This window comes from Streptomyces sp. NPDC086766 (genome assembly GCF_044746005.1).
Classification (GTDB): domain Bacteria; phylum Actinomycetota; class Actinomycetes; order Streptomycetales; family Streptomycetaceae; genus Streptomyces.
Genome location: NZ_JBIVBI010000010.1, coordinates 113,695 through 171,365, shown reverse-complemented (window position 1 = coordinate 171,365; position 57,671 = coordinate 113,695). Strand labels below are relative to the sequence as shown.

Annotated in this window: 39 protein-coding genes, 1 tRNA gene and 6 pseudogenes (1 of these 46 running past the window's edge); 22 read left to right on the top strand and 24 right to left on the bottom strand. The window is 72.0% G+C overall.

Annotated elements, in window-relative coordinates:
• Together ACIPM1_RS20090 and ACIPM1_RS20085 are read left to right on the top strand one after the other, a co-directional pair.
• Positions 1-884: the 3' portion of an aminotransferase class I/II-fold pyridoxal phosphate-dependent enzyme gene (locus tag ACIPM1_RS20090; protein WP_402436451.1), read on the top strand. Its footprint begins 364 nt before the window's first position; the window shows 884 of its 1,248 coding nt (coding positions 365-1,248); its start codon lies beyond the left edge, outside the window; its stop codon occupies positions 882-884.
• Positions 881-2,056, top strand: a complete 1,176-nt coding sequence (locus ACIPM1_RS20085; RefSeq protein ID WP_402436448.1) for an MBL fold metallo-hydrolase — start codon at positions 881-883, stop codon at positions 2,054-2,056. The genes ACIPM1_RS20090 and ACIPM1_RS20085 overlap by 4 nt, the downstream gene beginning before the upstream one ends.
• On the opposite strand, the gene ACIPM1_RS20080 is transcribed toward ACIPM1_RS20085, so the two are convergent.
• Complete coding sequence (locus ACIPM1_RS20080) at positions 2,033-2,671, bottom strand: DedA family protein (protein WP_402436446.1); 639 nt, start codon at positions 2,669-2,671, stop codon at positions 2,033-2,035. The genes ACIPM1_RS20085 and ACIPM1_RS20080 overlap by 24 nt on opposite strands.
• A complete protein-coding gene (locus tag ACIPM1_RS20075) occupies positions 2,668-3,441 on the bottom strand; it encodes an MBL fold metallo-hydrolase (RefSeq protein WP_402436443.1) in 774 nt (257 codons plus the stop codon). Before ACIPM1_RS20075 ends, ACIPM1_RS20080 begins: the two co-directional genes overlap by 4 nt.
• 86 nt (positions 3,442-3,527) lie before the next feature.
• Between ACIPM1_RS20075 and ACIPM1_RS20070 the strand changes: the two genes are divergently transcribed.
• Both ACIPM1_RS20070 and ACIPM1_RS20065 read left to right on the top strand, forming a co-directional pair.
• The gene (locus ACIPM1_RS20070) at positions 3,528-3,965 is read left to right on the top strand and encodes a hypothetical protein (RefSeq protein ID WP_402436440.1); all 438 of its coding nucleotides are present in this window, start codon (positions 3,528-3,530) and stop codon (positions 3,963-3,965) included.
• Positions 3,966-4,071: 106 nt separating this feature from the next.
• Complete coding sequence (locus ACIPM1_RS20065) at positions 4,072-6,159, top strand: phage holin family protein (RefSeq protein ID WP_402436437.1); 2,088 nt, start codon at positions 4,072-4,074, stop codon at positions 6,157-6,159.
• Positions 6,160-6,247: 88 nt separating this feature from the next.
• On the opposite strand, the gene ACIPM1_RS20060 is transcribed toward ACIPM1_RS20065, so the two are convergent.
• Both ACIPM1_RS20060 and ACIPM1_RS20055 read right to left on the bottom strand, forming a co-directional pair.
• Positions 6,248-9,004, bottom strand: coding sequence for a VWA domain-containing protein (locus ACIPM1_RS20060; protein WP_402436434.1), 2,757 nt, complete (start codon positions 9,002-9,004; stop codon positions 6,248-6,250).
• Positions 8,994-9,773: a tetratricopeptide repeat protein gene (locus ACIPM1_RS20055; RefSeq protein WP_402436431.1), complete on the bottom strand. Its 780-nt coding sequence runs from the start codon at positions 9,771-9,773 to the stop codon at positions 8,994-8,996. Before ACIPM1_RS20055 ends, ACIPM1_RS20060 begins: the two co-directional genes overlap by 11 nt.
• A 174-nt stretch (positions 9,774-9,947) precedes the next feature.
• Between ACIPM1_RS20055 and ACIPM1_RS20050 the strand changes: the two genes are divergently transcribed.
• A complete protein-coding gene (locus tag ACIPM1_RS20050; RefSeq protein WP_356183663.1) occupies positions 9,948-10,373 on the top strand; it encodes an OsmC family protein in 426 nt (141 codons plus the stop codon).
• A gap of 160 nt (positions 10,374-10,533) precedes the next feature.
• Positions 10,534-12,399, top strand: coding sequence for a molecular chaperone DnaK (gene dnaK, locus ACIPM1_RS20045; RefSeq protein WP_356183660.1), 1,866 nt, complete (start codon positions 10,534-10,536; stop codon positions 12,397-12,399).
• A 242-nt stretch (positions 12,400-12,641) separates the two neighbouring features.
• Here the strand turns inward: dnaK and ACIPM1_RS20040 are convergent, their stop codons facing one another.
• From ACIPM1_RS20040 to ACIPM1_RS20030, 3 genes and pseudogenes are all read right to left on the bottom strand, one after another.
• Complete coding sequence (locus tag ACIPM1_RS20040; protein ID WP_402436427.1) at positions 12,642-13,148, bottom strand: nitrate reductase molybdenum cofactor assembly chaperone; 507 nt, start codon at positions 13,146-13,148, stop codon at positions 12,642-12,644.
• Positions 13,149-13,404: 256 nt separating this feature from the next.
• Positions 13,405-13,643: pseudogene (locus ACIPM1_RS20035) on the bottom strand (SAM-dependent methyltransferase); the annotation flags it as partial.
• Between the two features lie 82 nt (positions 13,644-13,725).
• Entirely contained in the window at positions 13,726-14,559 is an 834-nt protein-coding gene (locus ACIPM1_RS20030; protein WP_402436424.1) for a helix-turn-helix domain-containing protein, read from the bottom strand.
• Positions 14,560-14,611: 52 nt separating this feature from the next.
• Between ACIPM1_RS20030 and ACIPM1_RS20025 the strand changes: the two genes are divergently transcribed.
• The 5 genes from ACIPM1_RS20025 (at position 14,612) to ACIPM1_RS20005 (ending at position 18,962) form a co-directional block, all read left to right on the top strand.
• Positions 14,612-15,715 (top strand): ADP-ribosylglycohydrolase family protein, encoded by a 1,104-nt coding sequence (locus ACIPM1_RS20025; RefSeq protein ID WP_402436421.1) that lies wholly within the window; start codon positions 14,612-14,614, stop codon positions 15,713-15,715.
• 171 nt (positions 15,716-15,886) lie between these two features.
• Positions 15,887-16,192, top strand: coding sequence for a 4a-hydroxytetrahydrobiopterin dehydratase (locus ACIPM1_RS20020; protein WP_402436418.1), 306 nt, complete (start codon positions 15,887-15,889; stop codon positions 16,190-16,192).
• 170 nt (positions 16,193-16,362) lie between these two features.
• Positions 16,363-17,121, top strand: coding sequence for a class I SAM-dependent methyltransferase (locus ACIPM1_RS20015; protein WP_402436682.1), 759 nt, complete (start codon positions 16,363-16,365; stop codon positions 17,119-17,121).
• A 109-nt stretch (positions 17,122-17,230) separates the two neighbouring features.
• Positions 17,231-18,148: a class I SAM-dependent methyltransferase gene (locus ACIPM1_RS20010; RefSeq protein ID WP_402436415.1), complete on the top strand. Its 918-nt coding sequence runs from the start codon at positions 17,231-17,233 to the stop codon at positions 18,146-18,148.
• Positions 18,149-18,260: 112 nt separating this feature from the next.
• Positions 18,261-18,962 carry an SDR family oxidoreductase gene (locus tag ACIPM1_RS20005; protein WP_402436678.1) on the top strand — a complete coding sequence of 234 codons (702 nt, stop codon included), beginning with the start codon at positions 18,261-18,263 and terminating at the stop codon, positions 18,960-18,962.
• Positions 18,963-19,103: 141 nt separating this feature from the next.
• On the opposite strand, the gene ACIPM1_RS20000 is transcribed toward ACIPM1_RS20005, so the two are convergent.
• The 3 genes from ACIPM1_RS20000 to ACIPM1_RS19990 all read right to left on the bottom strand — a co-directional run bounded on the left by ACIPM1_RS20000 (position 19,104) and on the right by ACIPM1_RS19990 (position 23,156).
• Positions 19,104-19,940 (bottom strand): aldo/keto reductase, encoded by an 837-nt coding sequence (locus ACIPM1_RS20000; protein ID WP_402436412.1) that lies wholly within the window; start codon positions 19,938-19,940, stop codon positions 19,104-19,106.
• A gap of 182 nt (positions 19,941-20,122) precedes the next feature.
• On the bottom strand, positions 20,123-21,949 hold the full coding sequence (locus ACIPM1_RS19995) for an AMP-dependent synthetase/ligase (RefSeq protein WP_402436409.1): 1,827 nt from the start codon (positions 21,947-21,949) through the stop codon (positions 20,123-20,125).
• 343 nt (positions 21,950-22,292) lie between these two features.
• Positions 22,293-23,156 (bottom strand): LysR substrate-binding domain-containing protein, encoded by an 864-nt coding sequence (locus ACIPM1_RS19990; RefSeq protein ID WP_402436406.1) that lies wholly within the window; start codon positions 23,154-23,156, stop codon positions 22,293-22,295.
• Between the two features lie 166 nt (positions 23,157-23,322).
• Here ACIPM1_RS19990 and ACIPM1_RS19985 point away from each other — a divergent pair, with 166 nt between their 5' ends.
• On the top strand, positions 23,323-24,339 hold the full coding sequence (locus ACIPM1_RS19985; protein WP_402436675.1) for a bile acid:sodium symporter family protein: 1,017 nt from the start codon (positions 23,323-23,325) through the stop codon (positions 24,337-24,339).
• A 67-nt stretch (positions 24,340-24,406) separates the two neighbouring features.
• Here the strand turns inward: ACIPM1_RS19985 and fdhD are convergent, their stop codons facing one another.
• Together fdhD and ACIPM1_RS19975 are read right to left on the bottom strand one after the other, a co-directional pair.
• Complete coding sequence (fdhD, locus tag ACIPM1_RS19980) at positions 24,407-25,255, bottom strand: formate dehydrogenase accessory sulfurtransferase FdhD (protein WP_402436403.1); 849 nt, start codon at positions 25,253-25,255, stop codon at positions 24,407-24,409.
• A gap of 7 nt (positions 25,256-25,262) precedes the next feature.
• Positions 25,263-25,466: pseudogene (locus ACIPM1_RS19975) on the bottom strand (Fe-S-binding domain-containing protein); the annotation flags it as partial.
• A 192-nt stretch (positions 25,467-25,658) separates the two neighbouring features.
• On the opposite strand from ACIPM1_RS19975, the gene ACIPM1_RS19970 reads away from it, so the two are divergent.
• From ACIPM1_RS19970 to ACIPM1_RS19955, 4 genes are all read left to right on the top strand, one after another.
• Positions 25,659-26,990, top strand: coding sequence for an OFA family MFS transporter (locus ACIPM1_RS19970; protein ID WP_402436400.1), 1,332 nt, complete (start codon positions 25,659-25,661; stop codon positions 26,988-26,990).
• On the top strand, positions 26,959-27,132 hold the full coding sequence (locus ACIPM1_RS19965; protein ID WP_402436397.1) for a hypothetical protein: 174 nt from the start codon (positions 26,959-26,961) through the stop codon (positions 27,130-27,132). The genes ACIPM1_RS19970 and ACIPM1_RS19965 overlap by 32 nt, the downstream gene beginning before the upstream one ends.
• A gap of 174 nt (positions 27,133-27,306) precedes the next feature.
• Complete coding sequence (locus tag ACIPM1_RS19960) at positions 27,307-28,254, top strand: beta-ketoacyl-ACP synthase III (RefSeq protein WP_402436394.1); 948 nt, start codon at positions 27,307-27,309, stop codon at positions 28,252-28,254.
• Positions 28,255-28,546: 292 nt separating this feature from the next.
• Positions 28,547-29,224, top strand: coding sequence for a GntR family transcriptional regulator (locus ACIPM1_RS19955; protein WP_402436391.1), 678 nt, complete (start codon positions 28,547-28,549; stop codon positions 29,222-29,224).
• Positions 29,225-29,327: 103 nt separating this feature from the next.
• On the opposite strand, the gene ACIPM1_RS19950 is transcribed toward ACIPM1_RS19955, so the two are convergent.
• The gene (locus tag ACIPM1_RS19950; RefSeq protein WP_402436388.1) at positions 29,328-30,734 is read right to left on the bottom strand and encodes an OFA family MFS transporter; all 1,407 of its coding nucleotides are present in this window, start codon (positions 30,732-30,734) and stop codon (positions 29,328-29,330) included.
• 582 nt (positions 30,735-31,316) lie between these two features.
• On the opposite strand from ACIPM1_RS19950, the gene ACIPM1_RS19945 reads away from it, so the two are divergent.
• Both ACIPM1_RS19945 and ACIPM1_RS19940 read left to right on the top strand, forming a co-directional pair.
• Positions 31,317-31,404: transfer RNA gene (locus ACIPM1_RS19945), tRNA-Leu, on the top strand.
• Between the two features lie 64 nt (positions 31,405-31,468).
• The gene (locus ACIPM1_RS19940; protein ID WP_402436385.1) at positions 31,469-32,074 is read left to right on the top strand and encodes a class I SAM-dependent methyltransferase; all 606 of its coding nucleotides are present in this window, start codon (positions 31,469-31,471) and stop codon (positions 32,072-32,074) included.
• Positions 32,075-32,355: 281 nt separating this feature from the next.
• Here the strand turns inward: ACIPM1_RS19940 and ACIPM1_RS19935 are convergent, their stop codons facing one another.
• Together ACIPM1_RS19935 and ACIPM1_RS19930 are read right to left on the bottom strand one after the other, a co-directional pair.
• The gene (locus ACIPM1_RS19935; protein WP_402436382.1) at positions 32,356-33,387 is read right to left on the bottom strand and encodes a sensor histidine kinase; all 1,032 of its coding nucleotides are present in this window, start codon (positions 33,385-33,387) and stop codon (positions 32,356-32,358) included.
• On the bottom strand, positions 33,377-34,042 hold the full coding sequence (locus ACIPM1_RS19930) for a response regulator transcription factor (RefSeq protein ID WP_402436378.1): 666 nt from the start codon (positions 34,040-34,042) through the stop codon (positions 33,377-33,379). The genes ACIPM1_RS19935 and ACIPM1_RS19930 overlap by 11 nt, the downstream gene beginning before the upstream one ends.
• 443 nt (positions 34,043-34,485) lie before the next feature.
• Here ACIPM1_RS19930 and ACIPM1_RS19925 point away from each other — a divergent pair, with 443 nt between their 5' ends.
• Entirely contained in the window at positions 34,486-39,222 is a 4,737-nt protein-coding gene (locus tag ACIPM1_RS19925; RefSeq protein WP_402436375.1) for a multicopper oxidase domain-containing protein, read from the top strand.
• Between the two features lie 64 nt (positions 39,223-39,286).
• Here ACIPM1_RS19925 and ACIPM1_RS19920 read toward each other — a convergent pair whose 3' ends face one another.
• The 4 genes from ACIPM1_RS19920 to ACIPM1_RS19905 all read right to left on the bottom strand — a co-directional run bounded on the left by ACIPM1_RS19920 (position 39,287) and on the right by ACIPM1_RS19905 (position 47,032).
• Entirely contained in the window at positions 39,287-40,792 is a 1,506-nt protein-coding gene (locus ACIPM1_RS19920) for a hypothetical protein (RefSeq protein ID WP_402436372.1), read from the bottom strand.
• 223 nt (positions 40,793-41,015) lie between these two features.
• A complete protein-coding gene (locus tag ACIPM1_RS19915) occupies positions 41,016-42,800 on the bottom strand; it encodes an L-lactate permease (RefSeq protein ID WP_402436369.1) in 1,785 nt (594 codons plus the stop codon).
• 232 nt (positions 42,801-43,032) lie between these two features.
• Entirely contained in the window at positions 43,033-44,193 is a 1,161-nt protein-coding gene (locus tag ACIPM1_RS19910; RefSeq protein ID WP_402436366.1) for an alpha/beta hydrolase family protein, read from the bottom strand.
• A gap of 364 nt (positions 44,194-44,557) precedes the next feature.
• Positions 44,558-47,032: a PQQ-dependent sugar dehydrogenase gene (locus ACIPM1_RS19905; RefSeq protein ID WP_402436363.1), complete on the bottom strand. Its 2,475-nt coding sequence runs from the start codon at positions 47,030-47,032 to the stop codon at positions 44,558-44,560.
• 666 nt (positions 47,033-47,698) lie between these two features.
• On the opposite strand from ACIPM1_RS19905, the gene ACIPM1_RS19900 reads away from it, so the two are divergent.
• Both ACIPM1_RS19900 and ACIPM1_RS19895 read left to right on the top strand, forming a co-directional pair.
• Positions 47,699-48,691 carry a sugar phosphate isomerase/epimerase family protein gene (locus ACIPM1_RS19900; protein WP_402436360.1) on the top strand — a complete coding sequence of 331 codons (993 nt, stop codon included), beginning with the start codon at positions 47,699-47,701 and terminating at the stop codon, positions 48,689-48,691.
• Between the two features lie 139 nt (positions 48,692-48,830).
• Positions 48,831-50,042 (top strand): ROK family protein, encoded by a 1,212-nt coding sequence (locus ACIPM1_RS19895; RefSeq protein WP_402436357.1) that lies wholly within the window; start codon positions 48,831-48,833, stop codon positions 50,040-50,042.
• A gap of 104 nt (positions 50,043-50,146) precedes the next feature.
• Here the strand turns inward: ACIPM1_RS19895 and ACIPM1_RS19890 are convergent, their stop codons facing one another.
• The 5 genes and pseudogenes from ACIPM1_RS19890 to ACIPM1_RS19870 all read right to left on the bottom strand — a co-directional run bounded on the left by ACIPM1_RS19890 (position 50,147) and on the right by ACIPM1_RS19870 (position 56,052).
• Complete coding sequence (locus tag ACIPM1_RS19890; protein WP_402436355.1) at positions 50,147-50,386, bottom strand: LuxR C-terminal-related transcriptional regulator; 240 nt, start codon at positions 50,384-50,386, stop codon at positions 50,147-50,149.
• Positions 50,387-50,733: 347 nt separating this feature from the next.
• Positions 50,734-51,825, bottom strand: a pseudogene (locus tag ACIPM1_RS19885) (family 16 glycoside hydrolase); the annotation flags it as partial.
• 51 nt (positions 51,826-51,876) lie between these two features.
• Positions 51,877-53,838, bottom strand: a pseudogene (locus tag ACIPM1_RS19880) (ThuA domain-containing protein); the annotation flags it as partial.
• Positions 53,839-53,856: 18 nt separating this feature from the next.
• Positions 53,857-54,786: pseudogene (locus ACIPM1_RS19875) on the bottom strand (ThuA domain-containing protein); the annotation flags it as partial.
• Between the two features lie 300 nt (positions 54,787-55,086).
• Positions 55,087-56,052, bottom strand: a complete 966-nt coding sequence (locus ACIPM1_RS19870) for a multicopper oxidase domain-containing protein (protein ID WP_402436352.1) — start codon at positions 56,050-56,052, stop codon at positions 55,087-55,089.
• Positions 56,053-56,817: 765 nt separating this feature from the next.
• On the opposite strand from ACIPM1_RS19870, the pseudogene ACIPM1_RS19865 reads away from it, so the two are divergent.
• Positions 56,818-57,671 (top strand): annotated as a pseudogene (locus ACIPM1_RS19865) (OmpL47-type beta-barrel domain-containing protein); the annotation flags it as partial.

Genomic DNA, 57,671 nt, shown 5'->3' with positions numbered 1-57,671 from the left:
GCGGCGGTGTCCCCGACCCCTACGCCCTGCTGGAGACCGTCCGCCGGGTCCGCGCCGAGGGCGGCGACCCGCGGCTGCTCGTGCTGTCGGTGGCCGACGACCCCACCGCCACCGTCGCGCCCCCGGAGGTGCTGCACGAGACCGTGGAGGCCGCGGCGGGCGAGGGCCTGCACCTGGTCAGCGACGAGACCTGGCGCGACACCGTGCACGCGCCGCACCGGACGGTGCTGCTCAGCCCCGCCGAGATGCTGCCCGGCCGGGTCACCGTGGTCACCGACCTCGCCGGCGCGCTCCTGCCGACCGGCTGGCCCGCCGCCGTCGCCCGCTTCCCCGCCGGCGACACGGGCGACGACCTGCACGCGCGGGTGCTCGACGTGCTGACCGCGCTCGACGCCCGCGTCGCCGACCCGGTCGCCGCCGCGGCGGCCTACGCGCTCGACGAACCCGGACCGGTCACCGCGCGGATGACCGCCTCCGTCGGCCTGCACGCGCGCTTGGCGCAGGCCGTGTACGCCGCCGTGGTCGCCGGGGGCGCGCTGGCCCGGCCGCCCCAGGCGGGCCGACACGTGTACGCCGACCTCGGCCCGCTGCGCTCCGCGCTCGCCGCCCGCGAGGTCGGGGACGCGCAGGAACTGGAGGACTTCCTCGGCGCCCGCCTCCAGATGCCCGCGCCGGGCGGCCACCGCTTCGGCGACGACCTCGGCGCGCTGCGGGTGCGGCTGTCCACCGGCGAGCTGCTGGGCCGCACCGCCGAGGAGCGCGCGGAATGCCTCACGTCCCCCGTGCCGTTGGAACTGCCGCATGTGCAACGCGCGTTGAACTCCTTGAGGTCGGCCTTCGACGATCTCCGCGACGACGCTCAGCGATGGGAGCCTCCTCGATGACGCAGCAGTCCGAGCCGCCCACGTCCACGACCTCGCCCGGGTCCTCGTCCGCGCCCTCGACCGCCGCCACCGGAGCCGTGGCGGCGGCCACGCCCGTCCGGAGCGCCGGCGACCCGGCGCCCGCGTCCCAGCCCGCCCCCTCCGTCCCGCCGCTCGCCGCGCCGCGCCCGCTGGGCGAGCGGCGGGTGTGGCCGCGGTCCTTCCACGACCGGCTCACCGCCCCGCTGCCGGGGCTCAGGGCCCTCGCCCGGTTCGCCCGCGAGGGCGCCGTCCGCCCGGGCAAGGAGGGCCTCGCCGACATCCCGCTGCTGCCCTACGAACCCGGTCCGCTGCCCCGTGTCGACCCCGCGACCGTCGCCGTCACCTGGGCGGGACACGCCAGTTGGGTCGTCCGGATCGGCGGGCTCACCGTGCTGACCGATCCGGTGTGGTCCCGCCGCATCATCGGCACCCCGGCCCGCATCACCCCCGTCGGCGTCGCCTGGGAGGCCCTGCCGCGCGTCGACGCGGTCGTCATCAGCCACAACCACTACGACCACCTGGACGCGCCGACGCTGCGCCGGCTGCCGCGCGACACACCGGTGTTCGTGCCGGCCGGGCTCGGCCGCTGGTTCGAGCGCCGCCGGTTCACCCGCGTCACCGAGCTCGACTGGTGGGAGGCGGCGGCACTGGGCGGGGTCCGGTTCGACTTCGTGCCCGCCCACCACTGGTCCAAGCGCACCCTCACCGACACCTGCCGCAGCCTGTGGGGCGGCTGGGTGCTCACCGCCCCCGACGGGCGGCGCGTCCACTTCGCCGGGGACACGGGCTACGGCCACTGGTTCACCCGCATCGGCCGCCGCTACCCGGGCATCGACCTCGCCCTGCTCCCCATCGGCGCCTACGACCCCCGGTGGTGGCTCAGCGACGTGCACTGCGACCCGGAGGAGGCCGTGCGGGCCACCCTCGACCTCGGCGCCCGCCGCCTGGCCCCGATGCACTGGGGCGCGTTCGTCCTCTCCGCCGAGCCGGTGCTCGAACCGCTCACCCGGGTGCGCGCGGCCTGGGAGAAGGCCGGCCTGCCCCGCGAGGATCTGTGGGACCTGCCGGTCGGGGCCTCCCGGGTGCTGGAGCCGCCCTCCGACGAGGCCCGTGCGGGCGCGGGCGGGTCAGCCCGAGCGCTCGGCCGGTGACGTCCGCCGGATCCGGCGCCACACGCTGGGAGCCGCGCCGATCAGCACCGTCAGCACGACCGCCGCGAGCACGCCCTCCCACGCCTCGGGGAACAGCGACCCGCCGAGGACGCCGATCAGCCCGTACGTCAGCGCCCAGGCCAGGCAGGCCGGGAGGTTGCCGCGGGCGAAGCGGCGCAGCGGCCACTTCGCCAGCAGACAGGCCAGCATCACCGGGATCCGCCCGGCCGGGACCAGCCGGGACAGCACCAGCACCGCCACCCCGTGCCCGGCGAGCTTGTCCTGCGCCTGCCGGAGCCGGTCCTCCGGCGCCCGGCTCCGTATCGCCGCCAGCCATCGCGAGCCGTTCTTCGAACGCATCCCGCGCCGGCCCAGCCAGTACAGCGCCCCGTCCCCGCAGAAGGCGGCCGTCGACGCGGTGACGAACACCATCGCCATCGAGAACGGCGCCGTCTGGTGGAAGGCCACTACCGCCGCCGAACTGACCAGCGCACCCGTCGGCACGACCGGGACCAGCGCCCCGATCAGCACCAGCAGGAACAGCGACGGATAGCCGATGGCCCGCTGGGTCGACTCCGGTGGCACGAGCGTCACCAGCGCGGCGAGCCGTGTCACCGGGCTGCCTCCAGGCGCACGCTCTCCCCGTGCCCGAGCCGGTGCACCGCCACCCGGGGCGCGCGCCGCGCCGCCAGGCGCACGAATTCGTCGCCCGGCGCGTGGAACTCATGGGGGCGCACGGCGTCCAGCCCGATCGGCCAGTACGTGCCGTAGTGCACCGGCACCGCCGTGCGCGGCGCCAGCCTTGCCACCGCCTGGGCCGCCCGGCCCGCGTCCAGGTGCCCCGCACCGAGGTACGGCCCCCAGCCGCCCACCGGCAGCAGTGCCGCGTCGACCCGCCCGACCTCCTCGGCCATCCCGTCGAACAGCCCGGTGTCCCCGGCGAAGTACGTCCGTGCCCGGCCCTCGACGACGTAGCCGAGGGCGGGGGAGCGGTGCCTCCCGAACGGCAGCCGGCGCCCGTCGTGGTGCGCGGGTACCACGCGGACGACGACCTCGCCGACCTCGACACGGTCCCCGTGCGCCACCTCGGTGATCCGCAGATGGCGCAGCCGGCGCAGCCCCGGCACCGCGCGGGGCGCGCCCCGGGGCACGAGCAGGCGCGTGCCCGGGGCCAGCCGGGTCAGCGACGGGATATGGAGGTGGTCGGCGTGCAGATGCGAGACCAGCGCCACGTCCGCGTGCCAGGCGCCCGGCGGCGGCAGCGCGCCGCGCCGGCGCCGCAGGTGCGCGAGCCGGCGCGCGAACAGCGGGTCGGTGAGCACACGCACGTTCGAGTCCTCGATGGTGCACGTCGCGTGACCCCACCAGGTGATCTCCACCGGCACCTTCTTTGCCTCCTTCGCGCGACTCCCCCTGAGCCTACGTGCAGGAGTAGGGTCGGCGGCGAAAACCCGGAGGTGAGGGGGACTCCATGGGAGACGTGCGGGACGCCTCCGGCGCCGCCGCCGCGGTGCCGGTCCGGGTCACGGCCATCGCGAGCCTGACCCCCCTGGAAGAGCTCCACGACGAACCCTTCCTGGTGGACTCCCGCAGCCAGCACGCCATGTGCGCGCGCTGGGCGGCGGAGCACGGGTACGTGGTGGCGCGCGAGCTCCTCGTGCGCGGGCTGCGTACCGACCACTCGGCCCTGTGGGACGGCGTGCGGCCCGGCGTGGACCTGTTCGTCGCCCCCAGCCGGCGCGTCCTGGAGCGGGCGCTGTCCTCCGTCGAGGAGTTCACCGCCGAGTGCGCGCGCCGGGGCGTGCGGGTGGAGACGGTGGGCCAGGCCGAGCCGTCGTACGACGCGCAGATGAAGGCGCACGTGCACCGCCGGCTGTCCATGCCGACCGCCGGCTACGACGGACGGTAGCGGGCCGGCCGTACCGGCTGGTGAGGCGGGGCCCGGGGCGGCCTGTGTGACAAGCTGAGTGTTCGGGCCCGTGTGCCGGACCGGGCCGGGACGTGAGGTGCGCGGCGTGCGTGGCGGGCGGTGGCGGCGGGTCGCCAGTCAGGTCGGACGGAGCATCACGGTGTGGGCCGTCAGCACCGTCACCCTGCTGGCGCTCGCGGGGATCCTGCCGGACTTCCAGTTGCAGTCGCCCGGCCGTGGCAGCGCCACCAGCATCGCCGTGACCGCCGCGCTCGGCGCGGGCGCCTTCGGTCTGCTCTCCGCCGTCGTCTGGCCCCTGCTCGTGCGGGCGCTGCTGCTCGTGCCGGCGCTCGTACTGGGGCTGCTGGTGTTCTTCCTCAACGGCTCGCTGCTCCTCCTCGCACTACGCATCAACCCCTCCGGGGAGCCGGAGGCCGCGCCCGAGACCGCCGTCGTCGTGGCCGCCGTGATGTCCGCGGTCGCCTCGGCCACCGGCGCCGCCCTCGCCGTCCGCGACGACGACGCCTACCGGCGCCGGCTGTACCGGCTCGCCGACCGCCGCCGCAGACGGCTCCCGCCCGGCCCGAGCACGCCCGGCACCGTGGTCGTACAGCTCGACGGCGTCGGCCACGACGTCCTGCTGGACGCGGTCGGCCGGGGCCTGATGCCGACCGTCGCCCGCTGGCTCGGGACCGGCCCTCAAAACCCGGGGCCGCGGCCCACCCACCGGCTCACCCCCTGGCACGCCGACTGGTCCAGTCAGACCGGTGCCAGCCAGCTCGGCATCCTGCACGGCTCCAACCACGACGTCCCCGCCTTCCGCTGGTACGAGAAGGACACCGGGGAGATCGTGGTCTGCAACCGCCCGACCAGCGCCGCCGAGCTCCAGCGCCGCGCCGTCGAGCGCACCGGCGACGGCGGGCTGCTCACCCTCGACGGCGCCAGCCGCGGCAACCTGTTCAGCGGCGGAGCCGAGGAACTCGCCCTCGTCCTGTCCGTGTCGGCCCGCCGCGGCCCCGGCAACCGCTCCCGCGCGGGCTACTTCGCCTACTTCTCCGACCCCGCCAACGCCGTCCGCACCGCCCTGTCCTTCGTCGCGGACGCGGGCCGCGAGATCGGCCAGGCGGTCCGCGCCCGGATCCGGAAACAGCGCCCGCGGGTCGGCCGCGGCGGCCTCTACCCCTTCGTCCGCGCCTTCGCGACCGTCGTCGAACGCGACGTCGTCGTCGCCGCGGTGATGGGAGACCTGCTCGCCGGACGCACCGTCGTCTACGCCGACCTGGTCGCCTACGACGAGGTGGCCCACCACTCCGGGCCGCTCAGCGGGGACGCACAAAAGATCCTGCACCGGCTGGACCGCGCGCTCGCGCTGATCGAGAAGGCCGCCGAGCACGCCCCGCGCCCGTACCGGATCGTCGTCCTGTCCGACCACGGGCAGAGCCCCGGCGAGACCTTCCGCTCCCGCTACGGACTCACCCTGGCCGACCTGGTGCGGGCCGGCTGCGGACTGCCCGTGCCGCGCCGGGCGGAGCGAACCCGCAGCGGCGCCGAGGCTCGGGCGGCGGTCCGGGCGGCGCTGCGCCGGCCGGTGGAGGAGCTTCCGGAGCGCGACCGGCCCGCCGGGCGCGCCACGGAGCCGGTCGTGCTGGCCTCCGGCAATCTGGGCCTGGTGTCCTTCCCCGACGTGCCGCACCGGATGAGCCGGGAGGAGATCGACGCCCGCCACCCGGGGCTGCTGACCACGCTCGCCAACCATCCCGGCGTCGGCTTCGTGCTCGTCCGCAGCGAGGAGCACGGCGGCCTCGTGCTCGGCGCGCGCGGCGCGCAGATCCCGCTCGGCGACCTGGACGAGAACCCCGGCCCGCTCGCCGCCTTCGGCCCCGGCGCCGCCGACGCGGTCCGCCGCACGCACTCCTTCCCGCACGCCGCCGACATCATGGTCAACTCCTGCCTCGACGGGGCCGACGGCGAGGTCCTCTCCTTCGAGGAGCAGATCGGCTCCCACGGCGGGCTCGGCGGGGCCCAGGGCCGTCCGTTCCTGCTGTCGCCGCTGGCCCTCTCCCCGCCCGCCGGGGAGGAGGACGGGGAGGTCGTCGGCGCGGAGCACGTGCACCGGGTGCTGAGCCGCTGGCTGCGCGAGGCACACGGCCCGCAGGTGCCGCTCGACGAGCAGGAGGACGAGCGGGCCGCGTGACGCTCGCCCGCGTACCCCCTCGCCCCGTGCCCGAGCGACCGGGGCCCGTACGACCGGCGGCCGCGCGGCCGCCGGGCCGCGGCCGGCGTCAGACCTGGGGCCAGAACCCCGACCGGACCCGGCCGAAGTCGTTCATCGCCATGACCGCGGACGCCGCGCCCGACCCGTGGGCCGTGTCGCTGAACGACACCACCGTGTCCAGCACGCTGGTCAGCGTGATCAGCTTCTGCAGGGTCACCTGGTCGTCGCGGAACTCCCGGGCCGGCAGCTTGTCGTGGGCGGCCCGCAGCACCTGGATGTGGTGCGTCAGCCGCTTCGTCGCCGCGTCCCGGTCGCGGTCGTACAGGTCGTCCAGCGCGTAGAAGGTGACCTCGCTGGTCCACAGGCCGACCGCGTGCACCGTGACGGTCTCCTCGGCGAGCGTGAAGCCGGTCGACAGGTCGATGTCGTGCCGATGTCCCGCGCGGGCGACGGTGTCGACGTACTGCACGGTGGCGGTGCCCGGCTCCGGCGCCTCGCGGCCCGGCGGCACGGCGAGTTCGAGGACGATCCAGTACGTCTCCCCGAAGGCGAGGTCCGGGGCGAAGATCCTGATGCCCTTCTCCTCGGTGACGAGGTCCGGAAGGGGCTGCGCGCCGTAGTCCGCGCGGGCCCGCTCCGCCGCCCGGCCCGCCTCCCGCAGCACCGCGGCCCTGGCCCGGGGATCGGTGACCAGGTCGTGCCCGTACAGGTGCCGGATCTCCACGTCGGGAGCGATGTCCAGCCGGAGCTGGATGTCGATGGCGGCCAGGTGGTCGCGCCGGTTCAGGTCGGCGAGCAGGTCCGTGCCCACCTGCTCGGGCCGGGTGACGAAGGTCGAGTGGCCGCCCGCGAGCCCGGCCAGCGCGGCCAGTTCCGGCATCCGGGCGTCGGAGCCGAAGCCGAAGCAGGACAGGGTGAGGTCACCGCGGAGTTTGGCCGCGATGTTGGTGCGGATCCTGATCCAGTCCCGTTCACCGGACGTCGGGGAGCCGTCGGAGAAGACGTACAGGCAGTTGACCATGTGCCTGCCGAGGGCGTTGCGGCCGATCTCGTCGATGCCGTACTGCACGCCGAGGTTGATGTCCGTGCCGCCGCCCGCGCTCAGCCCGGACACCACCTGGGCGAAGCGCTCGGCCGGCAGGTCCTGCCGGGCGGTGGCGGCGAGCACGGTGCGGACGTGGTGGTCGAAGGTGATGATGCCCAGGCAGTCCGTGGGCCGCAGCCTGTCGTACAGCGCCTGCAGGGCGGCCTTGACGCAGTCGAGTTTCTCGCCGTGCATCGAGCCGCTGGTGTCCACGACGAAGACGAAGTTGACGGGGAGCGGTTCGGCGGGGGCGTCCCCGGGATGCGCCTCGCCCGCCTTGAGCGTGATCTCCAGGAAGTGGGTGGTCGCCTCGTCCGCGCGGAAGTCCCCCTGCACGGCGGTCAGGCCGTGGCTGACGCCGACGGCCCGGCCGGGCGGGGGGCCGGGCACCTGCTCGGTGCGCGCCGCCACGAAGTCGTCGAAGCGGATCTGTTCCTGACCGATGATCACGCCCTGCTCGATGAGGTCCCGGACGCCGAGCGGGGAGCGGGTGCCGAAGGCGTTGTTGCGGCGGATGAAGAGGCCGTCGTGGGGGAGCGGCTCGCCGGAGCGCCGGAACGGGGCCGGGAGCCGGCCGGGCGGGGCGCCGTGGCCGACGCGGGCCGAGGCCGCGACACGGTCCTTGGCGGCCGATCGGCGGCGGTAGCTGTGCTCGGACCGGACGTCGAGGGCCATCGCGTCGGCGGCGTCACTGCCCAGGTCCACCTCCTCGCCGACCTCGTAGCGGTACCTCGCGGCGCCTCGTCCGAGGGGTGGGTCCGGGAACTCGGGAAGGGAGGCGTCCTCGGACTCGTCCAGGGACCTGGCGAGGTGCTCCTGGCGTAGCTGCCGCTCCAGCTCATGTCGCTCCAGCTCCAAGCGCGCTGCCGACTCGGGCTCCCGCCGCCCCGTCTCGAGCCGCGCCGACAGCTCGGCCTCGTGCCGCTCCTGCCACGCGATCCGCCGGAACCGCTCCTGCCGGGTGACGGGCCCGGCCCCGGGCCTGATCTCCCGCCCGGCTCGCAGCCACCGCCACAGCACCCCGTCCGGGGTGTCGGGTGAGGGCGGGGTGATCTCCGGGTGGACGACGGCCGTCAGCGGGCGGGACCGGATCAGGGCCCGTCCCAGTTCCACCGCCCAGACGCGGCCGCGGTCCGCGAGCACCGGCCCGGGCGAGAGGCCGAGCCGCGTGGCGAAGGCCCGGCATTCGGCCTCGCGCCGCGCCCGCCGGCCCGCGTCGCCGTCCGGCGTGTCCACCGGGCCGCCCTCCCGCCCACCGTCCGGCGCTCGGTCCGGCCCACCGTCCGGCCCGTCCCCCGAGCCGCTCTCCCGAGGCAGATCGACCACCAGGAGAGCCACCCCGCCCCCGGACACCGGGGTCGGGTCGACCGCGGGAGGGCCGGGTGGGCCGGACGCGTCGGACGGGCCCGGCTCCGCCCCGGCGGGCTCGCACAGCCGTAACGCCACCCCGCACGTCAGCAGGTCCCACAGCCGGTTCCTCCGGCCGTTTCCGCCCGCGTCCGGGGCGGCACCGGGACGGACCACGAGCACCGCGTCCGGATGCTCCGCGAGCAGGGCCTCGGCCTCCGCCACCGTCCACGCCACCCGGGGCAGCGGGACCAGCCCGGCCCGCTCCGCCTCCCGCAGCGCCACCCGCGCCGCGGGCCCGTCCACCGCGTCGTCCCCGCCGCCGCCGGCGGGGGAGCCGACGTACACGACGGCCGTGCGCGCCCCACCGCCGCTGTTGCGCTCACTCGGCATGTGCATCCTCCGTGGTACGGGTGGGCAGCGGGCACCGTGCCTCGAACTGCGTGCGGGTGCGCACCCCACCGCCGAACATTCCCTCGGCCCTCAACTGCCTGAGCCATGCGTCGAGTTCACCGCTCAGCCCCGTGCTCTCCACGGACAGCCGCGCGGCCCGGTCACGCCGGTCCGGGTCGTTGGCCAGCAACAGCAGCTCGATCTTGAGCGCGATGCTGTACGGGTCCCGGCCGTCGAGCTTCAGCGCCTCCTCGACGTATCCGGCCGCCACGTCCAGATTGCCGCGGGTCAGCGCGATCCTTCCCTTCCAGTACCAGAAGGCGGAGGAGTCCCGGGCCGACCCGGACGCCTCCAGGGCGCGCTCCGCCTGGTCCGGCTCGTCGCTCTCCACGTGCCTGCGGACCGCGGCCAGCGAGCGCGCGGCGCCGTTCCTCCCGGCGCCCCCGGCCCGGGCCGACGGGCCGGTGACCGTGCGCACCGCGATCAGCAGCACGGCCAGCAGGAAGAGCAGCAGCATGCCCACCAGCACCACGAACTGCCGTACGCCCTTGCTCTCGGCGAGCGTGGCGAAGATGCCGAGGATCGCCACGGCGAAGGCGAGCACCACGACGGTGCCGAACAGGGCGGTCGCCTGGGCCGCGGTGAGCGTCCGGAACATCCGCCGGCGGATGATGTCGCGTACGAGATCCCGGTAGAGCAGGTACAGGACGCCGAGGGCGACCCCGCCAAATCCCGCGATTCCCCCGAGGACTTGGAACACTTCGACCATGAATCGGACTGTAGGGCCTCGCCCGGCCGCACGGCAGGCGATTGGCGGACCTTCTCCGGCAGGTCGCGGGCAGTTCGGCGGGTCCGGGCGGTGCGGATGTGATCGGATGGCGGGTACGCGGAACCCGTACGGAATCCCGGCGACGGGAACCCTGGCGAAAGGTATGGATCCACCGTGGCAACCACGCGCACCGCGCACACCGTCTGGGAAGGCAACCTGCTCGAGGGCAACGGCGTCGTCACCTTCGACTCCTCCGGCATCGGCGGGCAGCCCGTGTCGTGGCCGTCGCGCGCGGAGCAGGCGAACGGGAAGACCAGCCCCGAGGAGCTGATCGCCGCCGCCCACTCCAGCTGCTTCTCCATGGCGCTCTCGCACGGCCTGGCCGGCGCCGGCACCCCGCCCACCAGGCTGGAGACGAAGGCCGACGTGACCTTCCAGCCGGGTGAGGGCATCACGGGCATCCACCTCACCGTCGAGGGCACCGTCCCCGGCCTCGACCACGACGCCTTCGTCGCCGCCGCCGAGGACGCCAAGAAGAACTGCCCGGTCAGCCAGGCCCTGGCCGGTACGACGATCACCCTGTCGGCCAAGCTGGGCTGACCGGCCGTACGTCCCCGGTGCCGCGCCCCGGCTCCCCGGGGCGCGGCACCGTCGTCTCCGTGCCGCGCGCACCGCCACGCGGGGTACCCGCGGGATTGACAACCGACCACCGGAGTTTTGTGCTGGAGAACGGGACGCGCCCTGGTGGAAGGGGACGGAAATGGCACGTGCGGTCGGGATCGATCTCGGGACGACGAACTCGGTGGTGGCCGTCCTGGAGGGCGGTGAGCCCACCGTCGTCGCCAACGCGGAGGGCGCGCGCACCACGCCGTCGGTCGTGGCGTTCGCCAAGAACGGCGAGGTGCTCGTCGGCGAGGTGGCCAAGCGGCAGGCCGTGACGAACGTGGAGCGCACCGCCCGTTCGGTCAAGCGGCACATGGGCGACTCCGTGTGGCGGTTCCCGGACCAGGGGACCGTGGACGGCACCCGCTACCGGGCGCAGGAGCTGTCGGCCCGCGTGCTGCAGAAGCTGAAGCGGGACGCGGAGTCCTACCTGGGCGAGGACGTCACCGACGCGGTGATCACCGTTCCCGCCTACTTCGACGACGCCCAGCGGCAGGCCACCAAGGAGGCCGGGGAGATCGCCGGGCTGAAAGTCCTGCGGATCATCAACGAGCCGACGGCCGCGGCCCTCGCCTACGGTCTCGACCGGGGCGAGGAGCAGACCGTCCTCGTCTTCGACCTCGGCGGCGGCACCTTCGACGTCTCCCTGCTGGAGATCGGCGACGGCGTCATCGAGGTCAAGGCCACCAACGGCGACACGCACCTCGGCGGCGACGACTGGGACCAGCGGATCGTCGAGCACCTCGTCAAGCGCTTCAAGGGGCAGTACGGCGTCGACCTCGGCAAGGACAAGATGGCGCTGCAGCGGCTGCGCGAGGGCGCCGAGAAGGCCAAGATCGAGCTGTCCTCGTCCTCCGAGACGACGATCAACCTGCCCTACATCACCGCCTCCGCCGAGGGCCCGCTCCACCTCGACGAGAAGCTCACGCGCGCCCAGTTCCAGGAGCTCACCGCCGACCTGCTGGAGCGCTGCAAGAAGCCCTTCCACCAGGCGGTCAAGGACGCCGGGGTGGATCTGTCGAAGATCGACCACGTGATCCTCGTCGGCGGCTCCACCCGGATGCCGGCGGTCACCGACCTGGTGCGGGACCTCACCGGCAAGGACCCGCACAAGGGCGTCAACCCCGACGAGGTGGTGGCGGTGGGCGCCGCGCTCCAGGCGGGTGTCATCCGCGGCGACGTCAAGGACGTCCTGCTCCTCGACGTCACCCCGCTGTCCCTGGGCATCGAGACCAAGGGCGGCATCATGACCAGGCTCATCGAGCGCAACACGACGATCCCCACCCGCCGTTCGGAGATCTTCACGACCGCCACCGACAACCAGCCGTCGGTCGGCATCCAGGTCTACCAGGGCGAACGGGAGATCGCCGCCTACAACAAGAAGCTCGGCGTCTTCGACCTCACCGGCCTGCCGCCCGCCCCGCGCGGGGTGCCGCAGATCGAGGTCGCCTTCGACATCGACGCCAACGGGATCATGCACGTCTCCGCGAAGGACCTGGCGACCGGCCGCGAGCAGAAGATGACGGTCACCGGAGGCTCGGCACTGCCGAAGGACGACATCGACCGCATGATGCGGGAGGCCGAGCAGTACGCGGAGGAGGACCGCGCGCGCCGGGAGGCCGCGGAGACCCGCAACCAGGCCGAGCAACTCGTGTACCAGACGGAGAAGTTCCTCCGCGAGAACACCGACCGGATTCCCGCCGAGACCAGGTCCGAGGTCGAGGCGGCGACCGCGGAGGTGAAGACCCTGCTGGAGCAGAACGCCGACACCGCCGCCCTGCGCACCGGCACCGAGAAGCTCGCCACCGTCAGCCAGAAGATGGGCCAGGCGATGTACGCCCAGGCCCAGCAGGCCCCGGCGGAGGGCGCCGAGCAGCACACGCCGCCGCACCACGACGAGGAGGGCGTGGTGGACGCGGAGATCGTCGACGAGGAGCGGGACACCAAGGGCCCGGCCGCCTGAGCGACCGCGTCCCCGGACGGGCGTCCGCCTGAGCGACCGCGTCCCCGGACGGGCGTCCGCCTGAGCGACCGCGGCCCCGGACGGGCGTCCGCCTGAGCGTCCGCCGCCCCGGACGGGCGTCCGCCTGAGCGTCCGCCGCCCGCCCCGTCCGCCTGGCCGTCGGCCCGCCCGGGCCGACGCCTGACGCCGGCCGCCCGGATCACCTCACCCGGGCTGGTCCGCGGGCGCGTGCAGGGGCGTCCTCACGGACCCGTGCCGGAGGCACCGGCCGCCGGTACGGCCGCGCACACCGCGTCCAGCACGGAGGCGTACGGCGTGCCGAGGCCGGTGAGCCGCGAGCGCAGCCGTTCCAGGCCCGGGCGGTGGCACACGAGCAGGTCCGTGTCGCCGGTGCGGGCGGTGAACTCCAGCACCGCGGGCAGGAAGTCGGGCGGCTCCTGCCCGGCGAGTTCGAGGCCGTGGACGCGGTAGGGCTCCTCGAACCGCGCGGCCGCCGTCCCGTCCGGTCGCGCGCCCTCCTCGTCCCACCGGCTCAGGTACAGCCCGTACCGGTCCCCGACGTCCTCGGACGCGAAGACCGCCACGTAGTGTGCGGCCAGCTCGGCCAGCGGGGTCACGGCCGCGTGGTCGGCGAACGTCCTCAGCTGCGGCGCGGCTTCGCGCAGCAGCGGCAGCCGGGCGCACAGGGCCTGGTCGGGGTACGTCAGGCAGAGCGCCGCCGCCTGGTACAGCACGGCATCCGAGGGCATGAGGCCTCCTCCGGTTCGTCGACGCCGTCCACGGCGTGCACCGGGGTCCTGGACGGCCGTCCGCGCGGCGGCACGCGGGGTCGCGTGCGGGTTCCTCGCCGGTCCGTGGTCCGAATCTAGGGGCGGGCGGGGGAGCGCACCCGTCCACGGCACCCGTCCGGGTCAGGCGGGTGCCGCGGACCGCCCCCCCCGCCCCCGCGGGGTCAGACCTTGCGGGCCCCCCGCGTCCACCGGCACCGCGCCCTCCGCCCGCGCCGCCCCTGCCCGCGTCCAGGAACTGCCCAGTCCCGGACCGGGCCCCGGGGCGCACCGCGCGGTGCGCGAACCGTCGGTCGGCCCGCGCCCCGCGCACCGCGTGCCGTCGGCGGCCAGGATCCGGCGGGCCGGCTCCTCGCCCACCGGGTAGTCGTCCTTGCCGCCCAGCCACCGGTCGTGGCCCCGGGCCGGATGCGGCCGGCTCGTGTCGATGCGGGCGGGCGTGTCGGATCCGCTCACGCGGTGTCCGCTCCTCGGCACGGTCGGGGCGTCGGACACGGCGGCACCGCGCACGGGGCCGCAGCGCACACCTGACTGTGCGTCAACCCATCAGCTCATGAAGGTACTTGACGGTCGCCGGGTCGGCCGGCAGGAAGGTCTCGATCGCCAACTCGGCGACCGTCACGTCCATCGGCGTGTTGAACGTGGAGATCGAGGAGACGAACGACAGCAGCCGCCCCTCGTGCTCGATCCGCATCGGCAGCGCGAAGTACGGCACCTCCTCGTCCGGTTCCTCCACCGCGCCGCACTCCTCCGGCACCGGGTAGGCCGCCACCTCCTCGTACAGCGCGCGCAGCGCCGGCGAGCGGTGCAGCGCGATCTGCCGCTCCATCTGCGCCAGCAGATGGCCGCGCCACGCGCGCAGGTTGCGGATACGCGGCGCCAGGCCCTCGGGGTGCAGGGTCAGCCGCATCGCGTTCAGCGGCGGAGCCAGCAGCGACTCGGGCACGCCCGCCAGCAGCATCGTGACGCCGCGGTTGGCCGCCACCACGTCGTACGTGGCGTCCACCACCAGCGCCGGGTACGGCTCGTAGCCCAGGATCAGCCGCTCCAGACCGTCGCGCAGCGCGTCCAGCGCCGGCGCGTCGAGCGGGGTCTCCGGATAGCGGGGGGCGTAACCGGCCGCCAGCAGCAGCGCGTTGCGCTCGCGCACCGGCACGTCCAGGTGCTCCGCCAGCCGCAGCACCATCTCCTCGCTCGGCCGCGACCGGCCCGTCTCGATGAAACTGATGTGGCGGGCCGAGGAGTCGGCGCGCAGCGCCAGCTCCAGCTGACTGACCCGCCGGCGCTCCCGCCAGGCCCGCAGCAGCGGGCCCGCGCCCTTCTGGGCGGAGGCGGTGGACGGTGCGACGGGACCGGACGCGACAATGGCCATACGGACGACCGTAGTCGAACCGCAACCGCAACCGCAGCCGAGAAGAGGGCACATGATCGAGTCGTGGAAGCCGTCCTGGGAGGCGACAGCGGTCTACCGCGCCCGGGTTCGCGGCTGTCTCCTGGGCGGCGCCGTCGGCGACGCCCTCGGCTACCCGGTCGAGTTCGACTCCCTGGACCGGATCCGCGCCGCGCACGGCCCGCGCGGCGTCACCCGCCCGGTCCCCGACGGCGACGGGGTGACCGGCCGCATCAGCGACGACACCCAGATGACCCTGTTCACCGTCGAGGGCGTCCGCCGGGCCCACGAGCGGGAACGGCTCAAGGGCGTCGGCGGCGGCTGGGCCCACCTGCTGCGCCGGGCCTACGGGCACTGGCTGGAGACCCAGAGCAGGCCCGGCCCCGCCGCGCGCGAGGAGGCCGCGCCGGGCGGCTCCTCCCCGGAGGGCCGGCACGGCGGCCTGGTCGAGGAACCCTGGCTGTACGCCCGCCGCGCCCCCGGAAACGCCTGCCTGTCCGGGCTGGCCCACGACTTCGTCCCCGAGCCGTGGGCCGAACTCGGCCCGCCCGGCCCGGTCAACCCCGACTCCAAGGGCTGCGGCGCGGTGATGCGCTCGGCGCCCTTCGGTCTCACCCGCGCCGGCACCCCCGACGCCTTCGGCATGGCCGCGCGCTGCGCCCAGATGACCCACGGGCACCCCACCGGCTACTACGCGGCCGGCGCGCTCGCCGCGATCGTGTCGTACCTCGTGGCCGGGGACTCCGTCGAGGGCGCGGTCCTGCGCACCCTGCGCCTGCTCGCCCGTCACCCCGGGCACGAGGAGACCACCGCCGCGCTGCTGCGGGCCCTCGACCTCGCCGCCGAGGGCGCCCCCACCGCCGAGAAGCTCGAACGGCTCGGCGCCGGCTGGGTGGCCGAGGAGGCCCTGGCCATCGGCGTCTACGCCGCGCTCGCCGCGCCCGGCGTGGCGGACGCCCTGCTGCTGTCCGTCAACCACTCGGGCGACAGCGACTCCACCGGCTCCGTCTGCGGCAACATCCTCGGCGCCCGGTACGGCGACCACGGTCTGCCCCACGAGTGGGTCGAGGGGGTGGAGGGACGGGCCCGGATCGCCGCGCTGGCGGACGACCTGGCGGCCGAGTGCCTGCGCGGCTGACCCTCCGGGGCCAACCGTCCCGCGACCTTCCAGCCGGCCGCCGTCCCGCGCCCTCCGCGGAGGGTCTTCTCGCGGCCTCCTGACCAGGGACGCAGCGGCCTTCCTGTGGCAGTCTGAAATCAGTGACGCCGCCCGGGAGTCGGTGGCGCAGCCCAGGAAGGGAACGAGCGCATGCCCGTCGAACCGCTGTCGCAGAAGGAGATCGAGGACCGGCTCGCCGAACTGCCCGGCTGGTCCCTCGACGGCGACCGCCTCATCCGCTCCTTCCGGCTGGGCTCGCACTTCGCGGCGGCGGCGATGGTCCTGCACATCGCCCAGGTCCAGGAGGAGCTCGACCACCACTCCGACCTCACCCTGGGCTACCACTCGGTCTCCCTCGCCGTGACCACGCACAGCGCGGGCGGCGCGGTGACCGAGAAGGACTTCGAGCTGGCCCGCCGCGTCCAGGACCTCGCACCGGGCCACGGCGCCGACTGACCCACGCGCCACGGCCGCGGCGCCGACTGACCCACGCGCCACGGCCGCGGCCGAGCACCACGCGTCACGAGAACCGGGGGAGCGGGGGGGAGGGGGCGGGGCGTGCCGCACCGCCGGACCCCGACCACAGGGGGAGCCACGTGCCGGACCACGACCGCAGGGGGAGCCACGTGCTGGACTACGACGAGGAAGCCGAGCGGTACGACGCCTCGCGCGGCGGCGAGCCCAGGGCGGCGGCCGCCGCGGAGGCCGTGCTCGGCCTGGTCCCGCAGGGCACGCGCCGCCTGCTGGACGTCGGCTGCGGCACCGGCATCGTCACCCGCCGGCTCGCGGCCGGCCGCGACGGCCTGCGCGTGACCGGCGTGGACCGGGCGGCCGCGATGGCCCGGCAGGCCGCCGCCCGCGTGCCCGGCGCCGTGGTGCTCGCCGACAGCCGCCGCCTCCCCTTCCCGACCGGGCGGTTCGGCGCCGTGACCAGCGTCTGGCTGCTGCACCTGGCGCCGAGTGAAGAGGATGCCCGTGCGGTGGTCGCCGAGTGCGCACGGGTGCTCCGCCCCGGCGGTGTGTACGTGACGACGGTCGACAAGGCCGCCTCCCACAACGTCGGCAGCGACATCGACGCCGTGCTCGCCGCCCGGCCGCCCAGCCCGGTCCGGGACACCGCGGACCTGGTGGAGCGGTACGCCGCCGGCCACGGTTTGGTGCCGGCGGGCGCGGCCCGCTTCCCCGGCCGCGGACAGGGGCGCAGCCCCCGCCGCACCATCGCCGACCTGCGCCGCGGCTGGTTCGTCACCCTGCCGCCCGGCGACCCGCTCACCGAGGAGTTCGCCGCCCGGCTCGCCCGCCTGCCCGACCAGGACCGCCCGCGCCCGGACCCGGTCTTCGCGCTGCGGGCGTTCCGCAAGCCGGCGGACCCGCGGCCCGCGTGAACCGCCCGCCCTCGGCCGGCCGCGGGTTTTTGCCGCAACGGCAACAGGAGTGGCTGCGGCGCGGTGCGCCGGCGCAGGCTGGACGCACCGACAGGAGAGGCTGACCACCATGGCGCACGAGCCGCACGCGACCCACGACAACCATGAGCAGCACCACCCGCACCAGCATCACCACCACGGTCACACCGACATCGACTGGGCGGCGATGGCCCCGCTGCTGGAGGCGCAGGCCGAGCTGTTCAGCCCCTTGTACGAGCGGGCCATGGCGTGGCTGGCGAAGGAGGTGACCGAGCCCGGTCTGATCGTCGACACCGGAAGCGGGCCGGGGGTCGTCGCGTGCCGGTTCGCCGAGACCTTCCCGGGCGCGCGGGTGGTCGCCGTGGACGGCTCCGAGGAGCTGCTGGAGCGGGCCCGCGTCCGGGCCGCCCGTCTCGGTCTCGGTGACCGCTTCGGCACCCTCGCCGGGGAACTCCCGGACGTGCTGGCGGAATTGGACTACCCGGCCGATCTGCTGTGGGCGGGCAACAGCCTGCACCATCTGGGCGACCAGCGAGCCGCCCTCGCCGCGTTCGCCGCGCGACTGGCCCCCGGCGGCACGCTCGCCCTGCTGGAGGGCGGGCTCCCCGCGCGGTTCCTGCCCCGCGACATCGGGATCGGCCGCCCCGGTCTCCAGGCCCGGCTCGACGCCGTGGAGGCGGACTGGTTCGCGCGGATGCGCGCGGAACTCCCCGGCTCCGTCGCCGAGACCGAGGACTGGCCGGCGCTGCTGACCGCCGCGGGCCTGAAGCACACCGGCACGCGCAGTTTCCTGCTGGATCTGCCCGCGCCGGTGAGCGACCGGGCCCGCGCCTACGCCGTCGCCTCCCTGACCCGGTTGCGCGAGGCGCTGGAGGACGGCGTCGACGCGGAGGACCGCGCCACCCTGGACCGGCTGCTGGACCCCGACGACGAGGCGAGCGTGCACCGGCGCGGCGACGTCTTCGTCCTCAAGGCGCACACCGTGTACACGGGCGTCCGCACCGCCTGAGCGGCGCGCCCCCAGCTCGCCCCGCGTTCGCCCGGGAGCCCTTGACTTCAAGGGCGCTCCAAGTGATGGACTCTGCGGCGTTCACAGGGCGAAGGGGGTTTCCATGAGCGATATGACCGACTCTCCGGTCGCACTCATCACCGGCGGTGGCAGCGGCATCGGCGCCGCGGTCGCGCGGCGGCTGCTGGACGCCGGGCACCGGGTGGCCGTCACCGGCCGGGGCGCGGAGCGGCTCCGCGCCTTCGCCGAGGAACTCGGACACCCGGCCGGGCTGTTGACGATCGTGGGCAGTGCGGCCGAGTACGGCGAGGTGCGCTCCGCGGTCGACCGCACCCTCAAGGAGTTCGGCCGGCTGGACACGGTCGTCGCCAACGCCGGATTCGCCACGCACGACACGGTTGCCGAGGGCGATCCGGCCGGGTGGACCGAGATGGTCCTGACCAACGTGCTCGGCCCCGCCCTGCTGATCCGGGCCTCCGTCGACGCCCTGAAGGAGACCCGCGGCCGGATCGTGCTGGTCGGCAGCGTCGCCGGGTTCGTGCCCACGCCGGGGAACATCTACGGGGCGACGAAGTGGGCGGTCACCGGGCTCGCCGAGAACACCCGGCGCCAGGTCACCGAGTGGGGCGTCGGCGTGACGCTGATCGCACCCGGCCGGGTGGAGACGCCGTTCTGGGACGGACACGGCAGTCTCCCGCCCGGGCGGCTGCTGACCGCCGGCCAGATCGCCGACTCCGTCGTCTGGGCCGTACAGCAGCCCGCGGGCGTCGACGTCAACACTGTGGTCGTGCGCCCGCTCGGGCAGCCCAACTGACCCTTCCGGAAGGCCGCGCCGTCGGCGTGTCGGGCGCGCCCCGGACGGTACGGAAGTCACGCCCCGGGCGGGGGAAAGGACGCGCCCCGGACCGTACGGAGACGGTCCGGGGCGCGTCGCGGCGGGAGGCGGTGGGGCCGGTCAGGCCATGTTGAACTCCGCCGGGTCCGGGCCGAGCCGCCGCGCCTCGTCGAGCGCGCTGATCGCGGCCAGGTCCTCGTCGTCCAGGCTGAAGTCGAACACCTGGATGTTCTCCTCGATCCGGGCGGGCGTCACCGACTTCGGGATCACGATGTTGCCGAGCTGGAGGTGCCAGCGCAGCACGACCTGGGCCGGGGTGCGGCCGTGCTTGCGGGCGATGGCGACGATCGCCGGGACCTCCAGCAGGCCCTTGCCCTGGCCGAGCGGCGACCAGGCCTCGGTCGCGATGCCCCGCTCGGCGTGGAACGCGCGGGCGGCGGGCTGCTGAAGGTGCGGGTGCAGCTCGATCTGGTTGACCGCCGGGACGATCGACGTCCGGTCGATCAGGCGCTCCAGGTGCTCCGGCAGGAAGTTCGACACACCGATCGCCCGGGTACGGCCGTCGGCGAGCAGCTTCTCGAGGGCCTTGTACGTGTCGACGTAGGCGTCCTTGGCCGGGACCGGCCAGTGGATCAGGTACAGGTCCACGTACTCCAGGCCGAGCTTGTCCAGTGACGCGTCGAAGGCGCGCAGCGTGGAGTCGTACCCCTGTTCGCTGTTCCAGAGCTTGGTGGTGACGAAGACGTCCTCGCGAGGGAGGCCGGAGGCGGCGATGGCCTTCCCGGTGCCCTCCTCGTTGCCGTAGATCGCCGCTGTGTCGATGCTGCGGTACCCGGCCTCCAGCGCGGTGCCGACGGCCTGCTCCGCCTCGTCGTCCGGCACCTGCCAGACGCCGAAGCCCAGCTGGGGCATCTCGACGCCGTTGTTGAGGATGATCGGGGGGACCTTGCTGCTCACTAGCTCTTGATCCTTCGGTTGTCGTCAAGTGGTACTCGACATCGTCAACGATCACGAGCCGGGATGCATTCCTGACCGGCCGATCCGCCCGGAACTGATCGGTGCCCGCCCCGGAGAGCGGGATCGGCCGAAACGCGTCCCCCCGCGGGCCGCGGCGTGGTACGTGCCCGGGCCGGGCGCGGTCAGGTCCGGTACAGCGCGTCCACCTCGTTCACGTACGCGTTCTCGATGGCCTTGCGCTTCAGTTTCAGGGACGGGGTGAGCAGGCCGTGCTCCTCGGTGAACGGCTGGGCGAGGATACGGAAGGTGCGGATCGACTCGGCCTGGGAGACCAGGGTGTTCGCGGCGACCACGGCGCGCCGGACCTCGGTCTCCAGGTCGGCGTCGCGCACGAGCTGGGCCGGGGACATCCGCGGCTTGGCGCGCATCTGCAGCCAGTGCTCGACGGCCTCCTGGTCGAGGGTGACCAGAGCGGCGATGTACGGGCGGTCGTTGCCGACGACGATGCACTGGGACACCAGCGGGTGGTCGCGCACCCGCTCCTCCAGCAGGCCCGGCGCCACGCTCTTGCCGCCGGAGGTCACCAGGATCTCCTTCTTGCGGCCGGTGATGGTCAGGTAGCCGTCCTCGTCGAGGGAGCCTAGGTCACCGGTGGCCAGCCAGCCGTCGTGCAGGCTCTCGTCGGTGGCCTTCGGGTTGTTGAGGTAGCCCTGGAAGACGTTGCCGCCGTGCAGCCAGACCTCGCCGTCGTCGGCTATGTGCACGGTGACGCCGGGTATGGGCTGGCCGACGGTGCCGTACCGGGTGAGCTCGGGCGGGTTGGCGGTGGCGGCGGCGGTGGACTCGGTCAGGCCGTAGCCCTCGTAGATCTGTACGCCGGCGCCCGCGAAGAACAGGCCGAGCCGGCGGTCCATCGCCGAGCCGCCGGACATCGCGTTCCGAATCCGGCCGCCCATCGCCGCGCGCACCTTGGAGTACACGAGCTTGTCGAAGAACTGGTGCTGCATGCGCAGTCCGGCGGTGGGGCCGGGGCCGATGCCCCAGGCCTTCGCCTCGATCGCGTCCGCGTACTTCACGGCCACGTCGACGGCCTTCTCGAAGGGCCCGGACTTGCCGTCCTTCTCGGCCTTGCGGCGGGAGGCGTTGAAGACCTTCTCGAAGATGTAGGGCACCGCGAGGATGAAGGTCGGTTTGAAGGCCTGCAGGTCGGGGAGGAGAGCCGCGGCGTTCAGCTGCGGCTGGTGGCCGAGGCGCACCTTGCCGCGGATCGTGGCGACCTCCACCATCCGCCCGAAGACATGGGCGAGCGGCAGGAACAGCAGGGTCGACGCCTCGTCGCCCTTCTTGGTGTGGAACACCGGCTCCCAGCGCGCCATGACCGTGTCGGTCTCGTACATGAAGTTGCCGTGCGACAGCACACAGCCCTTGGGGCGGCCGGTGGTGCCGGAGGTGTAGATGATCGTCGCGATCGAGTCGGGGGTCACCGCCTCGCGGTGCCGGTGCACCACCTGGTCGTCGATGTGGGCGCCCGCGTCGTAGAGCTCCCGGACGGCGCCCGCGTCGAGCTGCCACAGCTCACGCAGATGCGGCAGCCGGTCGATGACCGTGGCGATCGTCATCGCGTGGTCCTCGTGCTCGACGATCGCGGCCGTGACCTCCGCGTCGTACAGCATCCAGAAGCACTGCTCGGCCGAGGAGGTGGGATAGATGGGCACCACCTGGGCACCGATCGTCCACAGCGCGAAGTCGAAGAGGGTCCACTCGTAGCGGGTGCGGGACATGATCGCGACCCGGTCGCCGAAGCGGACGCCCCGGGCGAGCAGCCCCTTGGCGAGGGCCAGGACCTCGTCGCGGAACTCGGCGGCGGTGACGTCCCGCCACTGGCCGGCCGCGTCCTTGCGGCCGAGCGCGACATGCAGGGGGTCCTCCTGGGCATGCCGGAAGACCGCGTCGGCCAGTCCGCCCACCGGCGGTGCCGACGTCAACGGAGGGCTGGTGAACTCGCGCAAACCCCGCTCCCGCTCCCTTTGTGACGCTCCGCACAGCGCGGTGAAAGCTACCCCACCTCGGGAGGGGGCGGGAGGGGCTTCGACGGGGGGCGGAGCCCGGGCGGGAGCGGGACGGCGTCGGAAAAACCCCTCACATGGGGAGAGGCCGGACGAAAATCCTTACGGATCAGTAGGTTTCGGTGCCGTGATCTCCACCGATCTCCACCGAATCTGTACTACCCGATTACCGTCCCCGGGGGGTGCCGGGCGCTCTGTCCGGAACGGGCCCGCGCGGCCGGGGACACCCCCGCGACGTGCGGTTGTCACCTCTGACAGCGTCGCCGGGCGGGATACCGTCACTCCGCTATCGCCGGTGCAGCCGGTCCCCGCCCGCCAGGATCGCGGTCGCCAGCGCGTCGGCGGCGTGCTGGGCGGAGGGGCGGCGCCGGCCGTGCACCAGGACGAAGTCGACCTGCCCCAGCTCCGGCAGTCCCGCCCGCTCGGGCACCCGCACCAGCCCCGGTGGCACCAGCCCGCGCGCGTGGGCCATCACGCCGAGGCCCGCCCGCGCGGCGGCGATGAGCCCGTTGAGGCTGCCGCTGGTGCACGCGACGCGCCACGGCCGCCCCTGCCGCTCCAGGGCCTCGAAGGCGAGCGCCCGGGAGATGCCCGGCGGCGGATAGACGATCAGCGGCACGGGCCGGTCGGGGTCGAGCCGGAGCCGCTCCGCGCCGATCCACACCAGTTGGTCGTGCCAGACGAGCTCGCCGCGCGGGTCCTCCGGGCGGCGCTTGGCCAGCACCAGGTCGAGCCGTCCGGCGGCGAGCCGCTCGTGCAGCGTGCCCGACAGCTCCACCGTGAGCTCCAGATCGACCTCCGGGTGCTCGTAGCGGAAGCCCTCCAGGATCTCCGGCAGCCGGGTCAGCACGAAGTCCTCCGAGGCGCCGAACCGCAGCCGCCCGCGCACCCGGGTGCCCGTGAAGAAGGCCGCCGCCTGCTCGTGCGCCTGGAGGATCCGGCGCGCGAAGCCGAGCATCGCCTCGCCGTCCTCGGTCAGCTCCACCGAGTGGGTGTCCCGCGCGAACAGCAGCCGCCCGGTGGCGTCCTCCAGGCGGCGCACGTGCTGGCTGACGGTCGACTGGCGCAACCCCAGCCGCCGCCCGGCCTGGGTGAAGCTGAGGGTCTGCGCCACCGCGAGAAAGGTGCGCAGATGGGCGGGCTCGTACACGCCGACAGGTTATCGCGATACGTGATGACAGTCAGAGCGGTATGACGGATTCCCGATCACTAGGGTGAGGAGGACGATGGAGAGGGGACCCGTCGGTCCCGCACTGACGAGAATGAGCACGACGAGCAAGTGGAGCACCGTGAAACGCCTGCGCGCGCCGAGTTGGATGCCGATCGACCCGTACATCCTGCTGCTGCTCGGGACGGTGGGTCTGGCCGCGCTGTTCCCGGCCCGCGGCACCGCCGCCGACGTGGCCTCCGGCGCCTCCACCGCCGCGATCGCCTTCCTGTTCTTCCTCTACGGCGCCCGGCTGTCCACCCGCGAGGCGCTCGAGGGGCTGCGGCACTGGCGGCTGCACGGCACGGTCCTGGTCTGCACCTTCGTGATCTTCCCGCTGCTCGGCCTCGCGGCCCGCGGCCTCGTCCCGGTGCTGCTGACCCAGCCGCTCTACCAGGGCCTGCTCTTCCTCACCCTCGTCCCCTCGACCATCCAGTCGTCGATCGCCTTCACCTCCATCGCCCGCGGCAACGTGCCCGCCGCGATCTGCGCCGGCTCCTTCTCCTCCCTGGCCGGCATCGTCCTCACCCCGCTGCTCGCGGCCATGCTGCTCGGCGGCAGCGGCGGCGGCTTCTCCGCGCACTCCCTGGTCACGATCGTGTTCCAGCTGCTGGTGCCGTTCCTCGCCGGGCAGGCCCTGCGCCCGTGGATCGGCGGCTTCGTGGCCCGGCACCGGAAGGTCCTCGGCCTGGTGGACCGCGGCTCGATCCTGCTGGTCGTCTACGCCGCCTTCAGCGAGGGCATGGTCCGTGGCATCTGGCACCAGGCCGACCCGGTCCGGCTGGGCGCGCTGCTCGTCGTGGAGGCCGTGCTGCTCGGGGTGATGCTGGGCCTGACCTGGTACGGCGCCAAGGCGCTGCGGTTCGGCCGGGAGGACCGGATCGCGATCCAGTTCGCCGGTTCGAAGAAGTCCCTCGCCTCCGGGCTGCCCATGGCGAGCGTCCTGTTCGGCGCGCACGCCTCGCTCGCCGTGCTGCCGCTGATGCTCTTCCACCAGATGCAGCTCATGGTGTGCGCGGTGATCGCCAGGCGCCGGGCGCACGAGGCCCGGGACCGGGAGACCACCCCGCCGCCACCGCCCACGGCCCCACTCACCCCGGCCGTCACCGCGACCCGTCCGCGCTGAGGCCGGCCCTCGCGGGTCGCCGGGCCCGGTCGGTCGGGGCCCCGCCGCCGCGCCTTGGGGAAGCCGGTCAGCCCTGGACGGCCGCGGTCCGCAGGGCCACGCGGTCCTCGCCCGCGTACACGTTCATGGAGCTGCCCCGCAGGAAGCCCACCAGCGTCAGCCCCGTCTCCGCCGCCAGGTCCACCGCCAGTGAGGAGGGCGCCGACACCGCCGCCAGCACCGGTATGCCCGCCATCACCGCCTTCTGCGCCAGCTCGAAGGAGGCCCGGCCGGAGACGAGCAGGATCGATCGGGACAGGGGCAGGTCGCCGTTCTGCAGGGCGCGGCCGACCAGTTTGTCGACCGCGTTGTGCCGGCCCACGTCCTCCCGCACGTCCACCAGCTCGCCGTCCTCGGCGAACAGGGCGGCCGCGTGCAGGCCCCCGGTCCGGTCGAAGACCCGCTGGGCCGCGCGCAGCCGGTCGGGGAGGCTCGCGAGGAGTTCGGGCTCGATCCGGACCGGGGGCGTGTCGGCGATCGGCCAGCGCGCCGTCGTACGGACCGCGTCCAGGCTCGCCTTGCCGCACAGGCCGCAGGAGGACGTCGTGTAGACGTTCCGTTCCAGGGTGATGTCCGGCAGGGCGACGTCCGGGGCGGTCTTCACGTCGACGACGTTGTACGTGTTCGTGCCGTCGGCTGTCGCCCCGGCGCAGTAGACGATGTTCAGCAGGTCCGACGCGGACGCCAGGACGCCCTCGCTCACCAGGAAGCCGGCGGCCAGCGCGAAGTCGTCACCGGGCGTGCGCATGGTGATGGCGAGCGGTTTGCCGTTCAGCCGGATCTCCAGCGGCTCCTCCGCCACCAGGGTGTCCGGACGGGACGAGACGGCTCCGTCCCGGATGCGGATCACCTTGCGTCGTTCCGTGACTCGTCCCATGTCCTGATCAGCCCCGGTTCTGTGCGTGCTGGTAGCCGAAACGCCCTATGCGAAGGTCGCCCTGGGTCACCGGGTCGTCGTGCGGCGAGGTGACTTTGACGATCTCATTGTCCTGTACTTGCGGAGCCGGGTTGCGGCCCACTCCGCGGTACGCGCAGACCGTGGTGTTCCCGGTCTGCGCCGACTGGTCCCAGGTACCCGCCGCGCGCATGTGGACTCCGACATGAACGACGGGCTCCAGGGATGACTGTGGAAATGGTGGCGCCAAATATTGTCTACAGTATGTAGTTGCGCCCTACAAGGGGGCGGCGCCGACCGTTCATCGCGTCATGCATACCGTTCACCGCATACGGTCGACCCGGCTTCTTCCGGCCCCCCGGCGTCCTTCCCTACCGTGCGGATCATGAGCCCACCGGTCGCACGCCCGGGATGGAGCCGCTGGCTCGTTCCGCCCGCTGCCCTCTCCGTCCATCTCGCCATCGGCCAGGCCTACGCCTGGAGCGTCTTCAAGCCACCTCTCGAATCCGCCCTGCACCTGGACGGCACCGAGAGCGCGCTGCCCTTCCAGTGCGCCATCGTCATGCTCGGCCTGTCGGCGGCGTTCGGCGGCACGCTCGTCGAGCGGCGGGGACCGCGCTGGGCCATGACCGTGGCCCTCCTCTGCTTCTCCTCGGGCTTCCTGATCTCCGCGCTGGGCGCGTGGACCGGCCAGTTCTGGCTGATCGTCCTCGGCTACGGCGTCGTCGGCGGGATCGGCCTCGGCATCGGCTACATCTCGCCCGTCTCCACCCTGATCAAGTGGTTCCCGGACCGGCCCGGCATGGCCGCCGGCATCGCGATCATGGGGTTCGGCGGCGGCGCGCTCATCGCCTCGCCCTGGTCGGCGCAGATGCTGGAGTCGTTCGGCGCCGGCCGCACCGGAATCGCGCTGGCGTTCGTCGTCCACGGGCTCTCGTACGCGGTCTTCATGTCGCTCGGCGTGCTCCTGGTGCGGGTCCCGCGCACCGAGAAGCCCGTCGCCGGGGCCCCGAGCACCGTCTCCGGCGCGCAGGTCTCGGCCCGCAGCGCCGTGCGCACCCCGCAGTTCTGGTGCCTGTGGCTGGTGCTCTGCACCAACGTGACCGCCGGCATCGGCATCCTGGAGAAGGCCGCCCCGATGATCACGGACTTCTTCGCCGGCTCCACCACCCCCGTGTCGGCCTCCGCGGCGGCCGGATTCGTCGCCCTGCTCTCGGCGGCGAACATGGCGGGCCGCATCGGCTGGTCCTCCACCTCCGACCTGATCGGACGCAAGAACGTCTACCGCGTCTACTTGGGCGTCGGCGCCCTGATGTACCTGCTGATCGCGCTGTTCGGAGACGGCTCCAAGCCGCTGTTCGTGCTGTGCGCGCTGGTGATCCTCTCCTTCTACGGCGGCGGCTTCGCCACCGTCCCCGCCTATCTGAAGGACCTCTTCGGCACCTACCAGGTCGGCGCGATCCACGGCCGGCTGCTCACCGCCTGGTCCACGGCCGGCGTGCTCGGCCCGCTGATCGTCAACTGGATCGCCGACCGCCAGGAGGCCGCCGGCCGGCACGGCTCCTCCCTCTACGGCCTGTCCTTCGCCATCATGATCGGGCTGCTCGTCGTCGGCTTCGCCGCCAACGAGTTCATCCGGCCCGTCCACCCCCGCCACCACGTCCCCGCGCCCAGGAAGGACGCCGATGTCGCACGACAGCAGACCGAGTCCGCCTGACCCCGCCGCCCCCGGGGCAGCGGGTCCCGGGGCGGGCACGCCCACGGCCCTGATCGCCGTCGCCTGGCTGTGGGTGGGCGCGCCCCTCGCGTACGGTCTGTACGAGCTCGTGCAGAAGGCGACGCAGTTGTTCACGGGCTGAGCGGTCGCCGCAGGTGTGTGCCCCGCGTCCGAGGGTCTGCTCGGACGTCCGAGGGCCTGACGGAAGCCGACAAGCCGGGCGCCCGATTCCTGTGGCATCACCTGCCGCCCTACCCGCGAGTCACTGATCAGACTGGTGGATCCCGCTACCCACGGCATCGAGGGGGACCACCCAATGAACGGCTCGCGCATCGCCGCCGTCGGCCATTACCAGCCCGCCAGAGTGCTCACCAACGAGGACCTGGCGGGCCTCGTCGACACCAGCGACGCATGGATCACGTCCCGGGTGGGCATCCGGACGCGCCACATCGCCGGCCCGGACGAGCCGGTCGACGAACTGGCCGCGCACGCCGCCGCCAAGGCACTCGCGGCGGCGGGCCTCACCCCCGGCGACATCGACCTGGTGCTGGTCGCCACCTCCACCGCCGTCGACCGCTCCCCGAACACCGCCGCCCGCGTCGCGGCCCGGCTCGGCGTGCCCCGGCCGGCCGCGATGGACGTCAACGTCGTCTGCGCCGGTTTCACCCACGCCCTGGCCACCGCGGACCACACCGTGCGCGCCGGGGCCGCGACCCGGGCCCTGGTCGTCGGCGCCGACAAGATGTCCGAGGTGACCGACTGGACCGACCGGACCACCTGCGTGCTCGTCGGCGACGGGGCGGGGGCCGCCGTGGTGGAGGCCTGCGCGCCGGGGGAGGAGCCCGGCATCGGACCGGTGCTGTGGGGCTCGGTGCCGGAGATGGGGCACGCGGTACGGATCGAGGGCACACCGCCGCGGTTCGCGCAGGAGGGGCAGAGCGTCTACCGCTGGGCCACCACCCAGCTGCCGCCGCTGGCCCGGCGGGCCTGCGAACGGGCCGGCCTCGCGCCCGCGGACCTCGCCGCCGTCGTGCTGCACCAGGCCAACCTGCGGATCATCGAGCCGCTGGCCGAGAAGCTCGGCGCCGTGAACGCCGTGGTCGCCCGGGACGTCTCCGAGTCCGGCAACACCTCCGCCGCCAGCATCCCGCTGGCCTTCTCCAAGCTCATCGAGCGGGGCGCCCTGTCCACGGGCGACCCGGTGCTGCTGTTCGGCTTCGGCGGCAACCTGTCGTACGCGGGGCAGGTCGTGCGCTGCCCGTGAGGCGGCGGCAGGTCGTGCGCTGTGTCTCAGCCGGCGGCAGGTCGTGCGCTGCCTTTCGGTCGACGGCGGGCCGTGCGCCGCCCGTGAAGTGAGGCGGCGGCACACCCGCGCGCCCCTTGAGCCGCCGACAGGAGGGCCGGGAAGGCTGTCACATGTCGGCGTGATACGGCCGACATTCGCTTCCCTCGGCCCCGGCGCGCCGTAGACTGTAGACGAAAGACAATCGATACGGGCTACCCGTGACCTGGCTTCCCGCCTGCTGTCCGCGGCCCGGCCGAGAAGGGGGACCGCGATGTTGTCGACCGGACTGCCGCAGGGAGCGGTGCCCAAGCTCGAACGGCCCGGACCGCTGCGCGACCGCGTCTACGAGGCACTGCTCGAACTCATCACCACCCGCGCCCTCCAGCCCGGCCAGCACCTCGTCGAGAGCGAACTCGCCGGGCACCTCGGCGTCTCCCGGCAGCCGGTACGCGAGGCGCTTCAGCGTCTGAACACCGAGGGGTGGGTCGATCTGCGCCCCGCGCAGGGCGCGTTCGTGCACGAGCCGACGGAGGAAGAGGCCGACCAGCTGCTGACCGTGCGCACGCTGCTGGAGGCGGAGGCCGCCCGGCTCGCCGCCGCGCACGCGGACGGCGCCGGGATCGAGGCGCTGGAGGAGCTGCTGGCCCAGGGCATGGCGGCCGTCGCCTCCGACGACGTGGACACCGCCGTGGCCCTGAACGCCCGCTTCCACGCGAAGATCATGGAGCTGGCCGGCAACGCCGTCCTCGCCGAACTCGCCGCGCAGGTCGACCGCCGGGTGCGCTGGTACTACACGCCCGTGGCCCGGCAGCGCGGAAACCAGTCCTGGATCGAGCACCGCGACCTGATCGCCGCGATCGCCGGGCACGACGAGCAACTGGCCACCCGGCTCATGCGCGAGCACACCGAGCACACCCGCCGGTCGTACCACGAGCGGCCGAAGGCCTGAGCTCCGTCCGCGTCCTCGAGCCGGTCGACGCCCGCCGCCCGGTGCGGCACGAGGCGGCCCTCCCCGCACCGGGGAGGGCCGCCTCCCGCGCGCGGGACGGCGTTCAGCCCACGGTCGGCGGCGCCGGAGCCGCCGCCTCCTGCCCGGTCCGCCCCGGCTGGCGCAGCAGCAGCGCGAGCGCCGCCGCCACCATCGACACGCCGCCCGCCAGGGCGTACGCGCCGTTGTAGCCCCACGCCGCGACGACCATGGATCCCAGGCCGCCGCCGAACAGACCGCTGACCAGCTTGCCGCTGTACACCAGCCCGTAGTTGGTGGCGTTGTAGTTCTCGCCGAAATAGTCCGGGGTCAGCGCGGCGAATATCGGGTAGAAGGCTCCTCCGCCGAATCCGGAGAGGAAGGCGAAGAACAGGAACAGCCACTCGCTCTTCACGTCGCCGGCCCAGATGACACCGAACTGGGCCAGACCCAGGACCACGATGACGAACACCAGGGTCGTCTTGCGGCCCCACAGGTCCGACAGCCAGCCCACCACGGCGCGGCCCACGCCGTTGACGACGGCCATCACGCCCATCGACGAGGCCGCGACCAGCGGGCCGAAGCCGATCTGCTTGGCGAAGTCGACCTGGAAGGAGATCCCGAAGATCGACACACCGGCGGTCATGACGATGCTGACCCACATCAGCGGCAGCATGCCCGTCCTGATGGCCTCCTTGGGTGTGAACTGCCGGACGGCGGGCGGGTTCTTGGCGAGGCTCGCGGCGCTCTTGCCGGTGCCGGAGTGCGCGAGCGGGTCGACGTGGGCCGGCCACCAGTTCTTCGGCGGGTCCTTGAAGAAGAACGCGCAGACCGCGACCACGACCAGCACGTACACGCCGATCAGGTCGAGCACCTCGTTGTAGTTCCCGGTGTCGAAGGCGTAGTTGAAGATGAAGATGAACGGCAGCGAGCCGTAGGCGAAGCCGCCGTTGACGAAGCCGGTCTTGGCTCCGCGCCGCTCCGGGAACCACTTGCCGACCATGTTGATGGAAGTGGCGTAGATCAGCCCGGAGCCGAGACCGCCCACCACGCCGAAGCCGACGATGGCCAGCAGGACGTTGTCGAGGTGGGACAGGGCCAGGAAGCCGAGCAGGCACATGGCCGCGCCGGCGTACATGGCGCGGCGCGCGGTGAGGATGCCCCGCTCGCGCAGCCAGCCGGCCGGGAAGGCGACGCCCGCCTGGAAGAACACCCAGACGCTGAGGATCCAGAAGGTGTTGCTCTGGGTCCACCCGTGCGCCTTGGACAGGGTGTCCTCCGCGGAACCGTAGGCGTACTCCGAGACGCTGATGGCCATCATCGCTATCCACGGCAGGTACACCATGAACTTGCGTGAATGACCCAGGATGTCGCGGTCCGTCTCGCCGACGCGGTAGACCCGCCCCCGGGAGTCGGTCACTTCGCGGTATGCGGGGCTCGCCGCGCCGGGATCGGCCGGCGTGTTCCGTGTTGCCATGGGATCAGCCGTCATGTCGGGCCATCTCCTCGCCGAGTGGGTGGGGATCGGGGACGGTGCGCCGGGCACGGGGACGGCCCGGAGCCTTGAGGAACAGCGCCGGAACGGCGCGGGCGAGCGAGACGCGGCCCGCCGGGGCGAACACTCGGTGGGGGTTGGGGCGCCGGCCGGTGCGGCGACGGCCAGAGGGAGGGTCGGGGAGGAGGCGAGCGGGCCGTACGCGCTCGCGCGGCGGTTCTCGCCGAAGCGGTCGGCGCTCTCGCCGACCCGGTACACGCGGCCCGTGCGGTCCCTCACCTCCCTGCACGGCCCTCTCGACACATTGCATACAGTCGACGGATACTGTATGAGGCTTGTTTATCCCGCATCCGGTGGCCGGTGTCCAGGGGGCGTGCGGCATTTTTCCGGGGGTCCGGGGCTGCCTGCGGAGTCTCACCGTGCACGCCCCGACACCCGCGGTGAGGCTCCGCGGGGGTGTGTCCGACCGCCCCCGCGCCCGCCCCATGGCACGGATACGCAGGTGAAAGGCATGCCGAAATCTTGGTATTGTTGTCCTCGTCGCCGCGGGGAGCACCCCGGCCGGGCGGCGCACACCTGGTCCGGGTGGCGGAATGGCAGACGCGCTAGCTTGAGGTGCTAGTGCCCTTTATCGGGCGTGGGGGTTCAAGTCCCCCCTCGGACACCAGCATTGAAATACGGAGACAAGGGCCTCGACCTAACCGTCGAGGCCCTTGTCTATGGTTGGCCCCATGAGCCGTTGGAAAGAGTTGACCGGGGGGACGTCCGGGCAGGACTACGCGGCACGGTTCGCGGCCCTCGCCCGGAGCGGCAAGGACATGCACGGCGAGGCGCGGTTCTGCGCGGCGCTCGTGCCTGCCGGAGCGCGGATACTGGACGCCGGGTGCGGTACCGGGCGGGTCATGATCCGGCTCGCGGAACTCGGGTACGACTGCGTCGGTGTGGACCTCGACGCGTCGATGCTGGCGGTGGCGCGGGAGCAGGCGCCGGGCCTGCCCTGGTACCAGGCGGACCTGACCGGGTTCGAGCCGGACGTCCTCGGCATCGCGGCGGACTTCGATCTCGTGGTCGCCGCCGGCAACATCTTCCCGCTGCTCGCCGCCGGCACCGAGGCCAGGGTGGTCGAGCGCCTCACCGCGGCCCTGCGCCCGGGCGGTCTGATGGTCGCCGGCTTCGGCCTGGACGAAGCCCATCTGCCCGTGCCGCCCGGCATCACCCTGCCGGAGTACGACGAGTGCTGCACCGCGGCCGGCCTCACTCTCGTCGACCGCTTCGCCACCTGGGACGCCGACCCGTACGACGGCGGCGGCTATGCCGTCAGCGTCCACCGCCGGTGAGGATCTCCACGACATTCGCGGGCCGACCGTGGCGCGTCATCGACCCGCTTCGGGCACCCGCGGGGGGAAAGCCTACGGCTGACGCACCGTCGGGAAAGACCAGGTCCGTCGGTCGGCGGGAGAACGCCGGCCAGGCCCTGGTGGACGGGTGGCCTGTTCCAAGGAGAGCCGGACCGCCTCTTCAGGTGCCGGCAGCCCGTACGGCGGACATGGGGCAGATCGAACATCCGCAGCGCGTCCATGCGGCGCAACAGCACCGCCATCAGTAGCGCGGGCCGCGCCTACGGCCTCGACCCGGCCCCCGGTGGTCGCCGCGGCAGTTCCATGCGGAGCAGCGAGCCGCCCGGCCCCTCGGACACGACGGCGAGGACTCCGCCGTGACGCTCGACGACGGCCCGCACGATGGCCAGGCCGAGGCCGGTGCCGGGGCGCCCCGAGGACTGCGGCCGGCCGCTGCCGTCGTCGGCCCGCGACCGGGCGAAACCGATGCCGGCGTCCTCCACCTCGACGACGGCACCGTCGCGGGTCGCCCGGCAGCGCAGGGCGACGGCGTCCCCCTCCGCGGTGAACTTCACGGCGTTCTCCACCAGGGCGTCGAGGGCCGCCTCGAGCCGGGACTCGTCGCCGTCGACCAGGACGGACGGCGCGTCCAGGAGCCAGTTCCGGTCCGACGCCGGCCGCCACCGCTGGGCCGTCCGCCGCAGGAGCGAGCCGAGGTCGACGGGGCCCCAGTCGAACTCGGTGGACTCGTAGGCGTCGGCCAGTGCGAGGAGGCGCCCGGAGAGGCGGCCGAGCTTGTCCAGCTCGTCCAGCACGACGTCGAGGTCCTCCTTGCTCTGCGGGCTCGGCAGCTCGTTCTGGACCATCTCCGCGTAGCAGCGGGCCACCGTGATCGGCGTACGCATCTCGTGCGAACAGGTGCGGACGAACAGCTCCTTGAGCTCCTGGGCGCGACGCTCCCGCTCGACCAGGCTCCGGGTCTCCGCGAGGGCGGTGGCCCGCCGGCGTACGTGCCAGACCATGGCGAGGAACACCAGCGCCATCAGCGGCACCTCGGCGAGTTCGTCCCAGCCGGCGCGGCCCTCCGCGACGAACTCGCTCAGCGCCGTCCCCGTGACCAGGGTGACCACGGCCAGCACGACGGCCGTGCGTCGGGGCGACCAGCCCTGGACGCCGTAGACGATGGACATGCTGATCCACACCAGGTGGAAGGCCACGGCCTCGAGGGCGGGCACCACGAACAGCAGCAGCTGGCTGCACGCGGCGAAGAGCACCCAGCCGACGAAGACGAGACACCGCCGCTCAGCCGGCACTGAACGCGTACCCGACATTGCGCACCGTCTCGATGACCGGCCGGGGCACCTTGCCGCGGATCCGGCGGACCGTCACGTCGACCACGTTGCTCCCGGGGTCGTCGGCGTAGCCCCAGACGCTCGCGAGGAGCTCACGCCTGCTGCACACCTGTCCCGCTCGCCGCATGAGATGGCCGAGCAGCATGAACTCCCGGTGCGACAGGGGTACGTCCCTCCCGCCGAGGCTGAGGATCTGCCGCTCGAGGTCGAGGACGACCTCCCCGATCCGAAGCCACCGCTGGGACACGGTGGTCGACGTCGTACGGAGCCTGGTGCGGACCCGCTCCACCAACTCCGCCGTCGCGAAGGGCTTGCCGAGGAAGTCGATGGCCCCGATCTGCAGGCAGCGGACCCGCGTCGCGACGTCCATCATGGCGGACAGGACGAGGACCCGCTGGTCGGGCCGTTGGTCGAAGGCGCGCTGCATCACCTCGAATCCGTCGAACCCCGGCAGCATGAGGTCCAGCACGACCAGGTCGAACTCGCTGACCCGCAGGCGGCGGACGGCGTCCGGACCGGACCTCGCGCTGTCGACGAGGTGACCTTCCGCCCCGAGTGTGCGGGTGAGATACGCACACAGCCGCGCCTCGTCCTCGACGACCAACACCCGAGCCATGACGGCCCCCTCCCCCCGCGCGAGATGACAGCGTCCCCATAGCTGTCATCTGCGGTTGTCCCCGCAACCTTTGTAGGCGGCGCCCCGGCGCTGCGCAGGCGATTTCGCAAAGGTGCCGGGATCACCCCGTTTCGGGTGCTTACCGAAGCCGGATCATCGTCACGATGAGCTATTTCACTTATACGTAAGGTGATTCCGCCGGGTGTGCCGACGTCCGGCGCGGTCCGGGCCGCCGCAGCGCTGTCATGACAACTCGATGAGAGGCTCGTCATCTTCGCCCTCCCACTCGGAGGCCGGCCGGACACTTTTCGCGCGGCCCCTGTGGATCACGCCACCGGCCGACGGCGGCGACTCGTGCTCTCGTTCCCGCTGCCGCCCGCCAGGCCAAGGGGGGCCGGACCCGCACGCGACGGCGGACGGGTCGACAAGGGAGGGGAGAAGGCGTGTTCACGCGAAAATCACTGAGACCGTGGGGAAGCCGAAGACGGCGGATCGTCGCGCTGATCGGCGTCGGGGCGACGGCAGCGGCGCTGCTGGGTCTGCCGCCGTCGCCGGCGCAGGAGGCGCGGGCGGCGCAGGCGGCCGCCTCCGCCGGGCCGAGCAGCGCGACGGACGAGACGAAGGTCCCGCACTACTTCGGTCCCTGGCCGAACTGGGCCAACAGCCCGCTGACCCTGTCGAAGGCCAAGGTGGCCATCACCTCCACCGCGGTGTCGGTGGGGAACAAGCTGGCCGACCGGGCCTACGCGACCGACTACGCGACGCCGCCGGGCGAACTCGGGCCGGTCTTCGTCGTCCTGGCCGGGTCTCCGCTGCCCAAGGGGACCCTCAAGAGCTTCCGGACCTGGAACCAGGCCAAACCGGGCGGGAGCCCCACGGCGTCCGAGGGCGGCCTCTTCCACGCCTACGTCCTGCGGCCGACGGACACACCGAAGCAGTACACCGTGGTGGCCGACAGCGGTCTGAAGACGGTGCCCAAACCGGGCTCCACGGACGGGGAGGTCGCGACGTACGACGTTCCCGACGTCACCGTCCGGGCCGGTGACGTCATCGGCTTCTACGGCGAGGGCGTCCCGGTCGACACCGGAGTGTCGTCCGGCACCGACACCTTCATGTACCCCGCCGGGGTCGACAGTTCGGTCACTCCGCCGGTCAACGTGCCCCCGGCGGAGGGCGGCACGGTGACGGCCGGTTCGAAGGACTACCCGCTCTACCCGACCCAGGACCGGACGTACTCCTTCGGGGCCCAGGTGGTCCCGGCAGGGACCGGCGCCGAGGCGACGGCCACGGTGGACCCGCAGACCGGCGGCATCGCCGGCATCGAGGTCACCGCGCCGGGCCACGGCTACACCGCCGACGGGACGTCCGTCACCGTCGACGGCGGCACCACGGCGGCGGCCGCCACGGCCACCGTCCAGTCGACCGGCGGCGTGACCGCCCTCACCGTCGGCGCGGCGGGCAGCGGCTACGGCGGCTTCTCGGTCGGCATCACCGGCGGGGGCGGCAGCGGTGCCGCCGCGACGGCGTCCGGCGGGGTGGACGCGGTGACGGTCAAGGACGGCGGGTCGGGCTACACCATGCCCACGGTGGACTTCGACCTGCCCGACGACCCGAACGGCACCGTGGCCAAGGGGCATGTCGAGGCGGCGGACCTGGCCGCCGACGGCAGCGTCTCGAAGGTGACCGTGGACGACCCCGGCAGCGGCTACAGCGGCGCGCCCGGCGTCACGATCCGCAACGGGACGGCGTCCGACCCGATTCCCGGCGCGACACCGGCGACCGTCTCCAGCACCCTGAAGCTGGTGGCGCTCACCGTCGACACGATCGGCTCCGGCTACACCGGGACACCCGACGTCACCGTCACGGACCCGACGTCGAAGGGAGGATCCGGGGCCACGGCGGAGGCCGTGACGAGCGTCGGCGCGATCACCGGCGTCAAGGTCACCGACCCGGGGGCCGGGTACCTCTCGGTCGGGATGAAGAAGTTCCAGGACCAGCTCCCGACGACCTGCGACCCCAAGGCGGACGGCACGGGGTGCCCCGACGTCCCGCAGCTCAAGGATCCGTCGGCGAAGCCGTCGGACAAGTTCATCCCCCTGGCCGTGCCCGAATCCGTCACCACCAGCGGCAAGCCGGCCGACGAATACGTCATCGGTCTCGTGCAGTACCGCACCCGGTTCTCCTCGGACCTGCCGCCGACCCTGGTGCGGGGCTACGTCCAGCTCTCGACGGACGCCGTGCCCGGACGGAAGGTGCCGCTGTACAACGAGCTGATGGACGGCACCCGGCAGCAACTGCCCTACACGGGTGTGACCTCACCGCAGTGGATGGGCCCGATCATCGCCGCGACCAAGGACCGGCCGGTGCGGGTCGTGTTCCGCAACCTGCTCCCGAAGGGCGCCGAAGGCGACCTGTTCCTGCCGGTCGACAGCACCGGCATGGGCTCCGGCATGGGCCCGATGGCGATGCCCGCTCCGAAGAACGACGCCACCGTCACCGACGAGGTGCGCAACCCGGAGTGCACGAACGACAAGACCAACTGCTTCAAGGACAACCGGGCCACGCTGCACCTGCACGGCGGCATCACACCGTGGATCAGCGACGGCACCCCGCACCAGTGGATCACCCCGGCCGGCGAGAACACGGCCTGGCCGCAGGGAGTCAGCGTGCGCAACGCGCCGGACATGAAGGACGGCGGCGGGGCGGAGCTCTGCGCCGCGAAGGACGACGGCTGCTCGACGTTCTACTACACCAACCAGCAGAGCGCGCGGCTGATGTTCTACCACGACCACTCCTACGGCATCACCCGGCTGAACGTGTACGCCGGTGAGGCGGCGGGGTACACCATCACCGACGACACCGAGAAGGCGCTGGTCGACAACGGCACCATCCCCGACGCGGATTCGACGCTCCCGCTGCTCGTCCAGGACCGCACCTTCGTACCCGACGACGCGCAGCTCAAGGACCGGAAGGACGCGAACGGCAAGACGGTGTCCTACGGCCAGGACCCGACCTGGAACACCCAACGCTGGGGCACCAAGGGCAGTTTCTGGTACCACCACGTCTACATGCCTGCGCAGAACCCGGGCGACCCGTCGGGCATGAGCTCGTACGGGCGCTGGATGTACGGCCCGTGGTTCTGGCCCCCGGCCGGCGACACCAAGTACGGGCCGATCGCGAACCCGTACTACGACCCGAAGTGCAAGCTCGACGACGAGTCGACCTGGCAGTACCAGGACGCCCCCTACTGCGAGCCGGAGCAGATCCCCGGCACGCCGAACATCTCGATGGGCATGGAGCAGTTCAACGACACGCCCATCGTCAACGGGGTCGCCTATCCGAAGGTGACGCTGCAGCCGAAGACCTACCGGATGCGGCTGCTCAACGCCGCCAACGACCGGTTCTTCAACTTCCAGTGGTACACCGCCGACCCGAAGCAGGGCGACGGGACGACCGAGGTGGCGCTGAAGCCGAACGAGCTGGAGGCCGCGCAGACCGACCCCAACGTGTCGCCCACGCCGGTGGACGCCGGCAACGACGCGGCGGGCCCGGACTGGGTCCAGATCGCCAACGAGGGCGGCTTCCTGCCGGCGCCGGCCGTCATCGACGGTCAGCAGCCGACGACCTGGATCACCGACCCGACCCGCTTCGACGTCGGCAACGTGGACAAGCACTCGCTGGCCCTCGCGCCGGCCGAGCGGGCCGACGTCCTGGTGGACTTCTCGAAGTTCGCCGGCAAGACCCTCATCCTCTACAACGACGCTCCCGCGGCCTATCCGGCGCGCGTCGCGTCGTACGACTACTACACGGGCGCCCCCGACCTCAGCCCGGTCGGCGCACCCCAGGTCATGCCGGGGTACGGTCCCAACACCCGCACCGTCATGCAGGTGACCATCGCGGACACCGCCCCGGCCCCGGCGTTCGACCTGACCAGGCTGCAGGCCGCCTTCAAGCACCACGCGGACGGCTCCGGCGTCTTCGAGTCGGGCCAGAACCCGGTGATCGTCGGGCAGGCGGCCTACAACTCGGCCTACGGCACGAACTTCGCCGCCAGCAGCAACTGCAACGTCACCAGCACGACCGTGAACACCTGCGACGGTCTGGTCCGCGTGAACGACACCTCGAAGTTCAGCTTCAACACACTCAAGTCACCGGCCGCCAAGTCGACGATGCCCCTCCAACCCAAGGCCATCCACGACGAGATGAACGCGACGACGTTCGACGACTTCGGCCGCATGCAGGCCACGCTCGGCGTCGAGGCGCAACCACCCACACCGGGCGCGCAGAACGTCACGCTGTACCCGTACGTCAACCCGCAGACCGAGCTGATCGACGGCACCGATCTCCCCAAGGGGGACATGAAGGTGACGCCCATCGGATCCACCGCGGACGGGACGCAGATCTGGCGGTTCACCCACAACGGGGTGGACACGCACCCGCTGCACTTCCATCTGTACGACGTCCAGCTGCTCAACCGGGTGACCTGGGACAACATCGTCATCAAACCGGACGCCAACGAGCTGGGCTGGAAGGACACGGTGCGGATGAGCCCGCTGGAGGACACGATCGTCGCGCTGCGGCCGGTCGTGCCGACGACACCCTTCGAGGTGCCGAACTCCGTCAGACCGCTGAACCCGGCGATGCCGGACGGTGACACGTCGATGTTCAACAACGTCGATCCGCAGGGCAACCCGACGGCGGCCATCACGAACAAGCTGGTGAACTTCGGCTGGGAGTACGTCATCCACTGTCACATCCTCAGCCACGAGGAGATGGACATGATGCGTCCCGAGTCGCTGGCGCTGCCGCCGTTGAAGGCGAGCGGGCTCACGTCCACGGTCGTGGGCAACGGCTCCAAGTCCCGCAACCAGTTGCAGTGGCAGGACAACTCGATCAACGAGACGTCCTTCGTCGTCCAGCGCTCGACGGACGGCACCACCTGGGCCGACGTCGGCACGGTCGACTCCCCGCTGAACCAGCCGAACACCCACGGGAGCCGCACCTTCGTCGACCCGACGGGTTCCGTGAAGACGTCGTACGTCTACCGGATCGCCGCGCTCAACACGGTCGGATACGGAAGCGAGTTCCCGAGCATGACGGTGAAGTCCGTCTCGGACCCGCTCCAGGTGACCGTGGCGCTGCGCGGGGCGGTGAAGGGGAAGGATCCCGCACGGCTCTGAGTGACCTGCGCCGGGCATCCCGCCGCCTGCCGGCGGCGGGATGCCCGGTTGGTGCGTCAGAAGGTCAGCCGCCGTGGACGGCGGTGACGAGGTCGGGCAGGAGCTTCGCCGCGTTCGGCGTGCCCAGCCCGGTGACGGGATCCCATCCTGAGGTGGCCGGGTAGCCCGGGACCGAGGTCTCGGCGGTGTTGTTGCCCACGGTGACGTCGTTGAAGTCCGCCCCGTAGGTGGCCGGGTCCGAGGCGAGCTTGTACAGAGCCGGGTTGATCAGGCCGAGTCCACCGTGGTTGATCTGGTCGGCGATGGCGACCAGGCCCGCCCACTCGGGACATGCCAGCGACGTGCCGCCGATGTCGTACCAGCCCGTGCTGCACGGCGCGCCGCCGCACTTCAGCCCGCCCTGACCGTCGGGCGGGAGGGACAGGTACACCAGCGCTCCCGTCGACGGGCTCGCCTGCAGGGAGATGTCCGGAACGCCGCGCATCGCGCCGATGGAGGTGCTGCCGGCCGGCAGCGCGCCCGACTGGTAGTCCGGCTTGGCGAAGACGCTGCTGTAGCCGCCGCCCGAGCCGATCCAGCCGATCTCCGACTGCCCGGGGGCCTTCTGGCAGACCCCCGGCGGGGAGACGCTGTCGACGACCCTGCCGCTGGTGGCAGTCGGGTCGGTGCACAGGTACGTGCCGCCGACTCCGGTGACCAGCGGGTCGGACGCGGGCCACTCGACGGCGGGGTCGGAGAGCGTCGAGCCGCCCTGGCCCACCGGCGTCTTGACCGAGCCGGCGCTTCCGTCGTCACCCGACGAGCCGAGGACGGTGACACCGTTCTGTGCCGCTTCCTTGTACGCGTAGCGCAGGTTCTCGAGCGACTGGGCGGTGTGGAAGGCGCCCTCCGCGGAGGCGAACGACTGGGAGACGACGGTCGCGAGGTGGTGCTCGACGACGTACTGCTCGGCAGCCATCATCTGGGGGAAGCCCTGTACCCCGAGGGTCTCGGCGGTGGGCGTGCTGACCAGCAGGATATTGGCGCCGGGTGCCATGGCGTGGGCGGTCTCGACGTCGAGAGCCACCTCCAGCGCCCACGCGCTCTTGTCCTCCTGCCCGGGGGAGTTGCTCGTGGACGGAGGTGCCTTGGTGGCGGGGGAGCCCTGCAGATGAAGCTCGCTGAAGGTCGGCATGCCGGGCGCGCAGGCGACGCCCTCTTCCCCGCACATGGATGCGATGCCGAATGCCTTGTCGAAGACGTGCAGGTCGTGGGCCATGGTGTCGCTGCCGTAGGAGTCGACGATCGCGATCGTCTGACCGCGGCCGTCGTTTCCGGCCGAGTGCAGCGGGCCCACGTTGTAGGCGGCCTGGATGGCCTGGGGGGTGAAGCAGCGCCGTCCCACCGACGCGCACTGGGACTGGGTCGGCGGGGTCTGGCTGTTCGTCAACTGCGTGTAGTCGGCGACGGTTGGCCGGACGAGTGGATAGGTTGCCTGGTGGGCAGCGCTCGTCGCGGGTACGGTGCCCGTCGCTGCGAGGCCGAGTGTGCCCACCCCCGCGAGCAGCCACCGTCTGATGGTGTGTGCCATCAGAGTCCTTCCTTCAGATGGAAAGGGGACTTGCGTGTCCGGCCCCTCAGGTGGGGGGTGGTGGCACAGGGGGCGGCGGACGGGGCGAGGCTATCCCTCGCGGTCGCCGGGCCGATAGGTTCGTCCTGTCAACAACGATCAAAGAAATGGCGCCCCTGGTCAGGGGGCGCCGAGTCGGGCCGAGACGTCACTTCACCCTGCGGCCGCGGGATCACACGTCCCGTCAGGGAGTGGCGGGCGGCGTGTCCACGACCATCCAGTCGAGCGCCGGGGTGCTCTGCAGGTAGACCAGCACGCACATGAACAGCATGAACACCACGCTCCACACGATGACCCGGCGGAAGAGGATTCCCTCGCGGCCCTCGAAACCGACCGCGGCCGCGGCGATGGCGAGGTTCTGCGGGGAGATCATCTTGCCGAGCACGCCACCGGAGGAGTTGGCCGCGGCCATGAGGGTGGGCGACAGGCCCGCCTGGTGGGCGGCGGTGATCTGGAGGGCGCCGAACAGGGAGTTGGAGGAGGTGTCGGAGCCGGTGACGGCGACACCCAGCCAGCCGAGGATCGGTGAGAGGAAGGCGAAGGCCCCGCCGGCCCCGGCCACCCACAGACCCAGCGTGGTGGTCTCACCCGACTCGTTCATGATGTAGCCGAGCCCTATCACCAGCATGACGGTGAGCACGGCGAACTTCAGCTGGTCCAGGGTGCGTCCGTAGGCGCGCAGGGCGCGGCGCGGGCCCACCTGGAGCAGCACCATGCTGATCAGCCCGGCTATCAGCAGCAGAGTTCCGGCCGCCGAGAGGTAGTTGAGCTTGAAGGTGGTGGCGACCGGGTCGCCGTTCGCCTTGAAGATGTGCAGCCCCGGCCAGTTGACGATGCGCGTCACCGACTCCAGGCCGGTACCGGACTCGCCGACCTTGGCCGGCGGCTTCCCGGTGATCGCCGGTACCCGGGTGGCCAGCACGAACACCACGATGATGGCCAGGTAGGGCGTGTAGGCCTTGAAGACCTCCCGCGGCGAGTCGTGCGTGTCGCGGCCGGCGTCGGCACGGGCCCGGGTCAGCACCCGGGAGTCCACGAACTCGTCTCCGGCCGCCGCCGGTTCGCCCCCGGAGGCCGGCGGCCGGCGCGAGCCGCCGTCGGTACCGCCGGCGCCGCCGCCCTCCTCGCTCTCCTGGTACGTCTCCTCGGCGTGCCACACCCGGGTGAACGCCAGGACCGCCAGTGCGGAGGCGAGCGCGGCCACGATGTCGGCGAGCGGCACGGACCAGAAGTTCGCGGACAGGTACTGGAAGACCGCGAAGGACACTCCGCACACCATCGCCGGCGGCCAGGTCTGCCGCAGCCCCCTCCGGCCGTCCACGATGAACACCAGGGCCAGCGGCACGAACAGCGCCAGGAGGGGTGTCTGCCGGCCGACCATCGCGCCGAGGTCGTCCACGGGCAGGCCCGTGACGCCCGCCAGGGTGGTGATCGGCACGGCGATCGCGCCGAACGCCACCGGTGCGGTGTTGGCGACCAGGGCGACGGTGGCCGCCTTGAGCGGCTTGAAGCCCAGGGCGATCAGCATGACCGCACTGATCGCGACGGGCGTGCCGAATCCCGCCAGCGCCTCCAGCAGGGCGCCGAAGGAGAAGGCGATGATGATCGCCTGCACCCGCTGATCGTCGCTGATGGACGCGAACGACCGGCGCAGCACGTCGAAGTGACCGGTCTCGACGGTGAGGTTGTAGATCCAGATCGCGTTGATGACGATCCACATGATCGGGAAGAAGCCGAACGCGGCGCCCAGCAGCCCGCTGTTGAGCGCGTCGCCGAGCGGCATGGAGTACACGGTCACCGCGAGCACCACGGCGACGGCGAGGGAGATCAGTGAGGCGAGCCACGCCTTCATCCGCACCACGCCGAGCAGTACGAACAGGACCAGCAGCGGCAGGATCGCGACGATGGACGACAGTCCGAGGGAATCGCCCACCGGACTGTAGTTCTGCTGGTAGTTGGCAAGAATCATGTAGCACCCTTTTCTGGCGCCTGCACGGTGTGGGCGAGGGGCATCCTGCGGGGCTCCGAGGAGTGGGCGGGGGAGTGGATTCCACCACTCGGTAGACACCAACCGAATGGTGGAAGAGGGGCCGGAGCTGTGTCAAGGGTCACACGTGGCTCGAGTGGCAGGCGAAGTCCCGTCGCTCGGTGCCCACATGACGGAGCGGCGGCCGGCGGGCCGCCGCTCGGAAGAGGAGGGCTCAGCCGCCGACGCCGACGTCCACGCCGACGCCGCTTCCGCCGGCAGCCGGGACGCAGGTGCCGGGCCGGGCTCCGCCGTGGGCCTGGAGGAAGGCCAGGAGGTCGCAGACGGACCGGCCCAGGACCTGGTTGTGGCCCGCACCGGGGTAGGTGCGGTAGACCAGCGCGGGGGAGCCCGGACGACGCAGGTGGGCCACGACTTCGTCGGTCCAGGCGGGCGGGACGTCCTCGTCGGCGCCGCCCTGGGCGACCAGCGTGGGGACGGTGACGGCGGCGCGGTCCGGATCGCCGTAGGCGCCCATCCGCGTGCTCATCCGCCGCAACTGGTCCCCTTGCAGCGGCAGCATCTCCTCGGTGTTCACCCCCTTGAGCGCGGGGTCGCTGTCCGTCACGCAGTCGGCGATGACCCGGGAGGCCGTGGCGGCTGCCGAGGGCCCCAGGAGCGAACGCAGATCCACCGCACGGCCACCGGGTTCGGTGGCCGCGAGGCCGACGAGCGAGTAGAAGGCGAAGGACAGCTCGCTGGGCACGTGGGAGGCCTTCACTCCCGCGAGCATCGCCTCCAGGTGGCTCGCGGGGGCGAGGGCGGCCACCGCGCCGAGGCGCTGGGCGCCCGTCGTCCGGCGCCCGGCATGGGCGGCGAACAGGGCGGCCTGCCCTCCTTGAGAGTGCCCGACCGCGAACCACACCGGCGCCAGGACGGGCGCGAGCTGGTGGGCCGCGGTGACGATGTCGGCCACGGCGTTGCCCTCGTCCGCGCCGACCAGATAGGTGTGCGGGCCCGGGGTGCCCAGCCCGGGGTAGTCCGAGGCGGCGACCGCGTACCCGGCGCGAAGGAGCGCGCGCAGTTCCTGGGCGAAGACGTCCAGGCCCAGGTTCGGCGACTGGGAGGGGGCGCAGGCGTCGGCCACACCGGTGGTTCCGTGCGCCCAGGACACCACCGGCCAGCCCCGCCGGGGAGGGGGCCCCGCCGGAAGCAGTACGGTGCCGCTGACCGCGATGTTCGCGCCGCGTGCGTTGGTGGAGTGGTACAGCACCGTATAGCGCCGCGCGCCCTCCAGCCCTGCGTCGGGGCCGTGGTCCGTGGCCGCGATCAGCGTGCCCGGCTCCGCGGCGGGCAGCGGATCGGGTACCTGGTAGGTGTGGTTCACCCTCGTCACGGCCGGTGGCTTACGACCGTCCGCCGCATTGTGTGAGGTCCCGTCACGGCTCGCTGCGCCGGAGACGGCACAGCCCGCCACCGCGGCGAGCGCGCACGTGACCGCCGCGGCACGCAGCCGGGGCCGCCCTGACCGGCGCGGCCCTGTCTCCGCGCCCGTCCCCGGGACACGACGCAGGCTCGGAATCCCCACGGGCGGACGCTCCCTTCGAACAGGCCTCTCCTGTCCCACTCTGGCGTCGCGGTGAGCAGCGGGCACGTCGAAGTACGCCGTCCGGTCCGCCCGCCCGGTGCCCGGCCGTAAGCGGCGCAACGCCCCGCCGGGCCGTCGGTGACGGCCCGGCGGGGCGGACGGGACCGCGATGTCAGCTCATCGTGAAGGAGTCCAGACGGAACAGGTCGCCGCTGCCGCCCTTGAAGACGAAGTACAGCTTGTGCGTCCCGCCCGGGTCGGTCACCGGTGCGCTGACCGTCGTGTAGGCGCCGGAGGTGTCGCCGACCGTCACCGTGCCGGCCGGCGGGCCGTCGGGCGCGTCCATGTGGACCTCGATGGTGCCGCCGGCGCCGCTCGACGCGGCCCGGAAGTCGATCTTGCTCACACCCTGGAGGTCGTACGGGTCGAATTCGATCCAGTCACCGTTGTCGATCGAGGTGACCGCCGCGTTGCCCTGGGCATTCGCGTCGGAGCCCGTCTGCACGCCGGACTGCGTGCGGAAGAACTCGGCCTGCCTGGACTTGGGCTGCAGGACGATCTGCGTCGTGCCGGTGAGGTCGGGCACCCCGGCGGTCGGGGAGGTGTCGGTGTAGCTCGCGGAGAAGATGCCGTAGAAGTCGTCGGCGTCGGTGTGGCCCGCGGCGGTCATGGAGAACGTACCGCTGCACCCCGTCGCCTGGGCGAGGTTGTGGGAGTGCATGGCATGGCCGAGGGAGTAGCCGACCTGGACCTTGGAGCAGTCCACCGGGGTGCCGTCGGGGTCGGTCACGTCGACCTTCCACGCGACCTGGTCCCCGTCCTTGAACGTCAGCCCGTTCGGCGGCTGGGAGAACGAGAGCACCGGCGCGGTGTTGCCCACCGTGACCAGGACGGCGGCGACGCCCGTCCTGCCGCTCGGGTCGGTCACCGTGAGCTTGGCGTGGTACTGCCCGTCGGCGGTGTAGGTGAACGTCGGGTCGGCACTGGTGGAGTCGGTCTTGCCGTCGTTGTCGAAGTCCCACGCGTAGGCGAGCTTGTCGTTCTCCGGGTCGGTCGAGCCCGTACCGTCGAACTTGACCGCCAGCGGCGCCTTGCCCGACGAGGTGTCGGTCTTGATCACCGCGGTCGGCGCCTTGTCGCCCGGCGCGTACTCGATCTTGTAGAGCCCGGCGTCCAGGGAGCCGCCGAACCAGGCACTGCCGTAGTCCAGCACGTACAGCGAGCCGTCCGGCCCGAACTCGGTGTCGATGGGCTCTACCAGGTGGGCCCAGTCCCTGCCGGTGGTCAACGTGTTGATCGACTGGATCTTTCCGCTGCTGTCGGAGGAGATCGGCTTGATCCAGTGCTTGCCGAACTCGTAGGCGAAGAACTGCCCGTCATAGCCCTGAGGGAACTTGACCGCGGACTTCAGCCCCGCTTCGTAGTTGTACACGGGTCCGCCCATCGGCGCGCCCTGGCCTCCGAGTTCGGGGAACTTCGGATTGCCCGCGTAGTGGTTCCAGATCCAGGCCGGCTGGGCCGGTGGCAGGTTCTGCAGACCGGTGTTCAGGGGAGCGTCGTTCACCGGGTGGGCGCAGTCGAAGGGGCGGCCGGACTCCTTGGTGGCGAAGTCGTACTGGACGTACGGCGTGTTGTCGCCGATGCAATACGGCCACCCGAAGTAACCGGCCTTGGTGATCCGGTTGTACTCGACGGTGTTCTCCGGTCCACGCTGCGGGTTCGCGGTGCCGGCGTCCGGGCCGTAGTCGGCCAGGTAGACGACGCCGGTCTTCTTGTCGACGTTGAACCGGAAGGGATTGCGGAAGCCCATCGCGTAGATCTCGGGGCGGGTCTTCGCGGTGCCCTTGGGGAACAGGTTGCCGTCCGGAACCGTGTAGGTGCCGTCGTCGTGCACCTTGATCCGCAGCAGCTTGCCCCGCAGGTCGTTGGTGTTGGACGTCGAACGCTCAGCGTCGTATACGGGGTTGCGGTCGGGCCGCCGGTCGATCGGGTCGTAGCCGTCGGAGGCGAACGGGTTGGAGTCGTCGCCGGTGCTCAGAAGCAGGTTGCCGCTGCCGTCGAAGTGCATGTCGCCCGCCACGTGGCAGCACTGCCCGCGGTCGGTGCCGACCTGCAGGATCTTCTTCTCGCTCGACAGGTCGAGCTTGCCGTCGGTGAAGGTGAACCGGGACAGCTGGTTGTGGCCCTTGTAGGGGGCGAAGTCGGCGGCCGTTCCGTTGTCCGGGGCGTTGGACATGGGGGTGTCGAGCCGCGGCGCGTAGTACACGTAGACCCAGTGGTTCTTGGCGAAGTGGGGGTCGATCGCGATGGTCTGCAGCCCGTCCTCGTCATGGGTGTAGACCGACAGCTTGGCCGCCACGTCGGTGAGTCCGTCGAGGGTCGTGTAGTAGACGGTGCCGTCACGGGAGGTGTGCAGAGCGCTGCCGTCCGGGAGCACCGAAAGCCCCATGGGCTCGCCGGTCTGGTCCGCTCCCTTGGCGAGGGTGACCTGCTGGAAGTCGGACGCCGCGGCAGCGGGGGCGGCCGCGGCCGTTCTGCCTGATGCCTGGGCCCGCGCCTGCGCGGACGTCGATCCGGCCACCGCGACCCCCACGCCGAGCGCTGCGCTCAACGTGGCGGCGAGTAGCCGGCTTACTGGTGTACGCACGTGACTGCCTACCTCTCTTGGGGCACTGCGATGACGGCGTGCGAGCGGTCGCGCCGCGCGGGACGGCGGGCCGGGTCCGGACGCCCGGGCCGGCGTGCTTCGGTTCGCCGGTGAACAGGGGCCCTGGTGTGCACGCCGTCGGCGACTGGTCTCGAGGGTGGTGTGACCGCGGACGGAGGCGGATGGGGGTCGCGCGGTCCGGGGTGGGACGTGGAGAGAGGGCCCGAAGGGGTGCGCGGCCCCCTGAAGAAGCGTCATGAGCGTGTGGTCCGTGAACATGGACTGTCAAGCAGGTACTGCCCGGTAGCCGCGTTTCCTGACCTGAAGTGGCCACATCTTTTGCTCGTCTGGTGAAAAGTCGCAACGGTTCGTGGTGAACTATCGGCGGTCTCAGGCGTTCATCGTCCTCTGAGGGTTCGTCGAGGCCGTCCTGTCGCCGTCGCGCGGTCCGCGGGGAGATCGCGCCTCGGCAGCGGCCGCCCTCGATCACCGAGCGCGACTTCGGTCGCCGCGCCACCAGTTCCGCCGACCGTCCGTCCACCAGGCGTTCCAGGCCGACGAACGCCCGCCAAGACCACCCCCGTCCGGACCACGGGCGAGGACGTCTCCCCCTGACGGCCCCCGCCGCGGCCTCATCGCGGCTCGGTGCTCCCCAACGAAGGAGTGATGATGGGTCAGTTCGCCCATGATTTCGACCGCAGAGGCTTCCTGCGCGCGGCAGCCGCAGGCACCGTGGCCATCGGAGCGGCGACCTTCGCCAGTGCGCTCCCCGCCGCCGCCCAGACACCCGGCCCCGATGCCGAGCAGCACGGCGCCAGCCTGAGCATCCCCAAGGACGCCATCGGCATCCAGCTCTACAGCGTCCGCGACAAGGTCTACCAACTCGGCTTCCGCGTCGTCTTCGAGGAACTGTCGCGGATGGGCTTCAAGGAGGTCGAGTTCGCCGGCTACACCCAGGACCCGTCCATCCTCGGCCGGCAGATCACCCTCCAGGAGATCCGCACCCTGCTCGACGACAACGGGCTGCGAGCCATCGGCAGCCACATCGGCATCGGCAGCTTGCGCAGCAACCTGCAGAAGGAGCTCGACAACGCCCAGATCCTCGGCATGCCGAACATCGGGACCCCGAACGCCCCTTCGGACACCGCCACGGTCGCCGGTTACCAGGCGGCCGCGGAGGACTTCAACCGCTGGGGCGCGGCGGCGTCGGCACGTGGACTGAAGCTCTACCAGCACAACCACTGGGCGGAGTTCGCCTTCGCCACCGACCAGCCCGCGGTGCGTCTCTACGACGTCTTCCTGGAGAACACCGACGCCGCCCACGTCTTCCTCGAGATGGACGTGTACTGGGCGTTCGTCGGACAGTTCCGCTACCCCGGCTTCGACCCCGCCGCGTACGTGCGCGAGCACCCCTACCGGTACACGCTGTTCCACATGAAGGACGGCAAGTCCGACCCCAACGTCGGTGACGGCTACGACATGACCGAATTCGGCGCCGGCGACATGCCCTACCAGCGCTTTATCCACGCCATCGGTCCCTTCGGCAACCACCACGGCATCTGGGAGCAGGACACCGCTCCGGGCACCCAGCCCAACCCGCCCGGCTCGTTCGGTGCCGCGCAGCGCAGTTACACCGCGCTCGCGGACCTGCTCTCCTGACCTGCCGTCACGCCCCGTTCCGTCGTTTCCCCGCCTCGTGCCGGGGCCAGCGGCGGAACGGGGCGGACGCTTCTCATGCCCTCGTCGGCCCGGACCACATTGCCCGGCGAGCGGTGCCTTCCACCAGGAGGTGAGCGAAGTGAGCGTCCGGTACGGTCTGCTCGCCCTGCTGCGGGACCACGGGCCGCAGTCCCGCGCCCAGTTGGCTGGCTGGCTCCAGGTGCCACGGCCGCGTGTGCTGGCCGAACTCGACCGTCTGACGGCGGCGGGGACGATCGTGGAGGCGGGCCCGACGCCCTCCCGCGGCGGACGCCGCTCCACACTCGTGAAACTGGACCCCGGTCTGCGCTTCGCCGCGATCGACCTCGACGCCCGCTCGGTCGGCGTCGAAGTCACCGACGGCTGCCTACGGGCAGTGGCGTCGCACAGCGAGCACTGCGACATCCGCACCGGTCCGGAGACCGTCCTGGGGCGGGTCACGCAGATCCTGGACAAGATCCGCGCCGAGGGCCACTTCACGCGGCTGGAGGCCATCGGGATCGGCCTGCCCGGACCGGTGAGTTTCCGCGAGGGCGTCCCCGTCTCCCCGCCGATCATGCCGGGATGGGACCGCCATCCGGTCCGCGACGTGCTCTCCGGCGAGCACGGCTGCCCCGTCGCGGTCGACAACGACGTCAACGTGATGACCCTGGGCGAGCGGCACAGCGGTGTCGCCCGGACCGTCGACAACCTGATCTTCGTCAAGATCGGCAGCGGCATCGGGTGCGGAGTGCAGATCGACGGCCGCGTCTACCGCGGCGCCACGGGCTGCGCCGGGGACATCGGTCACATACAGGTCGACGGGGACGGCCCGGTCTGCGTGTGCGGGAACGTGGGGTGCCTGGAGGCGCACTTCAGCCGGGAGTCGCTGACGCGCCACGCCGAGTCCGCCGCGGACGGGGACCGGTCCCCGGTGCTGGCGGAGCGTCTGGCGGCCAAGGGCTCCCTCACGGCCCGCGATGTCGCCGACGGCGCGGCCGCCGGCGACGCGGTCTGCATCGGCATCGTCCGGGGTGGCGGGCGGCGGGTCGGCCAAGTGCTCGCCGGACTGGTGAGCTTCATGAACCCGTCCATGATCGTCATCGGCGGCGACCTCGCCGACCTCGGACACATCCTGCTCGCGGAGCTCCGCAGTGTCGTCTACCAGCGGTCACTGCCGCTGGCCACCGGCGCCCTTCCGATCGTGCTGTCCGAGCTGGGCGCCCGTGCCGGGGTCGTCGGCGCCGCCGTGCTGGCGAGTGAGCTGGCCTACGGCGGACCCTCGGGCCGAGCCCCCGGCCGCCCGCGTCCTCGGCATGCCTCCGGGGAGTGACCGTCCAGCCATGCCCTTCCACCCCCATACGCTCCCTGCCGCGTCACTCTCAGAGCGCGACAGGGAGCGCCTCGCGGGGCGTGAGGGGGATCTCGGGGGCGGCTTCAGATCAGTCCGCGTCGGGCCGCCCACGCGACGGCCTCGATGACGCTGCTGACGCCTATCTTGTCGCACACACCTCGGCAACGCCGCCGCACCGTGCGAGGGCAGCAGTGGAGCCGTCGGGCGACGGACTCGACCGGCAGCCCGGTTGCCAGGAGCGACAGCAGATGCACCTCGTCGCCGCGCAGGGCAACGTTGTCAGGCAGGGGCTGCCGGTCCGTCTCGTAGCTGAGCGTGGACACTTTCGTCCTCCTTCGACGAGTGCGGCCGGCAGGGAACGCGGGGGAGGCCGCCGCCCGGGGGCGGAAGGCCTGAACCCGTGATCGACCGCGGGGTGTCAACCTGTCACGTATCAACGGGGTAACTGCTGTAGCTTGGGTAACTGTTCGCGTGCGCAGGGTCAAGGGCGACTCTGCTGCCTGGTCCGGGTTTGGTGTGCTCTACACGAAAACTTCTGCCGGATCGAACGGTTCGGTCCGGTGGCCGCACGCTCTGCGCGGTCCTGCCACCGGCGCGTGGACGCACACCGACTCGCAGCGGTGCCGGGCTCGGGAACGTCGTCCCGAGCCCGGCACAGGCGCTCCTGTGCTTACAGGTCCCGCACCCGGATGTTGCGGAACTCGATCAGGTCGTTGTCACTGTGGTTCTGCAGCCCCACGTAGCCACTGAGGAACTGACGCAGGTCCGTGGGCGGATCGCCCGCACGCGACGACGACTTGCCGGGCGTGTTGTCGAACTCGTTGATCACCACGCCGTTGCGGATGATCGTGTAGTGCTGCCCGACGACCCGGATCTCGTAGTCGTTCCACTGGCCCTTCGGAGTGACCTTCGCCTGGTCCAGGCCGAGCGGATCGAAGTTGTAGACCGAGCCGGTCTTCTGCGGTTCGCCGGTGTCACCGTCGTAGATCTGGATCTCGTTGCCGCAGTAGATCGCCACCCACTCCGGAGCCGTGCGAGCCGATCCCTGAGTGCCGCAGCTGCCGGCCGGCCGCTGGTCCAGGGGCGTCCGCGGGTCGGGGAACCTCACGAAGACACCGCTGTTGGCCCGGTGGCCGTCCGGAGCGACGTCCCGGAACTGCAGCCGGATCGAGTAGTCCTTGAACTCCTGCTTGCTGTACCAGAGCATGCCCATGCCGCCGGAGCTGCGCATGGTGCCGTCCGGCAGGAGCGAGAACCCCCCTGCGCCCGCCTGGCTCCAACCGGCGAGACTCGCCGCCGATCCGTCGAAGAGGGGCTTGTATCCGGGTGTCTTGCCGATCGGCGACCGGGCGGCGGCCTTGCCGAGGGTCGCCGCCTCGTGGTTGTCGAGGACACCGTCCTTGCGCCACTGGTCCACCAGGTCGTTGACGTGGCTGACGAAGGCGCCGTGGTTCGCCCAGGTTCCCTCGTCGTCGATCAGGTCGTTGACCGTGCACCCGCCGCCGACCCGGTGGTTGGCCACGCCGGTGTCGCCGTCGAGCAGCCAGACCGTGGAACGGGCGTCGGGCGCCGTGCAGCCCGCCGTCACGTCGATCTTCCCGGTGGACTGCTCGCCGTCGGCGTAGGTCACCTTGAGGGTGGCGTGGTAGGTGCCGTAGGAGGCGTACGTGTGCGTCGGGTCGGGCTCGTGCGACGGCCGGCTGCCGTCACCGAAGTCCCACTCCCAGGCGATGCCGCCCGCCTTGGCGGCCGAGAACTGGATCGTCCGCGGCTTGCTCTGCGCGATCGGACGGCCCGAGGCGTCGCTCGGGTTCGGCGTGGCCGGGCCCCCGTGGTACGCGACGCGGACCAGCTTCTGGTTCGGGTCCAGGCTGAAGAAGCCGCCGGCGTAGTCGAGCATGTAGAGCGCGCCGTCCGGGCCGAACTTGGCGTCCATCCAGCTCTGGACCTTGTTGTCCCCGCTGCCGCCGGGGAGGATCTTGCGCAGGTCCTCGCCGAAGACCGGCGGGCCCTGGTCCTGAACCTTGTCCTGGTCGACGGTGACCGCGACGCGGTTGTTGGCGTTGGACTCGTCGCCGATGAACCACTTGCCGTCCCAGTAGGAGGGCCAGGCGACACCGCTGCCCGTGTCCACCTCCGAGCGGTGGTAGGTCGGGCCGTCCATGATGGCCTGGCCGCCGCCCTTGAGGTAGGGCTCGGTGTACTTCTCGTCGCTCTGCACGTACGTGGGCAGCCCGCTGCCGTCGCTGCGCTTGGGGTAGACCACGCCGCCGCCCTGCGGCGAGTACCAGATCATGTTGTCGCGGGCCGGCGGGATGTCCACCAGACCGGTGTTGCGGGGCGAGGTGTTCTTCAGGTGGTCGCAGTCGTACCAGCCGGTCAGCACGCCGGCGTCGGTGTTGCTGCGGTCGCGGTACGGCTGCTTGTTCCCCATGCAGTAGGGCCAGCCCTGGTTGCCCGCGGAGGTGATGATGGTCGCGGTCTCGTACTTGGCCGGGCCGAGTTCCGGGTCGGGTTTCGGCGCGTCGGGGCCGACCCAGGCCGCGGTCAGCCAGTTGTTGGTCTTGTCCCAGGCGATCCGCGCGATGTTGCGGACGCCCATGACGTAGATCTCCGGGCGGGTCTTGCCGCCGCCTTCCTCCTGACCGGTGAACAGGTTGCCCTTGGGGATCGTGTAGGTGCCGTCGGCCTCGGGGTGGATCCGCAGGATCTTGCCGTTGAGGTCGTTGGTGTTGCCGGCCGTGCGGCGCGCGTCCTGGAAGGAGAGGCCCTTGTAGTCCTGGGTCCAGTTGTTCCCGGAGTAGCCGGCCCCCGCTCCCTGCGAGGAGTTGTCGTCACCGACGCCGACGTAGAGGTTGCCGTCGTTGTCGAAGGTCATCCCCCCGCCGGTGTGGCAGCAGCTGTGGATCTGCGCGGTCCAGTGCAGCAGGTCCTTGCGGGTGCTCTTGTCGATCGACTGGTCCTTGAAGTCGTAGGTCAGCCGCGAGACGGTGCGCTGGCCCGTCTGCTTGTCCCGGTCGACAGACTCGTGCGGCATCCAGTAGACGTAGATCCAGCCGTTCTGCTCGAACTTGGGGTCGAGCGTGATGCCGACCAGGCCCTCCTCGTTCTTGACCAGTTCGCTGCCGCTGCCCCGGTTGCCCATCACGTCGAGCGTGGTGAGCAGCTTGACCTGCTTGGTCTTGGGGTCCCACTGGTGGATGGTGCCGCAGCCCAGGCCCACCTCGGGGTCGTTCCAGTCGGGGATCGGACCGCTCGGGCAGGCCGCCTTGCCGATGTAGAAGACCTTGCCGTCGGGGGCGATCGTCAGACCGTGCGGCTCGCCGATCTGGTCGAGTTGGCCCGGCTGGTTCTTGCCCGTGAGCCGCTCGACCGAGTAGTTCGACGCGATGGTCGCCTGGCAGTCGCCGCGGACCATGCCGGTCGTCCACTCGATGGCGCCGAGCAGATGGCTCTGGAACTTGGTGTCCGAGGTGTAGCTGTCCTCGGTGCGGCCCATGCCGGTGTAGAACGACCGGCCGCCGTCGTAGTCCCGGCACCAGGAGACCGGGTGGAACGGGCCGTTGCCCGCGGGCCCCGCGTCGTAGGAGTTCTCCTCGACCTGGGCGACCGTCTGGACCTTGCCGTCCGGGTTCGGGTCCCAGTTCATCCACTGGTCGGACCGGGTCCACTTCAGCGGCAGGCCCTTGTTCGCCGGGTGCCGGCGGTCGGTGAGGTCCACGACCGCCGGCTGCACCTTGGTCTCCGGCGCAGGCGCGGGGTCGGCCCCGAACAGCCGCAGCTCGGCCAACTGGATCAGCGGCTCACCGGAGTTGGCGGTGATGTTCAGCCGGTAGTACTGGTAGGCCGTGGTGTTGGCGAACTTGTACTGCTTGGTCTCGAAGCGGTCCGGGAAGTTCTGGCCGGTCTGGGTGTCCAGCGTCTTCCAGGTGCTCCCGTCCTGCGAGCCCTGGAGGTTCCAGTCCTTGGGGTCCCGGCCCGGATAGTCGTTGGCCGACGTCAGCGCGTACTGGGCCACCGCGACCGCGTGGTCCGTCTTCGCCGCGACCCAGCCGGTCTGCTGGTGGGCCAGCCACTTGGTGGTGTTGCTGCCGTCGAACAGCTTGTCCTTCGTCTCGTTGGGCGGGTTGTCGTCGCTCGCGGTGACCTCCGTGACCTTCTCGGAGGCGGAGAGGCTGGAGGCCGGACGCGTCCCGATCAGGCCGGTGAACCAAGTGGAGTCGGCGTCCGCGCGCGCGGCGTCGTGGACTCCGACGAAGCCTCCGCCTCCCTTGACGTAGGCCTGGAACGCGGACTCCTCGTCCGAGGTGAGGGACACGCCCTTGGCCGACAGGAAGACCACGCCGCGGTAGCGGGCGAGGCGGTCGGCGGTGAAGACGCCCGGATCATCCGACTCGTCCACCGAGAAGCCGTTCTTCTGCCCCAGTTCCTTGATCGCCGAGGCGGCGGTCGCAACGGGGTCGTCCTGCTGGGCGGCCGGTCCGTGGAAGACCAGGACACGCACCGGCCCTTCGGTGTCGGTGCCCTGGTCCTGGCCTTGTCCGGCCTGCGGCCGCGCTTGTGCCTGCACGGCCGGCAGCGCGGACAGTCCCAGTGCCAGCGCCGAGCTGGACAGCAGGACGACCGCGCGGCGCCAGGGCGAGGCGTGGCGGGGGATCCGCGCAGGACGCGACGGCGGTGCTCCGCTCCGTCGTGACAGCGCGAACCGGTCTCTTCGGCCCATGGTTGCTCCTTGACTCGATCCGACAACGGAAGAGTGGCCAGGGGGGTGGAGCGAGGACTGCCGCACGGGCCTCGCCCGGACCGTGCCGGGCGAGGGGGATGCTGCACGGCCGTGGGGGTGTCCGGAGACGGCCGGGGCGCCGGAGTCGGTGGGAGCGCAGGCGCCCCGGCGCCTCGCGGCGCGGGGCCGACCGGCGGCAGGGTGGTACACGCCCGTCGGACCGTCCGGTCAGGTGTGACGGGCGTGGCTCAGGGGGGAAGGGGTGGGGGACGGGACGGGCGGCGGTACCGGCCGCCCCGGCTACATGGGGTGCGGGTCCCCGGGGACCGTGCCGTCGGCCTCGGTCACCAGGAAGACCCCGGACATCCCCATGTCGGAGTGGCTCTGCACGTGGCAGTGGTACATCCAGGCGCCGGGTCCGACCCGTTCGCCGGCGATCACCTGGAACCCGAAGGAGTCCGCGGGGCCGGTGGTCCTGGTGTCGATGACCTGGCTGACGTCCTGCGGACCCTGCCAGATCCCGGTGCGGTTGTCCGTCCAGCGGTGGCCGTGCACGTGGAAGGTGTGGAAGAAGTCGCCATGGGTGATCACGACGAACTCCACCCGCTCGCCGCGGACGGCCTTGAAGGTGGGGGTGTCGGGGGCGACCCTGTTGTTGATCGTCATGTTGTTGAACACGACCGTGAACTGCTTGTCGGGCAGCACATCGCCCTTGCGCCGCACCACCACGGGGCCGTACAGGCCCTTCCGGATGCCCCCGGTGCCGTGTTCGGTGCCCACGTTGTGGTCGTGGTAGTGCCAGTAGCCGGCGCTTCCAGCCTCCCACGTCCCGTCGTGGCGTCGGGTCGGGGCGTGCGTGCGCCAGATGTAGGTACGCCGCTCGCCCGGCTGTACGACGCTGTCGTTCATCCTGGTGCCGTCGCTCGTGGTGTCGTAGTCCAGGCCGTGCACATGGAGGCTGGCGGCGACATCGAGGTTGTTGACCACCTCGATGTTCATGGTGTCGCCCTCGGTCAGCTCGATGAGCGGGCCCGGAATCGTCGCCTGGCCGGGGTGCAGGCCGTAGCCCATCTCCCCGTTCGGCAGTTTCTCCATGTACAGCGTCAGGTTGCGGACCTCGCCGTCGCCTCCCACGGCGGGCTGGTCCTTGGGCGGCGCGGCGGCGGCGCTGCCGAGCACCGCGGGGACGACGGCGGCCGCCACGGCTCCGGTGGCGAAGGACCGCCGGGAGAAGAGGCGTCGCGAGCCTACGCCTGAGTCGGTCATCGCTCTCCAATCCTCGACAGGCGTGGGCGCCTGACGGCGTTTCGTGGGCGTGAGGTGCGATGCCCCGGTCAGCACGGCAAACCGACGGGCGGTCTGCGTGGTGCGCCGGGCGTCCGGCCCCGCGGGGCCGGCAGAGAGGTCGTCGTCGGGTGGGTGTCCGGTCCGGGAACCGTCCGTCCGCCGGATGCGCCGGTACGGCCGAGACCGGCTCGGCTGAGGGAGGCGGAGTGCGCCTCGGAACGGCCTCACCGTAACGGCGACTCACCAGTTTTTCCAGACTCAGGTCAAAGTTGGTTGGGTTGCGGTCATAGCCCTTGGCGATTCGTCAAAAGACGGCTAACTTCGCATCGTTGTCGCTTCCCAGGGGGAGGTGGGTGAGTCCCGGGTGCGGGCCTTTCGCGTCACTGCTCCGGTCCGAGGGCGAGCGGACACCGTTCGTCCGTCTGTGACAGCTGCCGGTCGCCGTCGTCACGCCCCGACCATCACCCGCATTCCCCCTCAGCCCACTTGCGCTCAGGCCGCCCAGGTGACGGACTGTGCGCCACCGCCGCCCCGGACCGAGCTCCGCGCGGCACCCCGGCCGGACGGGCCCCTACGCGGTCGTCCCGGCGGCTGGTCGTCCACCCGGCGGGACCGCCGATCCGCGCGCGGTACCGCAACCAGCGATTCGCGAAAGGTGCAGCGGTGTTCAGAAGACTGCTCCATGCCCAGACGGATCCACCCCCCTCGAGATTCGCGCCACGGGGCCGGTTCAGCCCGCGCTCGGTGTTGGTGACCTTGGCGGCCGTGCTGCTCACGGCGTTCTCGTTGGCCGCGCCGGCCGCGTACGCGGAGAGGAGCCGCGATGCCGCCGCGGCGGACACCCAGGTCCTCACCTGGACAGCCGGCGACGGATACATGAGCTACACGTCCGCCCCCACCACCGCGGTGGCCGGCCCGGCGACGATCGTGTTCGAGAACAGCGCGGCGACCGGCAACACGACGGGCATGCCGCACACACTGACGTTCGATACGTCCAACCCCGACTACAACACCGACGTCGACCTCAACATCCAGGCGAGCCCGTCGGACTCCAGCGGAGGCCGGCACACGGCCCAGGTCACCCTGAGCCCCGGCGTCTACCACTACTACTGCGCCATGCCCGGCCACATGATGTCGGGTGAGCTGACCGTCACTGCGGCCCCCGGGAATGACACGACTGCGCCGGACACGTCGGCCTCCGTCTCGGGTACGAAGGACGCGTCCGGGAGTTATGTGGGCAGTGCGACGGTGACGGTGTCGGCGTCGGACTCCGGTTCGGGTGTGGACAAGGTGGAGTACGCGCTCGATGGTGGGGCTTTTGCGGCTTATTCGGCGCCGGTGCAGGTGAGCGGTGTGGGTGATCACACGGTGTCGTACCGGGCGACGGACAAGGCGGGCAATACGTCGGCGGTGAAGTCGGTGTCGTTCGCGGTGGTGGCGGCTCCGCCGCAGGACACGACTGCGCCGGACACGTCGGCCTCCGTCTCGGGTACGAAGGACGAGTCCGGGAGTTATGTGGGCAGTGCGACGGTGACGGTGTCGGCGTCGGACTCCGGTTCGGGTGTGGACAAGGTGGAGTACGCGCTCGATGGTGGGGC

Excerpts from the sequence above, each read along its gene's own strand:
- ACIPM1_RS19870 (WP_402436352.1), bottom strand. The coding sequence starts at position 56,052 with ATGACCGACTCAGGCGTAGGCTCGCGACGCCTCTTCTCCCGGCGGTCC.
- ACIPM1_RS19930 (WP_402436378.1), bottom strand. The coding sequence starts at position 34,042 with ATGGCTCGGGTGTTGGTCGTCGAGGACGAGGCGCGGCTGTGTGCGTAT.
- ACIPM1_RS19915 (WP_402436369.1), bottom strand. The coding sequence starts at position 42,800 with ATGATTCTTGCCAACTACCAGCAGAACTACAGTCCGGTGGGCGATTCC.
- ACIPM1_RS19950 (WP_402436388.1), bottom strand. The coding sequence starts at position 30,734 with ATGACGGCTGATCCCATGGCAACACGGAACACGCCGGCCGATCCCGGC.
- fdhD (WP_402436403.1), bottom strand. The coding sequence starts at position 25,255 with ATGGGACGAGTCACGGAACGACGCAAGGTGATCCGCATCCGGGACGGA.
- ACIPM1_RS20025 (WP_402436421.1), top strand. The coding sequence starts at position 14,612 with ATGATCGAGTCGTGGAAGCCGTCCTGGGAGGCGACAGCGGTCTACCGC.
- ACIPM1_RS20070 (WP_402436440.1), top strand. The coding sequence starts at position 3,528 with ATGGGAGACGTGCGGGACGCCTCCGGCGCCGCCGCCGCGGTGCCGGTC.
- ACIPM1_RS19920 (WP_402436372.1), bottom strand. The coding sequence starts at position 40,792 with ATGGCACACACCATCAGACGGTGGCTGCTCGCGGGGGTGGGCACACTC.
- ACIPM1_RS19965 (WP_402436397.1), top strand. The coding sequence starts at position 26,959 with ATGTCGCACGACAGCAGACCGAGTCCGCCTGACCCCGCCGCCCCCGGG.
- ACIPM1_RS20030 (WP_402436424.1), bottom strand. The coding sequence starts at position 14,559 with ATGGCCATTGTCGCGTCCGGTCCCGTCGCACCGTCCACCGCCTCCGCC.
- ACIPM1_RS20085 (WP_402436448.1), top strand. The coding sequence starts at position 881 with ATGACGCAGCAGTCCGAGCCGCCCACGTCCACGACCTCGCCCGGGTCC.
- ACIPM1_RS19900 (WP_402436360.1), top strand. The coding sequence starts at position 47,699 with ATGATGGGTCAGTTCGCCCATGATTTCGACCGCAGAGGCTTCCTGCGC.
- ACIPM1_RS20060 (WP_402436434.1), bottom strand. The coding sequence starts at position 9,004 with ATGCCGAGTGAGCGCAACAGCGGCGGTGGGGCGCGCACGGCCGTCGTG.
- ACIPM1_RS19940 (WP_402436385.1), top strand. The coding sequence starts at position 31,469 with ATGAGCCGTTGGAAAGAGTTGACCGGGGGGACGTCCGGGCAGGACTAC.
- ACIPM1_RS20055 (WP_402436431.1), bottom strand. The coding sequence starts at position 9,773 with ATGGTCGAAGTGTTCCAAGTCCTCGGGGGAATCGCGGGATTTGGCGGG.
- ACIPM1_RS19970 (WP_402436400.1), top strand. The coding sequence starts at position 25,659 with ATGAGCCCACCGGTCGCACGCCCGGGATGGAGCCGCTGGCTCGTTCCG.
- ACIPM1_RS20010 (WP_402436415.1), top strand. The coding sequence starts at position 17,231 with ATGGCGCACGAGCCGCACGCGACCCACGACAACCATGAGCAGCACCAC.
- dnaK (WP_356183660.1), top strand. The coding sequence starts at position 10,534 with ATGGCACGTGCGGTCGGGATCGATCTCGGGACGACGAACTCGGTGGTG.
- ACIPM1_RS19955 (WP_402436391.1), top strand. The coding sequence starts at position 28,547 with ATGTTGTCGACCGGACTGCCGCAGGGAGCGGTGCCCAAGCTCGAACGG.
- ACIPM1_RS20005 (WP_402436678.1), top strand. The coding sequence starts at position 18,261 with ATGACCGACTCTCCGGTCGCACTCATCACCGGCGGTGGCAGCGGCATC.
- ACIPM1_RS19985 (WP_402436675.1), top strand. The coding sequence starts at position 23,323 with ATGCCGATCGACCCGTACATCCTGCTGCTGCTCGGGACGGTGGGTCTG.
- ACIPM1_RS20020 (WP_402436418.1), top strand. The coding sequence starts at position 15,887 with ATGCCCGTCGAACCGCTGTCGCAGAAGGAGATCGAGGACCGGCTCGCC.
- ACIPM1_RS19960 (WP_402436394.1), top strand. The coding sequence starts at position 27,307 with ATGAACGGCTCGCGCATCGCCGCCGTCGGCCATTACCAGCCCGCCAGA.
- ACIPM1_RS20040 (WP_402436427.1), bottom strand. The coding sequence starts at position 13,148 with ATGCCCTCGGATGCCGTGCTGTACCAGGCGGCGGCGCTCTGCCTGACG.